Source organism: Streptomyces sp. NPDC046862 (genome assembly GCF_040704615.1).
GTDB lineage: Bacteria > Actinomycetota > Actinomycetes > Streptomycetales > Streptomycetaceae > Streptomyces.
In genome coordinates this window covers 56887-113951 of record NZ_JBEYXP010000039.1, presented here as the reverse complement: position 1 = coordinate 113951, position 57065 = coordinate 56887, and the positions used below count along the sequence as shown (strand labels likewise).

At 71.4% G+C, this 57065-nt stretch carries 51 protein-coding genes (2 of these 51 only partly in view); 34 read left to right on the top strand and 17 right to left on the bottom strand.

Going from position 1 to position 57065, the window contains the following annotated elements:
- The 4 genes from AB0959_RS35115 to AB0959_RS35100 all read left to right on the top strand — a co-directional run.
- Positions 1–1316: the 3' portion of a fumarate reductase/succinate dehydrogenase flavoprotein subunit gene (locus tag AB0959_RS35115; protein ID WP_366830772.1), read on the top strand. It extends 634 nt beyond the left edge of the window; 1316 of the gene's 1950 nt are visible here — the last part of the coding sequence; the start codon falls outside the window, past its left edge; the stop codon is at positions 1314–1316.
- The gene (locus AB0959_RS35110) at positions 1313–2062 is read left to right on the top strand and encodes a succinate dehydrogenase/fumarate reductase iron-sulfur subunit (RefSeq protein WP_366830771.1); all 750 of its coding nucleotides are present in this window, start codon (positions 1313–1315) and stop codon (positions 2060–2062) included. The genes AB0959_RS35115 and AB0959_RS35110 overlap by 4 nt, the downstream gene beginning before the upstream one ends.
- Positions 2063–2404: 342 nt before the next feature.
- Positions 2405–3178, top strand: a complete 774-nt coding sequence (locus AB0959_RS35105; protein WP_366830770.1) for a GNAT family N-acyltransferase — start codon at positions 2405–2407, stop codon at positions 3176–3178.
- Positions 3178–4020, top strand: a complete 843-nt coding sequence (locus AB0959_RS35100; protein ID WP_366830769.1) for a lysophospholipid acyltransferase family protein — start codon at positions 3178–3180, stop codon at positions 4018–4020. Before AB0959_RS35105 ends, AB0959_RS35100 begins: the two co-directional genes overlap by 1 nt.
- On the opposite strand, the gene AB0959_RS35095 is transcribed toward AB0959_RS35100, so the two are convergent.
- The 3 genes from AB0959_RS35095 to AB0959_RS35085 all read right to left on the bottom strand — a co-directional run bounded on the left by AB0959_RS35095 (position 3987) and on the right by AB0959_RS35085 (position 6913).
- Entirely contained in the window at positions 3987–4985 is a 999-nt protein-coding gene (locus AB0959_RS35095; RefSeq protein ID WP_366830768.1) for an LLM class flavin-dependent oxidoreductase, read from the bottom strand. The two genes, AB0959_RS35100 and AB0959_RS35095, sit on opposite strands and share 34 nt — an antisense overlap.
- A 70-nt stretch (positions 4986–5055) precedes the next feature.
- Positions 5056–6081, bottom strand: a complete 1026-nt coding sequence (locus tag AB0959_RS35090; RefSeq protein WP_366830767.1) for a Gfo/Idh/MocA family oxidoreductase — start codon at positions 6079–6081, stop codon at positions 5056–5058.
- 43 nt (positions 6082–6124) lie between these two features.
- Positions 6125–6913, bottom strand: coding sequence for a TIM barrel protein (locus AB0959_RS35085; protein WP_366830766.1), 789 nt, complete (start codon positions 6911–6913; stop codon positions 6125–6127).
- A gap of 222 nt (positions 6914–7135) precedes the next feature.
- On the opposite strand from AB0959_RS35085, the gene AB0959_RS35080 reads away from it, so the two are divergent.
- Together AB0959_RS35080 and AB0959_RS35075 are read left to right on the top strand one after the other, a co-directional pair.
- On the top strand, positions 7136–8173 hold the full coding sequence (locus AB0959_RS35080; RefSeq protein ID WP_366830765.1) for a LacI family DNA-binding transcriptional regulator: 1038 nt from the start codon (positions 7136–7138) through the stop codon (positions 8171–8173).
- A 170-nt stretch (positions 8174–8343) separates the two neighbouring features.
- Positions 8344–9228: an alpha/beta hydrolase gene (locus AB0959_RS35075; protein ID WP_366830764.1), complete on the top strand. Its 885-nt coding sequence runs from the start codon at positions 8344–8346 to the stop codon at positions 9226–9228.
- 34 nt (positions 9229–9262) lie between these two features.
- On the opposite strand, the gene AB0959_RS35070 is transcribed toward AB0959_RS35075, so the two are convergent.
- The 4 genes from AB0959_RS35070 to AB0959_RS35055 form a co-directional block, all read right to left on the bottom strand.
- Positions 9263–9940 (bottom strand): response regulator transcription factor, encoded by a 678-nt coding sequence (locus tag AB0959_RS35070; protein ID WP_366830763.1) that lies wholly within the window; start codon positions 9938–9940, stop codon positions 9263–9265.
- Positions 9937–11223, bottom strand: coding sequence for a sensor histidine kinase (locus AB0959_RS35065; RefSeq protein WP_366830762.1), 1287 nt, complete (start codon positions 11221–11223; stop codon positions 9937–9939). The genes AB0959_RS35070 and AB0959_RS35065 overlap by 4 nt, the downstream gene beginning before the upstream one ends.
- Positions 11224–11529: 306 nt before the next feature.
- Positions 11530–13746, bottom strand: a complete 2217-nt coding sequence (locus tag AB0959_RS35060; protein WP_366830761.1) for an MMPL family transporter — start codon at positions 13744–13746, stop codon at positions 11530–11532.
- A 195-nt stretch (positions 13747–13941) separates the two neighbouring features.
- Positions 13942–16746, bottom strand: a complete 2805-nt coding sequence (locus AB0959_RS35055; RefSeq protein WP_366830760.1) for a beta-L-arabinofuranosidase domain-containing protein — start codon at positions 16744–16746, stop codon at positions 13942–13944.
- A gap of 361 nt (positions 16747–17107) precedes the next feature.
- Between AB0959_RS35055 and AB0959_RS35050 the strand changes: the two genes are divergently transcribed.
- From AB0959_RS35050 to AB0959_RS35030, 5 genes are all read left to right on the top strand, one after another.
- On the top strand, positions 17108–19231 hold the full coding sequence (locus AB0959_RS35050) for a ricin-type beta-trefoil lectin domain protein (RefSeq protein ID WP_366830759.1): 2124 nt from the start codon (positions 17108–17110) through the stop codon (positions 19229–19231).
- Positions 19232–19339: 108 nt separating this feature from the next.
- Positions 19340–20494, top strand: coding sequence for a histidine kinase (locus tag AB0959_RS35045; protein WP_366830758.1), 1155 nt, complete (start codon positions 19340–19342; stop codon positions 20492–20494).
- Positions 20495–20525: 31 nt separating this feature from the next.
- Positions 20526–21170 (top strand): response regulator transcription factor, encoded by a 645-nt coding sequence (locus AB0959_RS35040; protein ID WP_366830757.1) that lies wholly within the window; start codon positions 20526–20528, stop codon positions 21168–21170.
- A gap of 109 nt (positions 21171–21279) precedes the next feature.
- A complete protein-coding gene (locus AB0959_RS35035) occupies positions 21280–21942 on the top strand; it encodes a TetR family transcriptional regulator (protein WP_366830756.1) in 663 nt (220 codons plus the stop codon).
- An 80-nt stretch (positions 21943–22022) separates the two neighbouring features.
- Entirely contained in the window at positions 22023–23255 is a 1233-nt protein-coding gene (locus AB0959_RS35030; RefSeq protein WP_366830755.1) for a cytochrome P450, read from the top strand.
- Between the two features lie 102 nt (positions 23256–23357).
- Here AB0959_RS35030 and AB0959_RS35025 read toward each other — a convergent pair whose 3' ends face one another.
- Positions 23358–24125 carry a glucose 1-dehydrogenase gene (locus tag AB0959_RS35025; protein WP_366830754.1) on the bottom strand — a complete coding sequence of 256 codons (768 nt, stop codon included), beginning with the start codon at positions 24123–24125 and terminating at the stop codon, positions 23358–23360.
- Positions 24126–24286: 161 nt separating this feature from the next.
- Between AB0959_RS35025 and AB0959_RS35020 the strand changes: the two genes are divergently transcribed.
- From AB0959_RS35020 to AB0959_RS34985, 8 genes are all read left to right on the top strand, one after another.
- The gene (locus AB0959_RS35020; protein WP_366830753.1) at positions 24287–24802 is read left to right on the top strand and encodes a MarR family transcriptional regulator; all 516 of its coding nucleotides are present in this window, start codon (positions 24287–24289) and stop codon (positions 24800–24802) included.
- A 205-nt stretch (positions 24803–25007) separates the two neighbouring features.
- On the top strand, positions 25008–25730 hold the full coding sequence (locus AB0959_RS35015; RefSeq protein WP_366830752.1) for a response regulator transcription factor: 723 nt from the start codon (positions 25008–25010) through the stop codon (positions 25728–25730).
- A gap of 367 nt (positions 25731–26097) precedes the next feature.
- Positions 26098–27339, top strand: coding sequence for a cytochrome P450 (locus tag AB0959_RS35010; RefSeq protein WP_366830751.1), 1242 nt, complete (start codon positions 26098–26100; stop codon positions 27337–27339).
- Between the two features lie 47 nt (positions 27340–27386).
- Positions 27387–27584: a ferredoxin gene (locus tag AB0959_RS35005; RefSeq protein ID WP_366830750.1), complete on the top strand. Its 198-nt coding sequence runs from the start codon at positions 27387–27389 to the stop codon at positions 27582–27584.
- Positions 27581–28765 carry an FAD-dependent oxidoreductase gene (locus tag AB0959_RS35000; RefSeq protein WP_366830749.1) on the top strand — a complete coding sequence of 395 codons (1185 nt, stop codon included), beginning with the start codon at positions 27581–27583 and terminating at the stop codon, positions 28763–28765. Before AB0959_RS35005 ends, AB0959_RS35000 begins: the two co-directional genes overlap by 4 nt.
- A 46-nt stretch (positions 28766–28811) precedes the next feature.
- Entirely contained in the window at positions 28812–29651 is an 840-nt protein-coding gene (locus AB0959_RS34995; protein ID WP_366830782.1) for an SDR family oxidoreductase, read from the top strand.
- Positions 29652–29711: 60 nt separating this feature from the next.
- A complete protein-coding gene (locus tag AB0959_RS34990; RefSeq protein WP_366830748.1) occupies positions 29712–31541 on the top strand; it encodes an NAD(P)/FAD-dependent oxidoreductase in 1830 nt (609 codons plus the stop codon).
- Positions 31542–31561: 20 nt separating this feature from the next.
- Positions 31562–33295, top strand: a complete 1734-nt coding sequence (locus AB0959_RS34985) for a hypothetical protein (RefSeq protein WP_366830747.1) — start codon at positions 31562–31564, stop codon at positions 33293–33295.
- 31 nt (positions 33296–33326) lie between these two features.
- On the opposite strand, the gene AB0959_RS34980 is transcribed toward AB0959_RS34985, so the two are convergent.
- Positions 33327–34190 carry a LysR family transcriptional regulator gene (locus AB0959_RS34980; protein WP_366830746.1) on the bottom strand — a complete coding sequence of 288 codons (864 nt, stop codon included), beginning with the start codon at positions 34188–34190 and terminating at the stop codon, positions 33327–33329.
- A gap of 68 nt (positions 34191–34258) precedes the next feature.
- On the opposite strand from AB0959_RS34980, the gene AB0959_RS34975 reads away from it, so the two are divergent.
- The 7 genes from AB0959_RS34975 to AB0959_RS34945 all read left to right on the top strand — a co-directional run bounded on the left by AB0959_RS34975 (position 34259) and on the right by AB0959_RS34945 (position 41141).
- The gene (locus AB0959_RS34975) at positions 34259–35167 is read left to right on the top strand and encodes an EamA family transporter (protein WP_366830745.1); all 909 of its coding nucleotides are present in this window, start codon (positions 34259–34261) and stop codon (positions 35165–35167) included.
- 108 nt (positions 35168–35275) lie between these two features.
- Positions 35276–35926, top strand: a complete 651-nt coding sequence (locus AB0959_RS34970) for a GntR family transcriptional regulator (RefSeq protein ID WP_366830744.1) — start codon at positions 35276–35278, stop codon at positions 35924–35926.
- 133 nt (positions 35927–36059) lie between these two features.
- Positions 36060–36818 carry a PIG-L deacetylase family protein gene (locus AB0959_RS34965; protein WP_366830743.1) on the top strand — a complete coding sequence of 253 codons (759 nt, stop codon included), beginning with the start codon at positions 36060–36062 and terminating at the stop codon, positions 36816–36818.
- Positions 36818–37528 (top strand): 4-carboxy-4-hydroxy-2-oxoadipate aldolase/oxaloacetate decarboxylase, encoded by a 711-nt coding sequence (locus AB0959_RS34960; protein ID WP_366830742.1) that lies wholly within the window; start codon positions 36818–36820, stop codon positions 37526–37528. Before AB0959_RS34965 ends, AB0959_RS34960 begins: the two co-directional genes overlap by 1 nt.
- 26 nt (positions 37529–37554) lie before the next feature.
- A complete protein-coding gene (locus AB0959_RS34955; RefSeq protein WP_366830781.1) occupies positions 37555–38700 on the top strand; it encodes a 4-oxalomesaconate tautomerase in 1146 nt (381 codons plus the stop codon).
- A gap of 10 nt (positions 38701–38710) precedes the next feature.
- Positions 38711–39661 (top strand): catechol 2,3-dioxygenase, encoded by a 951-nt coding sequence (locus AB0959_RS34950; protein WP_366830741.1) that lies wholly within the window; start codon positions 38711–38713, stop codon positions 39659–39661.
- Between the two features lie 151 nt (positions 39662–39812).
- Positions 39813–41141, top strand: a complete 1329-nt coding sequence (locus tag AB0959_RS34945) for an aromatic acid/H+ symport family MFS transporter (protein WP_366830740.1) — start codon at positions 39813–39815, stop codon at positions 41139–41141.
- Positions 41142–41192: 51 nt separating this feature from the next.
- Here the strand turns inward: AB0959_RS34945 and AB0959_RS34940 are convergent, their stop codons facing one another.
- The 4 genes from AB0959_RS34940 to AB0959_RS34925 form a co-directional block, all read right to left on the bottom strand.
- Positions 41193–42146: an alpha/beta hydrolase gene (locus tag AB0959_RS34940; RefSeq protein ID WP_366830739.1), complete on the bottom strand. Its 954-nt coding sequence runs from the start codon at positions 42144–42146 to the stop codon at positions 41193–41195.
- A 156-nt stretch (positions 42147–42302) separates the two neighbouring features.
- The gene (locus AB0959_RS34935) at positions 42303–43025 is read right to left on the bottom strand and encodes an FAD:protein FMN transferase (protein ID WP_366830738.1); all 723 of its coding nucleotides are present in this window, start codon (positions 43023–43025) and stop codon (positions 42303–42305) included.
- A gap of 1 nt (position 43026) precedes the next feature.
- The gene (locus AB0959_RS34930; RefSeq protein WP_366830737.1) at positions 43027–43431 is read right to left on the bottom strand and encodes an FMN-binding protein; all 405 of its coding nucleotides are present in this window, start codon (positions 43429–43431) and stop codon (positions 43027–43029) included.
- 19 nt (positions 43432–43450) lie between these two features.
- Positions 43451–44791 (bottom strand): ferredoxin reductase family protein, encoded by a 1341-nt coding sequence (locus AB0959_RS34925; protein WP_366830736.1) that lies wholly within the window; start codon positions 44789–44791, stop codon positions 43451–43453.
- Positions 44792–44953: 162 nt separating this feature from the next.
- Between AB0959_RS34925 and AB0959_RS34920 the strand changes: the two genes are divergently transcribed.
- Genes AB0959_RS34920 through AB0959_RS34910 form a run of 3 tightly spaced genes read left to right on the top strand, consistent with a single transcriptional unit; the run spans position 44954 to position 47682 of the window.
- Positions 44954–45652 (top strand): response regulator transcription factor, encoded by a 699-nt coding sequence (locus AB0959_RS34920; protein WP_366830735.1) that lies wholly within the window; start codon positions 44954–44956, stop codon positions 45650–45652.
- On the top strand, positions 45649–47133 hold the full coding sequence (locus AB0959_RS34915) for a HAMP domain-containing sensor histidine kinase (RefSeq protein ID WP_366830734.1): 1485 nt from the start codon (positions 45649–45651) through the stop codon (positions 47131–47133). The genes AB0959_RS34920 and AB0959_RS34915 overlap by 4 nt, the downstream gene beginning before the upstream one ends.
- Positions 47134–47163: 30 nt before the next feature.
- Complete coding sequence (locus AB0959_RS34910; RefSeq protein ID WP_366830733.1) at positions 47164–47682, top strand: MarR family transcriptional regulator; 519 nt, start codon at positions 47164–47166, stop codon at positions 47680–47682.
- 87 nt (positions 47683–47769) lie between these two features.
- On the opposite strand, the gene AB0959_RS34905 is transcribed toward AB0959_RS34910, so the two are convergent.
- From AB0959_RS34905 to AB0959_RS34890, 4 genes are all read right to left on the bottom strand, one after another.
- A complete protein-coding gene (locus AB0959_RS34905) occupies positions 47770–48708 on the bottom strand; it encodes a glycosyl hydrolase (RefSeq protein WP_366830732.1) in 939 nt (312 codons plus the stop codon).
- Positions 48709–48826: 118 nt separating this feature from the next.
- Positions 48827–49972 carry a galactonate dehydratase gene (gene dgoD, locus AB0959_RS34900; protein WP_366830731.1) on the bottom strand — a complete coding sequence of 382 codons (1146 nt, stop codon included), beginning with the start codon at positions 49970–49972 and terminating at the stop codon, positions 48827–48829.
- Between the two features lie 178 nt (positions 49973–50150).
- Complete coding sequence (locus AB0959_RS34895; RefSeq protein ID WP_366830730.1) at positions 50151–50915, bottom strand: SDR family NAD(P)-dependent oxidoreductase; 765 nt, start codon at positions 50913–50915, stop codon at positions 50151–50153.
- Positions 50912–51952 carry a LacI family DNA-binding transcriptional regulator gene (locus tag AB0959_RS34890; RefSeq protein WP_366830729.1) on the bottom strand — a complete coding sequence of 347 codons (1041 nt, stop codon included), beginning with the start codon at positions 51950–51952 and terminating at the stop codon, positions 50912–50914. The genes AB0959_RS34895 and AB0959_RS34890 overlap by 4 nt, the downstream gene beginning before the upstream one ends.
- A gap of 470 nt (positions 51953–52422) precedes the next feature.
- Here AB0959_RS34890 and AB0959_RS34885 point away from each other — a divergent pair, with 470 nt between their 5' ends.
- The 5 genes from AB0959_RS34885 to AB0959_RS34865 all read left to right on the top strand — a co-directional run.
- Positions 52423–53769: an extracellular solute-binding protein gene (locus AB0959_RS34885; protein ID WP_366830728.1), complete on the top strand. Its 1347-nt coding sequence runs from the start codon at positions 52423–52425 to the stop codon at positions 53767–53769.
- Positions 53770–53870: 101 nt separating this feature from the next.
- Positions 53871–54803 carry a sugar ABC transporter permease gene (locus AB0959_RS34880; RefSeq protein ID WP_366830780.1) on the top strand — a complete coding sequence of 311 codons (933 nt, stop codon included), beginning with the start codon at positions 53871–53873 and terminating at the stop codon, positions 54801–54803.
- Complete coding sequence (locus AB0959_RS34875) at positions 54803–55624, top strand: carbohydrate ABC transporter permease (protein WP_366830727.1); 822 nt, start codon at positions 54803–54805, stop codon at positions 55622–55624. Before AB0959_RS34880 ends, AB0959_RS34875 begins: the two co-directional genes overlap by 1 nt.
- A gap of 109 nt (positions 55625–55733) precedes the next feature.
- Positions 55734–56405: a bifunctional 4-hydroxy-2-oxoglutarate aldolase/2-dehydro-3-deoxy-phosphogluconate aldolase gene (locus AB0959_RS34870; RefSeq protein WP_366830726.1), complete on the top strand. Its 672-nt coding sequence runs from the start codon at positions 55734–55736 to the stop codon at positions 56403–56405.
- A 26-nt stretch (positions 56406–56431) separates the two neighbouring features.
- Positions 56432–57065 carry the 5' portion of a sugar kinase gene (locus AB0959_RS34865; protein ID WP_366830779.1) on the top strand. 296 nt of this gene lie beyond the right edge of the window, so the window shows 634 of its 930 coding nt (coding positions 1–634); it begins with the start codon at positions 56432–56434; the stop codon falls past the right edge of the window.

Genomic DNA, 57065 nt, shown 5'->3' with positions numbered 1-57065 from the left:
CGCGCGGGATCGTGGCGCGCGATCTCGTCACCGGTCGCGTCGACACCTACTTCGCGGACGCCGTCGTCCTCGCCTCCGGCGGCTACGGCAACGTCTTCTACCTGTCGACGAACGCCATGAACTCCAACGCCACCGCGATCTGGCGGGCCCACCGGCGCGGCGCGTACTTCGCCAACCCGTGCTTCACCCAGATCCACCCCACCTGCATCCCGCGCACCGGCGACCACCAGTCCAAGCTGACGCTGATGAGCGAGTCCCTGCGCAACGACGGACGCATCTGGGTACCGAAGGCCAAGGGCGACACCCGCCCGGCCGGCCAGATCCCCGAGGACGAGCGCGACTACTACCTGGAGCGCGTCTACCCCTCCTTCGGCAACCTCGTGCCCCGCGACATCGCCTCCCGCGCCGCGAAGAACGTCTGTGACGAGGGCAGGGGCGTCGGCCCCGGCGGACAGGGCGTGTACCTGGACTTCGCCGACGCCATCGAGCGGATGGGGCGGAAGGCCGTCGAGGCCAAGTACGGCAACCTCTTCGACATGTACCAGCGGATCACCGACGAGGATCCGTACGAGGTACCGATGCGGATCTATCCCGCCGTGCACTACACGATGGGCGGCCTGTGGGTCGACTACGACCTGCAGACCACCATCCCCGGCCTGTTCGCGATCGGCGAGGCCAACTTCTCCGATCACGGAGCGAACCGGCTCGGCGCGTCGGCCCTGATGCAGGGCCTCGCCGACGGCTACTTCGTGCTTCCGGCGACCATCAACGACTACCTGGCGCGCAACCCGCGCCACGAGGACGTCACGGTCGACCACCCCGTCGTCCAGGAGGTGCTGGCCGAGACGGAGGACCGCCTCAACCTGCTCCTCTCCGTCGACGGCGACCGCACCCCCGACTCCTTCCACCGCGAGGTCGGCGAGCTGATGTGGGAGTTCTGCGGCATGGCCCGTACGGACTCGGGGCTGCGCAAGGCGCTGGAACGCATCCCGCAGATCCGCGAGGAGTTCTGGCGGCGCATCAAGGTGCCCGGCACCGGCGAGGAGTTCAACCAGTCGCTGGAGAAGGCCAACCGGATCGTCGACTACCTCGAACTCGCCGAGCTGATGTGCCTCGACGCGCTGCACCGAGCCGAGTCCTGCGGCGGCCACTTCCGCGAGGAGTCCCAGACGGCCGACGGCGAGGCGGCCCGCAGGGACGACGAGTTCGCGTACGCGGCCGCCTGGGAGTTCACGAGTGCGGGCTCTGCCCCCGTGCTGCACAGGGAAGACCTGGTCTTCGAGTACGTCCACCCCACTCAGCGGAGCTACGCATGAAGCTCACCCTGCGCGTCTGGCGGCAGAAGAACGCCGACGCCGACGGAGCGATGTCCACGTACGAGGTGGACGGTATCTCGTCCGACATGTCCTTCCTGGAGATGCTGGACACCCTCAACGAGGAACTCATCCTGCGCGGTGAGGACCCGGTCGCCTTCGACCACGACTGCCGCGAGGGCATCTGCGGCGCGTGCAGTCTCGTGATCAACGGCGACGCGCACGGGCCCGAGCGCACCACGACCTGTCAGCTGCACATGCGGTCCTTCAAGGACGGCGACACGATCGACATCGAGCCGTGGCGGGCGTCGGCGTTCCCCGTGATCAAGGACCTGGTGGTGGACCGGTCGGCCTTCGACCGGATCATCCAGGCCGGTGGCTACATCACCGCGCCGACGGGCTCCGCGCCCGAGGCCCACGCGACGCCGGTGCCGAAGCCGGACGCGGACTTCGCGTTCGAGCACGCGGAGTGCATCGGGTGCGGGGCGTGTGTGGCGGCGTGTCCCAACGGCGCGGCGATGCTGTTCACCTCGGCCAAGGTCAACCATCTGAACGTGTTGCCCCAGGGGGCGCCCGAGCGGGAGACGCGGGTGCTGGACATGGTGGCGCAGATGGATGACGAGGGGTTCGGGGGGTGCACGTTGGCGGGGGAGTGCGCCACCGCTTGCCCCAAGGGGATTCCCTTGGTCTCCATCACCAGCATGAACAAGGAGTGGCTGCGGGCTGCTCGGAAGGTCGCGAAGCGGTAGCGCCGCAGGGGTGTTGTTGGTTTCGGGCTGCGGGTTCGTTGTGGCTGGTCGCGCAGTTCCCCGCGCCCCTTGAGGGACGCGCCCCTTCGGGGCACGTCCCCTCAAAAACGTTCGCCGACCAGGTGCGGACGGGCGGGGCCGGGAGTGGTGCTCTCCGGCCCCGCCAAGATCTGTCACGCCGCCGCACCCTGGCATTCAACAACCTCACACCCTGCCTCTCTGCGAAGGTTACGCGCCGGTCAGTTGGCGTCGGGAAAACATAAGCGAGCACGCCGTAGCCAACCGGCGGCCCGCTCAGCTCCCGCCGCACAGGCCCGTCCCGTCCCCAGGAGAGAGCCAGCCATGACCGGCGTATCCACGCTCGACAGCCCGCCCCAGGCGGTCACGCCCACCCGTTACACCGTCACCCTCGCCCGCGACGAGGCCGACGTGCGGGCCGCACAGCGGCTGCGGCACGACGTCTTCGCCGGCGAGATGGGCGCGCTGCTGTCCACCCCGCAGCCCGGCCTCGACGTCGACGCCTTCGACGCGTACTGCGACCACCTGCTCGTCCGGGACACGCTGACCGACCAGGTCGTCGGTACGTACCGGCTGCTGCCGCCGGAGCGCGCCGCGATCGCCGGGCGGCTGTACTCGGAGGGCGAGTTCGACCTCTCCCCGCTGGACCCGATCCGTCCCGGGCTCGTCGAGGTCGGCCGCTCCTGCGTGCACCCCGACCACCGCGACGGCACCGTCATCGGCCTGATCTGGGCCGGCATCGCGCGGTACATGGTCCAGGGCGGTCACGAGTGGCTGGCCGGCTGCTGCTCGCTCCCGCTCGCCGACGGGGGCGCGCTCGCCGCCGCCACGTGGGACCGCGTGCGGGCCAAGAACCTCGCACCCGAGGAGTACCGGGTGCGTCCCCTGCTGCCCTGGGACGCGGACGGCGTGGCCCGGCCCGAGCAGCGCACCGAACTGCCGCCCCTGCTGCGCGGTTACCTCCGCCTCGGCGCCTGGGTGTGCGGCGAGCCCGCGCACGACCCGGACTTCGGCGTCGCCGACCTGTACGTGCTGCTGCCGATGAGCCGGGTCAACGCGCGCTATCTGCGGCACTTCCTGTCGCTCGTCCCGGCCTGATGAGCGTCTGGCTGCCCAGCGCGCCGTGCTCTCCGGCGGCGTGCGTGGAGCGGAGGGCACCCACCGTGGCCGTGCCCCTAGCGGTGCTGCGGCTGACGGTGCTGGCGGTCCTTCTGCTCGGGGGGATCACGTTGCTGCCGCTCGGCGGGCGGGTGCCCGCCGGAGCGGTGCGGTGGTGGTGCCGGGTGATGCTGCGGGCCGCGGGTGTGCGGCTCCGTTTCAGTGGCGCCGCCACCCCCGCCGGCGGGGTGCTCCTCGTCGCCAACCACATCTCCTGGATGGACATACCGCTGCTCGCCGCCGTGCGTCCGGCCCGGATGCTCGCCAAGACCGAGATCCGGCAGTGGCCCGTGGCGGGTCCGCTGACGGCGCGGGCCGGGGTCCTGTTCATCGAGCGGGACCGGCTGCGCGCGCTCCCGGACACGGTCGCCCGTATCGCCGGTGCCCTGCGCGCCGGCGGGGCGGTCACCGCCTTCCCCGAGGGCAGCACGTGGTGCGGACGAGCCCAGGGCACCTTCCGCCGCGCCGTCTTCCAGGCCGCGATCGACGCCGGCGCTCCCGTCCAGCCCGTCCGTATCCACTACCGCCACAGCGACGGCACCGCCAGCACGGCCCCCGCCTTCGTCGGCGAGGACTCGCTGCTCACCTCACTGTGGCGGGTGGCGACGGCCCGCGACCTGGTGGCCGAGGTCGAGGTGAGGGACGCGATACCGCCGCACAGCCGTCCCGACCGTCGCTCACTGGCCCGCGCCGCCGAACTGTCCGCGGGGTTGGGGGTGCGTGAGGAGCGCCACCTGACGTCCCGGCCTCAGCCGGCGATGATCCGGGCAAGCCGCCGGTAGGAGTCGACCAGGCCCTCACGGTCGTAGGTGCTGGTGGTGACGAGGAGTTCCTGCGCGCCCGTCTCCTTCAGCACCGTCTCCAGTTCGTGGGCGACCTGGTCCTCGGTGCCGGCGATGTGGCCGGTGAGGCCCGACTCGTAGAAGCCGCGCTCCTTGGCGGTCATCGTGCGGGCCTCGACCTCGTCGGCCGGCGGCAGCGGGGGAAAGGTGCCGTGCGTGCGCGAGTACGCCATCGACCAGGCCTCCGGGAGCAGCAGGCGCCGGGCCTCCTCGGGCGTGGCGGCGACCGCGACCGTGCCCGAGATGACGACGTACGGCTCCCGTGCCCACGGGGAGGGCCGGAAGGCCGCGCGGTAGTGGTCGATGCCGCGCCGCATCTTCTCGCGGTCGCGGAGGTCGCCGATGACCATGGGCAGGCCCGCCCGGGCGGCGATGGCGGCGCCCTCGCCCATCGCGAGCACGAACGGCGGCACGGTCAGGCCCTCCGCCGGGCGCGCGTGCGCGCGGGTGGGGGACGTCCCGCGGAACCAGCCGAGCAGCTCGTCGAGTTGCCCGGCGAAGTCGTCCGCGACGTCCTTGTCCCGCCCCAGGGCCCGGCGCACCCCGTCGGTGAAGCCGACGGACCGGCCCAGGCCCATGTCGATCCGCCCCGGGAAGAGGGACTCCAGGACCCCGAACTGCTCGGCCACGACGAACGGCTGGTGGTTGGGCAGCATCACGCCGCCGGTACCCACCCGGATGCGTCGCGTGGCCGCCGCGACGGCCGCGGCCAGCACGGTCGGCGCCGAACCGGCGACTCCTGGCACACCGTGGTGCTCCGACACCCAGAACCGGTGAAAGCCCAGCTCCTCCAGCTCCCGCGCCAGCCCGACCGTGTCCCGCAACGCCTCGGCGGCGTCGTGCCCCTCACGGGCACGGGAGCGGTCGAGGACCGAGAACCGGGTCTGTGCGATCACTGAACTCACATGGAGTACAACGCCTGGGGCGCGCCGGGATTCCCGGGCGGGTTCGCCCGCCGGTCACTCGGTCCGCCGGTCACTCGTCCTTGAGGTCCGCCACGCGGACGGGGGCGCCCGTCGTGACCGACCGGACGGCGGTGAGGGCGATCGTCAGGGCGGCGCGGGCGTCCTCCCCGGTGACGGACGGGGCCCGGCCGGTGCGCACGCTGTCGGTGAAGTCGGCGAGCTCGGCGACGTACGCGTCGCGGAAGAGGTCCTGGTCGTAGGTGACGCAGTCGGCGGCCACGCCGTCCGCGCCGTACGACGTGAGGTGGCCGCGCCGGATGTCGCCCATCGTGAGCATGCCCGCCGAGCCGAAGACCTCGCCGCGTACGTCGTAGCCGTAGACGGCCTGGAAGCTGGCCTCGGCGGTGGCGAGGGCGCCGTTGTCGAAGCGGATGGTGACCACGGCGGTGTCGAGCAGCCCGCGGTCCCTGAAGTCGGGGCGGACCAGGGCGTCGGCCCAGGCGAAGACCTCGACCGGCTCGGCACCCGGGTTGAGGAAGCGCAGGGTGTCGAAGTCGTGGATCAGGGTCTCCAGGAAGATCGTCCACGGCGGGATCGGCGCCGGGTCGTGCAGTTTCGGGTCGCGGGTGAGCGAGCGCAGCAGCTGCGGGGTGCCGATACCGCCGGAGGCGATCTTGTCGTGGGCGGCCCGGAAGCCGGTGTCGTAGCGGCGGTTGAAGCCCACCTGGAGCGGAACACCCGCGTCGCGTACCGCGGCGACGGCGCGGTCGGCCTCCGCCAGGGTGACGGCCATGGGCTTCTCGCAGTACACCGCCTTGCCCGCGCGCGCCGCCGCCTCCACGAGACCGGCGTGGCTACGGGCCGGGGTGGCGATCACCACGGCGTCGACCCGCGGGTCGGCCAGCAGGTCCCCGATCCCGGTGTACGCCGTCGGGCAGCCGAGCCGGTCTCCGAGGAGCCTCGCGGCACCCGGAGCCGGGTCGGCCACGGCGGCGAGCCGGGCGCCGGGCAGACGGTGGGCGAGCGTCTCGGCGTGGAAGGAGCCCATCCGTCCGGCGCCGATGAGGCCGACGGCGAGGGGCTGGTGGGTGGTCACGTGGGTTCTCCGTACGTAGGGGAAGCGCCTGAGGGGCTGTTGGTCAGGCGGGTGTGAACGCGGTCCGGAAGCGTTCCAGGGCTCGTTCGCCGTCCTCGGAGGCCCAGGCCTCCATGGCGACCGTGCCGTCGTAGCCGAGGTCGGTGAGGGCGCGGGCGACGGCCGGGTAGTTGATCTCGCCGGTGCCCGGCTCGCGACGGCCCGGTACGTCGGCGACCTGGATCTCTCCGATCAGGCCGAGCGCGTGGGCCCGGCGGACCAGTTCGATCAGGTTTCCCTCGCCGATCTGCGCGTGGTACAGGTCCAGGTTCATGCGCAGCCCGGGGTGGTCCACGGCGGCGACCAGGGCCATGGTGTCGGCGGCCTTCGCGAACGGCACGCCGGGGTGGTCCACGGCCGTGTTCAGGTTCTCCAGGGTGAACGTGATGCCGGCGCTCTCGCCCAGCTCGGCGACGCGGGTGAGCGTCCGGTGGGCAGCGATCCACATCGGGCCGGTGGGCTCGCCCGTCACCGGCACCACGGGCAGGCCCTCGCCGTCCAGACCGGTGCCGTGCAGGTTCAGCCGGGGGCAGCCGAGATGCTCGGCCGCCTTGACCGACTCCTCGGCGGTGCGCAGCAGTTCGGCCGCGCCCTCCTCGTCGGTGAGGCTGCCGCGGATGTAGCCGGTCATCGAGGAGAACTCGGCGGGCGTACGGGCCAGGGCGTCGAGGTCGTGCCGGGTCCAGTCCCAGATCTCGACCTGGAACCCGGCGTCATGGATGCGCCGGGCCCGCTCGTCGACGGGCAGATCCCGGAAGACCATCTCGGCGCAGACCGCCAGTGTGTACGTCACGACGCTCCCTCTCTCTGGATTCGGCTCGGGATTTCGGCTGCGAACTAGAACGTTCTAGCGCCCGAGCAGCAGTACGCCACCCCCGGGACGTCCTGTCAAGGCTTCGCGGGGCGGGAGACTAGAACGTTGCAGTGATGTCGACCAGCGTGTTCTCCGGCGCCCCGACTCGTCTACGATCGACGGCTGGAGGAGCAGACCCGGTACCGAGCAGGGAGGCCAGCGGTGCCACCGACCCCAGGGCCCCCCGAGGGGAAGCGCCCCACCCTCGCCGATGTGGCGACGCGGGCCGGCGTGTCCGTCGCGCTGGTCTCCATCGTGATGCGCGGGGCCAAGGGCGCCGGCGCCGGCACCCGGGAGCGGGTCCTGGAGGCGGCGCGGGAGATCGGGTACCGGCCCGACGCCCGCGCCCGGCTGCTGCGGAGCAACCGCTCACGGCTGCTCGGCGTGCAGTTCGGCCTCCAGCACCCCTTCCACACCGACCTGGTGGAGGGCGTCTACGCCGCCGCCGAGCCCGCCGGGTACCAGGTCGCCCTCAGCGCCGTGGCTCCCAGCCGCGACGAGCGGCATGCCGTGGAGAGCCTGCTCGGCGACCGCTGCGAGGCGCTGATCCTGCTCGGCCCCGAGGCTCCGGCGGCACGTCTCGCGGAGCTGGCGGCCCAGTTGCCGGTGGTGTCGGTGGCCCGGCGGCTGCGTCCGGCCGTGCCCGGCGTGGACGTGGTCCGCACCGCCGACGACGAGGGCGCCCGTCAGGCCGTCGACCACCTCGTCTCCCTCGGGCACCGGGACATCGTCCACATCGACGGCGGCCGCGCGCCGGGCGCCGCCGACCGGCGCCGCGGCTACCGCACCGCCATGAACCGTCACGGGCTCGGCGACCGGGCCCGCGTCCTGCCCGGCGGTCTGACCGAGGAGGACGGCGCCGCGGCCGCGCGCGGTCTCCTCGGCGACGACCCCCGGCCCACGGCCGTGGTCGCCTTCAACGACCGCTGTGCCACCGGTGTCCTCGACACGTTCCTGCGCGCCCGCGTCGGCGTGCCCGACGAGATCTCCGTGGTCGGCTTCGACGACAGCCGCCTCGCCCGGCTCGCGCACGTCTCCCTCACCACCGTCGGCCAGGACGTCCGCCGTCTCGCGGAGTTGGCGGTGGGGCGGGCGGTGGGGCGGGTGGAGGGGGACGGGGCCGAGGCCTCCGGCGGGGAGACGGTGGTCGGGCCGCGGCTTGTTGTGCGGAGCACTACCGTGGGGCCGCGCGGGCGTTAGCTGTCTGTTCGGTGGCCGGTGGGTCTCGTCTGCCGGGTTCTGTGTGGGGCTGCTGCGGGTTCGTTGTGGCTTGTCGCGCAGTTCCCCGCGCCCCTCAAAGCGCATGCGCTCGCCGCAACAAGGGCACTCGTTCGTGACCTGGCCATCCCCCGCCCCGTCCTGGAGGAGCCGTGCCGTCCGAGCTCGTGTCCGTGGCCCATCGGACCGTCGACGTCGATGGCGTCGAGGTCTTCTACCGGGAGGCGGGGCCGCCGGGGGCGCCGGTGGTGCTGTTGCCGCACGGGTATCCGTCGTCGTCCTTCCAGTACCGCACCCTGATGCCCGTGCTCGGCGACCGGTGGCGGCTGGTCGCCCCGGACTTCCCCGGGTTCGGGTACAGCGAGACGCCGGAGCGGGACCGTTTCGACTACTCGTTCGCGGGATACGCCCGCCTGCTGGAGCGGTTCGCGGAGGTGCTCGGTCTGCACCGTTACGCGCTCTACCTGTTCGACTACGGTTCACAGGCGGGGCTGCAGCTGGCCGTGAAGCACCCGGAGCGGATCGCCGCGCTGGTCATCCAGAACGGGGACGCGTACGCCGACACGCTCGGGCCCAAGTACGCGGCGCTGCGGGAGTACTGGGCCGACCCCACGCCCGAACGCCGGGCCGCCCTCGCCGAGGCGGTCACCGAACGCGGGCTGCGGGAGGAGGTCATCGGCGAAGTCCCGCAGCACATGGCCGAGTTGATCAGCCCGGATCTGTGGGAGCTGTCCTGGCCGGTGCTCGGGCGCTCACCCAACCGGGAGATCATGGTCGACCTGTTCGCCGACATCAAGAACAGCGTGGACCGGTTCCCCGAGTACCAGGCCTATCTGCGCGGGGCCCAGCCGCCCTCGCTGATCGTCTGGGGGCCGCACGACGGCTACATGCCCGAGGAGTCGGCGCGCGCGTACCTCACCGACCTGCCCGAGGCCGAGCTGCACGTCCTCAAGGACGCCGGGCACTGGGCCCTGGAGACCCACCTCCACGAGATCGCCGGTCTGATGAGGGAGTTCCTGGGCCGCGTGCATCCGTGAGGTGAGCGTCGGGACAAAGAGGCGCCGGTGGTGGTCAGTTCGGGGGTGAAGCCTGGACGAGGCCCGACTGGTAGGCGATGACGACGAGTTGGGCGCGGTCGCGGGCGCCCAGTTTCGTCATCGCGCGGTGGACGTGGGTGCGTACGGTCAGCGGGCTGACGACGAGCTTGTCGGCGATCTCGTCGTTGGAGTGCCCCTCGGCGGCCAGCGCCATCACCTCGCGTTCGCGGGTGGTGAGGCCGGAGAGGGCGTCGGGCGGGGCGAGCCGCGCGCTGGGCGCGGGGGTGGTCAGGAAGCGGGTGATGAGGGCACGCGTGGCGACGGGGGAGAGGAGCGAGTCACCGGAGGCCACGGTGCGGATGCCGTCCAGGAGCGCGTCGGCGCTGACGTCCTTGCCGAGGAAGCCGCTCGCGCCCGCACGCAGCGCCTGGGCGACGTACTCGTCGATCTCGAACGTGGTCAGGATGAGCACGCGGGTGCCCGACAGCTCGGGGTCGGCGCAGATCGTGGTCGTGGCCGACAGGCCGTCGGTGCCCGGCATCCGGATGTCCATCAGGACGACGTCGGGTCTGTGGACGCGCGCCAGGTCGACCGCTTCGGCGCCGTCCGTGGCCTCGTCGACCACCTCCAGGTCGTCGCAGGAGTCGATCAGGATCCGGAAGGTGGCCCGCAGCAGGGCCTGGTCGTCGGCGAGCAGGACGCGGATGGTCATGGGTTCTCGTACTTCCGGTGTGGGGTGCGTTCTTGAGGGCCGGACCGGGTTTCGGGGGCCGGGTGCGGGTGCGGGTGCGGGTTCCGGCCCGGGGCCGGGGTGGTCAGGTGCAGTGGCAGTTCGGTGGTCACTTCGAAGCCGCCCTCGTGGCGGTGGCCGGCCTGGAGCACACCGCCGACGGACTGGGCGCGTTCGCGCATGCCGATGAGGCCGAAGCCGCGGCCGACCGCCGGGGTGGCGGATGCCGTGCCGCTGCCGTCGTCGGTGACCGTGAGGGTCAGCCGGTCGTTCAGATAGCAGAGCCGTACGTGGGCCGAACCCGCGGCGGCGTGCTTGGTGACGTTGGTGAGCGCCTCCTGCACGATGCGGTACGCCGTCAGGTCCACGCCCGGCGACAGTGGCCGTGGCTCGCCCTCGGTGGTCACGGTGACCTCCAGTCCGGCGGCCCGGCACGCGTCAGTCAGCTCGGGCAGGCGGGCGAGGCCCGGGGCCGGCTGCAGGGACGTGTCCGGGTCGTCCGCCTGGCGCAGCAGACCGACCGTGGCCTTGAGCTCGCGCAACGCCGACGCCGTGGTGCCGGTCAGGTCGGTGAGGATCTTCTCCGCCTGCTCGGGGCGGGTGCGCGCGAGATGGGCGGCGGTGCCGGCCTGGGCGTTGGCGAGGGCGAGGTGGTGGGCGACGACGTCGTGCAGCTCGCGGGCGATCCGCATCCGCTCCTCGGCGACCCGGAGGCGCGCCTCCTCCTCGCGGGTGCGTTCGGCGTACTCGGCGCGCGCCTGTACGGCGTCCAGGTACGCGCCCCGCAACCGGGAAGCGCTCCCGGCGACGACGGGGAGCAGCAGCCAGGCCGTGGGCCCGAGCGTCTTGAGGATCAGCGGATGGTGGCCCGGCTCCGCGGTCACCGCCGTGGTCACCAGGACGGCGACCGCAGCGAAAAGGTAGACGCGGGTCGTCCTGCGGTCGGTCCGCAGGGCCAGCCAGTAGAGGGCCGCCAGGACGGGCGCCATGAGCAGCGGATTGAGCACATAGCCCAGCGCGCTCGTCGCCGCGGCGCACAGCGTCGTCACGGCGACGACGACGCCGGGGCGGGTGCGATGCGCGAGGAGGGCGAGGGACGAGGCCCCCGCGAGCAGGGCGGCCGGTCCCAGGTGGTCCGGCTGCTCGGCACCGGGCGGGCTGAGCGTGGCACCGAAGAGCGCGGAGGCGAACATCACGATGACACTCAGCCAGTCGAAGGCGCGTCGTTGGCGCGGCATGTGGCGATCCAGACTGAGGCTGCTCATCGGGTTCTCCGGTCGGTGGGCTGGGACCATGGTGGACCACGGGCGTCGGAAGGATCCGAGGGCGTCGGGAGATACGCGGACCCTCTCCGGTGGCACGCGCCGGTATGGCGCCCGGCTCCCGTGACGCCGTGTCGGTGTCTGCCTCCGTGCCCGTGCCCGCGTCCTGGTCCGCGGGGCCCATCATGGCTCGCTGGGCTGACGCGCTCGTACGGCGTGCACGGGCGCCTCGGGCCACAGGTGGGTACGGCGGGACCGGCGGGGCCGCCCGTGTCCACTCGGGCGGCCCTCCGGAGCGGGAGCGGCGGCTCAGACGTGCGCCGCCTTCCTCGCTCCCGGGTCGGCGTCCACCGCTGCCGCTTCGGCGGCCGGCCGACGAGTCAGTGCCTCGCCCTCCACGTCGATGTCGGGCAGCAGCCGGTCCAGCCACCGCGGCAGCCACCAGGCACGGTGTCCGAGCAGGGCGAGGACGGCGGGCACGATGGCCATGCGGACGACGAAGGCGTCGAAGAAGACCGCGATGGCCAGACCGAAGCCGATCATCTTGATCATGGACTCGCCGGCGCCGACGAAACCGGCGAAGACCGCCATCATGATCAGCGCGGCGGCCACGACCACCCGGGCGCTGTACCGGAACCCGGTGGTGATCGCCTGGCCCGGCCGGTCCCCGTGGACGTACGCCTCCCGCATCCGGGTCACGAGGAAGACCTCGTAGTCCATGGCGAGCCCGAACACGATGCCCACCAGGAAGATCGGCATCAGGCTCATGATCGGACCGGTGGACTCCACGCCCAGGAGCTCCGCGCCGTGGCCCTGCTGGAAGACCAGGACGACCGCGCCGAGGGCCGCGAGCACCGAGAGCAGGAAACCTGCGGCCGCCTTGAGGGGCACGAGCACCGACCGGAAGACCAGCAGCAGGAGCACGATGGCCAGGCCGACCACCACGACGAGGTAGGGGATCAGCGCGTCCTGCACCTTCTGGGCGACGTCGATGTTGACCGCGGTGGTGCCGGTGACCTCGAACGTCGTCCCGGTCTCCGACTCGATCCCCGGACGCTCGTCACGGATGCTCTGGACGAGCTCCTTGGTCCTCTCGTCGCTGGGGCCGGTGGACGGGACGGCCGAGAACACCGCGGTGTCGCGGGCCGGGTTGAACCGGGCGGGGGAGACCGAGACGACACCCTCCGTCGCGCCGATCTCCTCGGAGATCGTCCGCGCCGCGCCCTTGGGGTCGGAGGCCCCCTTCGCGTCCACGACGATGGTCAGCGGCCCGTTGAAGCCGGCCCCGAAGCCCTCGGCCAGCGCGTCGTAGGCGCGGCGCTCGGTCGAGGAGACGGGCTTGGCCTCGTCGCCCGGCATGCCGAGCCGGAGGTCCCGCACCGGCAGCGCCATCGCGCCGAGACCGACCACGCCGACCAGGAGTACGGCCACGGGACGGCGCAGCACGAACCGGGACCAGCGGCTGCCGCCGTTGTCCTCACCGCCCTCGTCGAACCGCCCGCTCCGGCGGGCGGACCGCGACAGCACCGCGTTCGGCCAGAAGCCGAGCAGGGCCGGGACCAGGGTGAGCGCGATGAGGACCCCGACGACGACCGCGCCCGCGGCGGCCAGCCCCATCTTGGTGAGCATCGGAATGCCCACCACCGACAGCCCGGCCAGCGCGATGACCACGGTCAGCCCGGCGAAGACGACCGCCGAGCCCGCGGTACCGGTGGCCAGGGCGACGGCCTCCCGCGGTGTGTGCCCCTTGGCGCGTTCCTCGCGGTAGCGGGAGACGACGAACATCGCGTAGTCGATGCCGACCGCCAGGCCCAGCATGGTGGCCAGCGTGCCGGTGGTCGCGGACAGGCCGAACGTGCTGCCCAGCGCCAGGATCGCGGCCATGCTGATGCCGACGCCGACGATCGCGGTCAGCAGCGGCAGACCGGCCGCCGTCAGCGAACCGAAGGTGATCAGCAGGACGACGGCGGCGATGCCGATACCGACGGCCTCGGCCGGTCCACCCGCCGCGGGCCGGGTCGCCAGCGCGTTCCCGCCCACCTCTACGGTCAGCCCGGAGTCCCGGACCTGGGCGATGGCGTCCTCGGCGTGCTTCTTGCTCGCGTCGGTGAGGTCGTCGGCCTTCGCCTTGAAGGTGATGGTCGAGTACGCCGTGGAGGCGTCCTTGCTCACGGCACGCGCCTGGAAGGGGTCCGCCGCGGCGGCGACCTGCGAGCCCTGGGAGGCCTCGTCCACGAACCGCTCGATCGCCGCCCTGTGGCCGGCGGCGGTGACCTTCTGGCCGTCCGGCGCGACGAACACGACCCGGGTACTGGCCCCGTCGGCCGCGGACCCGGGAAAGCGCTGCTCCAAGAGGTCGAACGCCCTCTGGGACTCGATGCCCGGCATGGAGAAGCCGTCGTCGGGTGCCGAAGGGGCCTTGACGGCGCCGAGGCCGACGGCGGCGAGCACCGCCACCCACAGGAGCGCGACGTACCAGCGTCGCCGGAAGGCCAGGCGGCCCAGTCGATAGAGAAAAGCAGCCACGGGTCGGAGGTCTCCACATCTGGTCTCGGATGACCGTCCAAGAGTCCAGGGGAGGGGCCCGTCCCGTCGTCGTGCGGCTGCCGACAAACTCACCTACTGAGAACGCAGTACGCGCGGTCCTCCGTGTCATCCGTGGGACTGACCACGGAGGGACACGGGGGACCACTCGTACGACCCGCCCTCAGGGCATGGCCGTCAGCTCACGTACTTCGCGTTCTGCGCCGTGGTGACCACCTTCTGTCCGTCGGCCCGGGAGAGCAGGCCCGCCGACACCCACGAGTCCACGGTCGCCCGCACCCGCGTCACCAGCGAGCCCTTGTTGCCGAACGGCGCCCCCGCCCAGATCTCGTCCAGGAGCGTCGTACCGTCGGACCTCGCCGGGTTGGCCACACCGGAGTCGGTGGTGCCGAAGACGACCTTGGGCTCGGAGCGCCGGACGTACGCGTGCGTGGGGTCCTCGGTGCCTTCGGAGAAGGGAGCGAACTCGGTGCCGCCCAGCGTGTAGTGGAGCGGCTTGCCCGACACGGGCGTCAGCGACGGCAACAGGTCGCCGGAGAGCGCCGCGTTGGCGTACAGCCCGGCCTGGAGGTAGCTGGTGCTCGTGTTGCGGCCGACCAGGTTGACCGGGCCGTAGAACAGCGTCTGCAGGGACGGGTCGTCCGGCGTCTTCTCCACCCGCAGCCGGAAGGGCATGGCGACGCGCACGGTGTCACCGCCGCGCCATGTCCGGGAGATGGTGAAGTAGCTGCCGGGGTTCGGAGTGCCGCCGACCGCACGGCCGTTGACGGTTACCTTGAAGCCGCTCGTCGCCCAGGACGGCACGCGCAGCTTCAGCTCGAAGGCCGCGCTGCCGCCGCCGATGGTGAGCGTGGAGCCCTGCTCCCTCGGGTAGTCCGTGGTCTGCGTGACGGTGACGCCCTTCTCGGACCAGGTCAGGGTGGACGGGCTGTAGAGGTTGACGTAGAGCGCGCTGCCGTCGGCCTTCCTGAAGTACACGGAGTCCTGGTATTTGGTGGCGCTCTCCATGCCCGTGCCCTCGCAGCAGGTCGTGCCCTGCTTGGGCGTGTAGTCGCGTACGTGTCCGGGCTTGAGGCCGATGAAGTACGTGACGAGCGGCTTCTCCGCGTCGGCCTTGTCCTGCTTGGAGCCGAGGACCTGGTTGTACAGGGCCCGCTCGTAGTAGTCCATGTACTTCGGGTCCTGGTCGTGGAAGAACAGCATCCGGCTCAGCTTGAGCAGGTTGTACGCGCAGCAGGTCTCGGCGTTGGTGTCGCTGATCGTGCCCGCGACGACCCCGCGCGCCTTCCAGAACTCGGCCGTGCTCGTGCCGCCGATGCCGTACATGCGGTGCGGGACGACCATGCCCCAGAAGTTCTTGGCCGCGGTGAGGTAGCGGGTCTCGCCGGTCGCGTCGTACAGCCGGACGTAGCCGGTGAAGATCGGGATGTGCTGGTTGGCGTGCAGGCCGTCCAGGGTGTCGGTGTTGGCGGCGCAGGCGTCGATGAGCTTGTCGAGGTCGAACAGCTTGGCCAGCGCGAGGTGTTCGGCCTTACCGGTGATCGAGTGCAGGTCGACGATCGTCTCGACGATGCCGCCGAACTCGCCGCTGGAGAAGATGCCCCACATCCGCTGCAGGGTGGCGTCGGGCAGCTTGGACAGCCGGGAGTGCATCCAGTCGCACATGCCGGACGCGAGGTCGAGCGCCCGGTCGTCGTCCGTGGCGAGGTGGGCGTCCAGCAGGCCCTTGAGGATCTTGTGCGCGGTGTAGTAGGGCGCCCACACCTTGGTGTAGTCGCCGCTGGTCATCGACTCCAGCGCGATGAACTGGGTCTCCGGGTACGCGGCGAGGAACCCGGCGTGGCTCGGTGCGCCCCAGGTGCGGCGCAGGGTGGCGGTCAGCCCGCGCCCCGAGGCGTCCGTGAAGGTGCCGCCCGTGGTCTCGGAGAAGTCGTACGACGCCAGGTCGCCCCGGCCGGCCGGGCTCTCGGAGGCCCGGTCGCCCTGCAGTGCCGTGATCTCGGCGGCGGTCAGGGCCCGCGACCAGACGTTGAACTCGTCGAAGGCGCCCGCGAACACGGGGTCGGTGGAGAAGTTGGAGCGGCCCAGCCAGTTGTTCGCCAGGGTGCCCAGGGCCGCCGGGTCGAGGGTCATCGACGTGTTCGTGGCGACGGCCGTGCCGTTGACGTGGAGGGTGCCGGTGCTGCCGCTGATCGTGACGGCGAGGTGGCTCCACTGGTTGAGCGGGAGCGCGGCGGTGCCGTTGAGGCCCTGCTCGCCGCCGGGTCCGTTCGTCGTGATGGCGAACCGAGGGACGCCGCTCCCGTTGCGGGCGGCCAGGTACAGGTATCGGGTGTTGTTGTCGCCGAAGTCGAAGATCCGGGTCCAGTTGGCGTCGTGCGTGGGCTTCACCCAGGCCGACAGCGTGATCGCCGAGGCACCTGAGAGCACGGTGTTCGGCAGGTCGACGTACTGGTACGAGCCCCGGACGTTCTCCTGGGCGGTGCCGAACCTCCCCGTCACGCCGAGCACGACCGGGTCCTCGCGCAGAGCCGCGCGCACGTCCGTCAGCGCGCCCACCATGGTCCGGATCCTGTCGGCGTACACCTGGTCCCCGGTGGACGCGTACGCCTGCGACAGCATGGTCAGGAAGTGCCCGGTGTAGTGGCCGCGCAGATTGCCGTTGGCCTCGCCGTCCAGCCCCTCCCAGCCGCCGGGGGCGACGGCACCGCCCGTGGAGAGCCCGGCGTTGGCACGGAAGACCTGCAGCAGCCGGTTCACGTCGTAACCGCGCCCGTGATCGAGCATCAACTGGCGCTTGGTGGCGAAGACGCCCTGGCCGAGCCTGACGTCCTTCAACTCGAACGGCCGCAGCGTCCAGGCGGACGGCGCCGGGACCGTGGCCGCGGCTGCCCGGCCGGTGGCGGAGTACGCCATCGCCGGTGCCGCCGTGGCGAGCAGCGCGGCCTGGAGGAGGGCTCGTCTGGGGAGGGCGGGTGCCATGCGTTCCTCGTCTCTGCACGGGGGTGGGGGACCGGCCTTGCCGGGCGGGGCCGCAGTGTGTTCGAAATACCGTACAGCGTACGGAAGTTCGACCAGAAGATAGGTTTGGAGAGCGATCACGTCAACGCTTCCGGCGCTTTCTGTTCCGGTTGGCAGCGTGCGGTGCGGGGGCCTGGTGCGTGCCATCCTCCGCGGCTCGTGGGGGTGTTGGAGGTAATCCGGTCGTAACGAGCCGTTGACTTCCGCAGGGTGGCGGCCCTAGCTTCAGCGCGCCGGTCGGTTCGGCAACTCGTTCAGCGTTCGGTATGTCGACCGGATCTCGTGTGTGCTCGGTTGTCGTGCCCTCCGGAAGGAACCCCCCATGCCCCTTGAGCAGTTCGTCCCCCGTGCAAGACGTCTGTGCAGAGCCGTCCTCGTCCGTACCGCGGTGCTCGCGACGGCCGCCGGCGCGCTGGTCGCTCTCCAGAACCAGGGGAGCGTCCAGCAGCAGGGGAGTGCCGATCTCGGCCGGACGCAACCGGTCGCGGTGACGTCGAACCAGATCGCGGTCCCGCCCGCGCCGATGGGCTGGGCCTCCTGGAACACCTTCGCCGCGAAGATCGACTACAACGTGATCAAGGCGCAGGTCGACGCGTTCGTCGCGTCCGGACTGCCCGACGCCGGCTACAAGTACATCAACATCGACGAGGGCTGGTGGCAGGGCACCCGTGACAGCGCGGGCGACATCACCATCGACGAGTCCGAGTGGCCCGGCGGCATGAGCGCGATCGCCGACTACATCCACAGCAAGGGACTCAAGGCGGGCATCTACACCGACGCGGGCAAGGACGGCTGCGGCTACTACTTCCCGACGGGACGCCCGGCGGCCCCCGGCAGCGGCAGCGAGGGCCACTACGAGCAGGACATGCTCCAGTTCTCGAAGTGGGGCTTCGACTACGTCAAGGTCGACTGGTGCGGCGGTGACGCCGAGGGGCTCGACGCGAAGACGACGTACCAGGCCATCAGCGACGCGGTCACGAAGGCCTCGGCCACCACGGGCCGTCCGCTGACCCTCTCGATCTGCAACTGGGGCAAGCAGAACCCCTGGAACTGGGGCGCCGGCATGGCCGCCCTGTGGCGCACCAACACCGACATCATCTTCCACGGCAACGCGCCCTCGTGGGACAGCATGCTCGCCAACTTCGACGCGAACACGCATCCGACGGCCCAGCACACCGGCTACTACAACGACCCGGACATGCTGATGGTCGGCCTGGACGGCTTCACCGCCGCCCAGAACCGCAGTCACATGAACCTGTGGGCCGTCTCCGGCGCCCCGCTCCTCGCCGGCAACAACCTGTCCACGATGAGCACCGAGACCGCGAACATCCTGAAGAACCCCGAGGTCGTCGCCGTCGACCAGGACCCGCGCGGCCTCCAGGGCGCCAAGGTCGCCGAGGACACCACCGGACTGCAGGTCTACAGCAAGGTCCTCTCCGGCACCGGCAAGCGGGCCGTCGTCCTGCTCAACCGCACCGCCGGCGCGCAGAACATGACCGTCCGCTGGTCCGACCTCGGCCTGACCAACGCCTCCGCGACGGTCCGCAACCTCTGGACGCGCTCGAACGTGGGCAGCTTCGGCACCAGTTACACCGTCTCCGTCCCCGCCAAGGACTCGGTGATGCTCACCGTCACCGGCGGCACCGAGGCGTCGAGCTCCACGTACGAGGCCGAGGCCACCGCCAACACCAAGGGCGGCTCCGCCGCTGACGCGACCTGCGCGAACTGCTCCGGCGGCACCAAGGTCGGCGGTGTCGGCAACGGCGGCGCCAACACCCTCCGCTTCAACAACGTCGCGGCCGGCGCCACCGGCACCAAGGTCGTCGACATCGCCTACACCAACGGCGGCACCGCGACCCGTACGGCCCTCCTCCAGGTCAACGGACAGCAGGCGACCACGGTCTCCTTCCCGCCGACAGGCTCCTGGACCACGCCCGGCACCGTCTCCGTCCAGGTCTCCCTCGCCAAGGGGTCGGCGAACACACTGACCTTCTCCAACCCCTCCGCCTGGGCACCGGACCTCGACGCCGTCCAGGTGCGCCCGCAGCCCGGCATGAACGGGACCCAGGTCGTCGGACAGCAGTCCAACCGCTGCCTCGACATCAACAACAACACCATCGCCAACGGCACCGACGCCCAGCTGTGGGACTGCCACGGCGGTGACAACCAGACCTGGACCAACGTCACCTCGCGCAAGCAGTTCGTGGTCTACGGCAACAAGTGCCTCGACGCCTACAACCGCGGCACCACGAACGGCACCCGGGTCGTCATCTGGGACTGCAACGGCCAGACCAACCAGCAGTGGAACGTCGGCGCGGACGGCACCCTCACCAACGTGAACGCCGGCCTCTGCCTGAACGCCTCGGGCGCGGGCACCGCGAACGGCACCAAGCTCGTGCTGTGGTCATGCAACGGCGGCAGCAACCAGAAGTGGACCCTGCCGTAAGGAGGGCGCCCGAGGTGAGAGGGGTCCGGTCCGCACCCGGATCGGGCCCCTCGCCCTTCCTCGCGGCCCATCGCCCGCCCGTCCCGCGACTGGCTTAATCTGATCGCCATGCGCACGTCCCTGCGGCAGGCACGGCGGGCCACGGTCCACCTCGCCATCGCCGCGGCCATGGCCTTCGGCACGATCCTCTTCATCACCGTGCTGCTGATCACCGCTGTCGGAACGCTGACGGTCGTCGGTGCCTGGCTGCTGCCCGAGACCGTGCTGCTGATCCGCCGGATCGCCGGTGCCAAACGGGCCACGGTGACCGCGTGGACGGATGAGCCGATCACCGAGGCGTACCAGCCGATCAAGGGCACCCTGCGCGAACGCCTGCGTATCGCCGTGCTTGACCCCGGCACGCTCACCGACCTGCGCTGGATGATCGCCCACTACGTGTACGGCTGCCTGCTCGTCCTCGCCCTGCCGCTGTGGCCGGTGGCCCTGCTGGTGGACGGCGTACGGAGCGGGCCGCTGCGCCGCGAGCCCGTCGTGCTGCCGCTGATCGTGCGGCTCGCCGACCTGGAGGCCCGCTGGTCCACCGCCCTGCTCAAGCCCTCGCCGAAGGCCCGGCTCGCCGAGCGGGTCGAGGAGCTGACCCAGACCCGGGCCGGCGCCGTCGCCGCGCACGAAGCCGAGCTGCGCCGCATCGAGCGGGACCTGCACGACGGCACACAGGCCCGGCTGGTGTCCCTGTCGATGCGCATCGGGCTGGCCAAGCGCGCCTACGACGCGGACCCGGAGGCCGCGCGCCGGCTCCTGGAGGACGCGCAGGATCAGGCCGAGCACGCGCTGACCGAACTCCGGCTCGTCGTGCGCGGCATCCACCCGCCGATCCTCACCGACCGCGGCCTGGCCGGTGCGGTACGGGCGCTCGCGGCCAGCAGCAGCCTGGAAGCGACGGTCCACGTCGAAGGGCTGGAACACGACGAGCCACGGGCCCCGGCCGCGGTGGAGGCGGCCGCGTACTTCGTGGTGGCCGAGGCGCTGACCAACGCCGCCAAGCACAGCGGCTCCCCGCGCGCGGACGTCCACCTCGCCCGCGTCCCCAAGGGGGTGCGGGTCACCGTACGGGACGAGGGCCGCGGCGGTGCCGAGGAGACCGGCGGCACCGGGCTGCTCGGTATGCGGCGCCGCGTCGCCGCCCTGGACGGCACGGTGCGGGTGACCAGCCCCGCCGGGGGACCGACCATGATCGAGGTGGAGCTGCCGTGCGTATGGTGACCGGGACCAACGGAAGAGACAGGGAGCGGCCGTGCGCGTCGTGATCGCCGAGGACAACGCCCTGCTGAGAGAGGGACTCGTCCTGCTGCTGACGTCGTCCGGGCACGAGGTCGCGGCCGTGGTCGGCACCGGGCCCGAGATCCTTCCCGCCCTCCTCGAACACCGCCCGGACGTCGCCGTCCTCGACGTGCGGATGCCGCCCGGCTTCCGTGACGAGGGACTGCGCGCCGCGCTGGAGGTCCGCAAGGAGATCCCCGGGCTGCCGGTGCTGGTGCTCTCGCAGTACGTCGAGGAGTCGTACGCCGCCGAACTGCTGGGCGGCGGAGCGAGCGGCGTGGGCTACCTGCTCAAGGACCGGGTGGGCCGGGTCGACGAGTTCCTGGACGCCCTGGACCGGGTCGCCTCCGGCGGCACGGCCCTGGACCCCGAGGTGGTGACCGAACTCCTCACCCGCCGCGCCGAGTCCCCGCTCGCCTCCCTCACCCCGCGCGAGCTGGAGGTCCTCACACTGATGGCCGAGGGCCACGACAACACCACCATCGCCAGGACCCTCGTCGTCACGGAACGAGCCGTCAGCAAGCACATCGGCAACGTCTTCCTCAAGCTCGGCCTGCCCCCGAGCGACAGCGGCCACCGCAGGGTGCTCGCGGTGCTGGCGTACCTCAATAACGCCTAGCGCAGGGCCGTGGCTGGAACTCGGCACGTTTTAAGTCAATTGCTTGACTTGGCTGAGGCGGGTGGGATTGCCTGGGCTCGCGGCGACCACCGGATCACAGGAGGACGCGATGAGCCCGATCACGGCGGGCAGGACGGTACGGGCTGAGCGGGCCGGTGCCACGCGCGAGCTCATCCTGACCGCGGCGGAGCGTCTGTTCGCCGAGCACGGCGTGTACGCCGTGTCGAACCGTCAGGTCAGCGAGGCAGCCGGACAGGGCAACAACGCCGCGGTCGGGTACCACTTCGGCACCAAGGCCGACCTGGTCCGCGCCGTCGCCCGAAGACACGAGGAGCGGATCGAGGAGATCCGCGCGCGACAGCTGTCCTCGATCGCCGGCTCCACGGACGTACGGGACTGGGTGGACTGCCTGGTGCGGCCGATCCCCGAGCACCTGGCCGCCCTCGGCAGCCCCACCTGGTACGCGCGGTTCTGCGCCCAGGTGATGACCGACCCGGCGCTCCACCGGATCATGGTCGACGAGTCCCTGGCCTCCCCATCGCTGCGGCGGATCATCGCCGAGGTGAACCGGCGACTGCCCGACCTGCCTCCGGAGACGCACGCCGAGCGCGGTGCCATGGCGCGTCAGCTCATCGTGCACATGTGCGCCGAACGCGAACGGGCCCTCGCCGAGGGCACCGCAACCCCGCGGGCCAGCTGGCAGGACACCGCCACCGGCCTCGTCGACGCCATCCTCGGACTGTGGTCGGCGCCGGTGACGCCTTCCGGGTGACGGCGCTCAGCTCCCCCGTTCGATTCCCCCCACCACACACGTCACGAGTCCCGTTGGGGGCTCGAGAAATGGGTGCATCCATGAGCATCACGTCGAACGCGACGGGAGACCGCGCGGCCGACTCCGGAACCCTGCCGTTTCCGATGGACCGGGCGGCGGGCTGCCCGTTCGACCCGCCGCCCCGGCTGCGGGCCCAGCAGCAGGAGAAGCCACTCTCCAGGGTCCGCCTCTGGGACGGCAGCACGCCCTGGTTCGTCACCCGGCACGCCGACCAGCGCGCCCTGCTGGGCGACCCCCGGGTCAGCTCCGACGCCCTGCGGCCCGGCTACCCGAGGTCGGCCCCGAGCAACGGCCGGAACACCATCAGCTTCATCCTCATGGACGACCCCGAACACGCCCGGCTCCGGCGGATGGTGACGGGATCGTTCGCCGTCAAGCGGGTCGAGGCGATGCGGCCGGCCGTGCAGAAGATCGTGGACGACCTGATCGACGAGCTGCTGGCCGGGCCCAACCCGGTCGACCTGGTCCAGGCGTTCGCGCTGCCCGTGCCCTCGCTGGTCATCTGCGAGCTGCTCGGAGTCCCGTACGACGACCACGACTTCTTCCAGCGCAACAGCAGCGCACTTGTCAAACAGAGCCTGCCCGTCGACGAGCGGACGGCGGCCCAGCACGCCCTCTTCTCCTACCTCGACGACCTGATGGGCGTGAAACTGTCCCGCCCCGGCGACGACCTGCTGTCCGGCCTGGCGATCCGGGTCAAGAACGGTGAGCTGACCCGGGAGGAAGCGGCCCAGATGGGTGTGCTGCTGCTCCTCGCCGGGCACGAGACCACGGCCAACATGATCGCCCTCGGCACGGTCGCTCTGCTGGAGCACCCGGATCAGCTCGCCGTGCTGCGCGACGCGGACGACCCGAAGGTGATCGCCGCGGCGGTGGAGGAACTGCTGCGCTACCTCAACGTCACGCACAGCGGACGGCGCCGGGTGGCGCTGGAGGACATCGAGATCGCCGGGGAGGTGATCCGCGCGGGTGAAGGGATCGTCCTCCCCAACGAGATCGCCAACCGGGACCCCGAGGTCTTCACCGACCCGGACCACCTCGACCTGGAGCGCGACGCCCGCCGCCACGTGGCGTTCGGCTTCGGGGTGCACCAGTGCCTCGGCCAGCCGCTGGCCCGGCTGGAGCTCCAGGTCGTCTACAGCACCCTGTACCGGCGCATCCCCACGCTGCGGCTGGCCACCGGCGTGGAGCGACTCCCGTTCAAGCACGACGGCGCGGTCTACGGCGTCTACGAACTGCCGGTGGCCTGGTGACCGCTCCATAAGAAGCGGCCCGTCGCCGAAAGAAGCGGCCCGTCGCCGACCTCGGGCCGGCGGCGGGCCGCTCTGTGCGGTGCCTTCCGCTCGTCCTCTACATCACACGGCGGCCCAGCCGTCGTCGACGGGCAGGATGGCGCCGTTGACGAAGGCGGCGGCGTCGGAGGCGAGGAAGACGATCGCGGCGGCCTGCTCCTCGGCGCTGCCCAGCCGGCCGATGTTGGCGCCGATGAACTGGCCCACGACCGCGGGCCCGTGGGCCTGCTGGTCCGCGTCGACCTGGATGCCGGTCATCGTGGGGCCGGGGGCGATGGCGTTGGCGCGGATGCCCTGCTTGCGGTACATGACCGCGAGGTTCTTCACCAGGCCGATGACGCCGTGCTTGGAGGCGGTGTACGCGGCGCCGGCGGCACTGCCCCGCAGACCCGCCTCGGAGGCGGTGAAGATGATGGAGCCCCGCTCGGCGGCCAGCATGTGCGGCAGGGCGGCCCGGGTCAGCAGGAACGGAGCGGTCAGGTTGACCCTGATGACGCGCTCCCACTCGGCGTCGTCGACGTCCGCGAGGGCGGACATGCGGTCCATGATCCCCGCGTTGTTCACCAGCACGTCCAGCCCGCCGAAGGCCTCGACGGCCCGCTCGACGACCGTGTCCACCACGGTCTGGTCGCTCAGGTCACCGACGACGGCGAGGGCGGTGCCCCCGGCGCTCTCGATCGACTTGACGGTCTCCTCGGCGCCCTCCGGGTTCAGGTCGGCGACGACGACCTTCGCGCCCTCCTCGGCGAACCGCAGGGCCGCGGCCCTGCCGATGCCGCCTCCGGCGCCGGTGACGACCACGCTGCGGTCCTGGAGCCCGGTGCTGCTCATGCTGTCTCCTCATCTCGGTGGACGGGGCGGAGATCCCGGCCGGTGACACGTGACGGCCGCCCCGCGCCTTAATTGAGTTAGGCAAGCATATGGATTTACTTAAGTCAAGCAATAGCCAGCAGATTGCTTGACTTAGGCAATTTCACGCTAAGGTGTTGTCCATGCCCACACCACCGCTGGCAGACGTCCCCTCGCCGGAAGTGATCGAGATCGAACGCGCTCTGACGCGTGCCACCCAGCTGATCGGCCGGGCCCGGCTGCACGAGCGCCTGATGGCGCCGACCGGATTGCCGCTGGACCGGGCCGCCGTGACGGTACTGCGCCAGATCGCCGACTCCGAGCCGCTGCGGCCGGGGGAGTTGGCCGACCGGCTGGCGGTCGAGGCGTCCCATGTCACCCGGCAGGTGCAGCAGCTCCAGAAGTCCGGTTACGTCATCCGCGTCCCCGACCGTGACGACCGCCGGGCCCAGCGCGTCGAGCTCACGCCCAAGGGGCGGCGCGCCGTCGACCGCGTTCAGGAGGCGAGGTGCCGCGGCATGGCGACGGCCATGGCGGGCTGGTCGCACGGAGAGCTCCAGAACTTCGCGGCCCTCGTTCACCGCCTGGCCGACGACTTCGTGACCCGCGGTGAGGCGGGCGAGGGTGAAGCGCGGGCCCGGGCCGTGCCTTCCGCCTGACGCGCAGGGGGTGGGCCCACCGGGCGAGCGGCCGTCCACGCGCCCCCGCGACGACGGCCTGAGCCGCGCCGCTCGCCCGGAACCGCCGCCGCCTCCCTCGCCCTTTCGCCCTCGCGAGGCCCCACAGGGCCTTCAGTGACGCCCGCGTGTGCCTGCCGCCGCCGTCCCGGTGTGTGGCGCGAGCCCTGGATGAATGGTCTTTCCCATGTACGGCAGCATCAGTGAGAAACCCTCGGTCGCCCGTGGAGAGGGGCAGTACGTCCTGATCGTCGCCGACGATCCGGGCACGTCCGAACTGCTCTCCACGACGCTGGAACTGGCGGGCTATCGGACCGGCGTGACGATGACGGTCGGCGAGGCGGTGGCACGGCTCGCCGAGGACCCGGTCGACCTGGTCGTCCTCGACACGACGCTGCCGGACCTGGAGGAGGTCGCCCAGGGCCCCCGCCCCGTGATGGCCCACCGCCCGCCGGTGCTCCTCCTGGCCGCGTACGACGAACTGGCCAAGATCGTCCCCGGACTGGGACCGGGGGAACTGGACTACGTCACCAAACCCCTGCGGATAGCCGAAGTGCTGGCCCGGGTCCAGGTGTTACTGCGCGGCAAAGGGCCCTCGCGGCGTGAGGATGCGTTGGAGTACGACGATCTGGTGCTGGACGATCTCACCTGTCAGGCGCGGCGCGGACACCGGGTGCTGGACCTCACGCCCGCGGAGTTCCGGCTGCTGCGCCATCTGCTGGGCAACGCGCACAAGGTGCTGTCGAAGGAGCAGATCGCCCGGTATGTCTGGGGGGAGTACCGCGGGGACAACGCGATCGAGCAGCTCGTCTCCCGGCTCCGGCGCAAGGTCAACCAGGGCGGGCCGACGCTGATCCACACCCGCCGGGGCTTCGGCTACTGGCTCGGCCGTTCGGGAGACGGAGCATGAGGTGAACCCTCTGTGGCGTTTTTCAAGGAGCAAATGCGTCACTGTCGCGGCGGATCGTGGGCCGTCCTTCGGTGCTCCGGAGCGCGGGGCGGGGATGGCCTGCTGGTGGCCCTTTCGAGGGCTCGCGCGGTCACTCGGCGCCTTGGCGTGGCCGGATGAACGGCCTTGCCGGGCTGGAGTGTTGGGTGTAAGTGTCCTGTTCTGCCGACTCCGTGCCGGGTGACCGGTGTGTGATCCGGGCCACGTCAGCTTTCTGTCAGGAAACTGTCCGGCAGGCGTCAGTCCACTCTGTTTGCATGTGCTCATCGAGGCCTCGACTTCACCCGGCGCTCCGCTCCGACCGGAGCCCCCACCACCGAGGAGAGACATGGCCGACACCCTGGCCGGCACCACGCCCGACCCCGCTCCGGCTGTCCCCGAGTATCCGATGCCCCGGGACCTGCGCTGCCCGCTCGCCCCGCCGCCCGCCCTGGAGCCCCTGCGGGACGGCGCACCCGTCTCCAAGGTCAGGCTCTGGAACGGCAGCACGCCCTGGCTGATCACCCGTCACGCCGACCAGCGGGCCCTCCTCACGGACCCTCGCGTCAGCAACGACGACCATGAGCCCGACTTCCCCCACGTCAACGCCCACCGGGCGGCGATCGCGCCCCACACGCCGAAGCTCATCACCAACACCGACGCACCGGAGCACACCCGGCTGCGCCGGTCGGTCAACGCCCCGTTCCTCGTCAAGCGGATCGAGGCCATGCGGCCCGGCATCCAGAAGATCGTCGACGACCTGATCGACGCCATGCTCGCCGGCCCCAACCCCGCCGACCTGCTCACGGCCCTGGCGCTGCCCCTGCCCTCGCTGGTCATCGCCGACCTGCTCGGCGTGCCGTACAAGGACCACGGGTTCTTCCAGGAGAACAGCAACCGCGCCCTCGACAGCTCCCTCACGGCGGAGGAGGCGTCGGCCGCGAGCCGGGCGTTGGGCCAGTACATGGGCACGTTGTTCCGGGAGAAGCTCGAGAACCCGGGCGACGACGTGCTGTCCGAGATGGCGGGCCGGGTCAAGGCCGGCGAGATGGCCCGCGAAGAGGCCGTCAACATGGGTGTCGCCATGCTGATCGCCGGTCACGAGACCACCGCCACGATGATCAGCCTGGGCACCCTCGCCCTGCTGCAGCACCCCGACCAGCTAGCGCTGTTGCGGGAGAGCGACGACCCGAAGTTCGTCGCCGGCGCGGTGGAGGAACTGCTGCGCTATCTGTCCATCGTCCACTCGGGTCTGCGCCGGGTCGCCAAGGACGACATCGAGATCGGTGACCAGGTCATCCGCAAGGGCGACGGCCTCCTCTTCGACCTGCACGCCGCCAACTGGGACCCCCAGGCGTTCCCCGAGAGCGAGCGACTGGACCTGAGCCGTCCCGCGCGCCAGCACAACGCGTTCGGCTACGGCCCCCACCAGTGCCTCGGCCAGAACCTGGCCCGCCTGGAACTCCAGGTCGTCTACGGCACGCTCTACCAGCGCGTTCCCACGCTGAGCCTGGCCGCTCCGATAGAACAGCTGCCGTTCAACCACACGGGCACCACCTACGGCGTCAAGTGCCTGCCCGTCAGCTGGTGACACCCCCGCGAAAGACCGACCCCCCACAGAGGAACGAGGAGCAGACCATGCGTGTGGAACTGGACGAGCCGAAATGCGTGGCATCGGGGCAGTGCGTGATGGCATCCCCCGAGGTGTTCGACCAGCGCGACGACGACGGCGTGGCGATCCTGCTGGAGGAGAAGCCCGGCGAGGAACTCCTCGACGGGGTGCGCGAGGCCGTGGCGATCTGCCCGGCGGCGGCGATCCGGCTGGTGGAGGAGTGAGGCGCGTCGTCGTGGTGGGCGCCTCGGCCGCCGGACTCGCGGCCGTCGAGACGCTGCGCCGCGAGGGCTACGACGGCACCCTCACCCTCGTCGGCGACGAACCGCACGCCCCGTACGACCGCCCACCGCTGTCCAAGCAGCTCCTCTCGGGGGAGTGGAGCCCCGAGCGGCTGGCACTGCGGCCCTCGGCCGACCTCGACGCCCTCGACCTCTCCTTGCGTCTCGGCGTCGCCGCGACCGGGCTGGACGTGCCGGACCGTACGGTGCGTCTGGCGGACGGCTCGGCACTGCCGTACGACGGTCTGGTCGTGGCCACCGGCGTGCGCCCGCGCCGGCTGCCCGGTGAGGGCGCCCATGTACTGCGGACGCTCGACGACGCCGTGGCGCTCCGGGACCGGCTGGAGCCGGGGGTGCGGGTGGTCGTCGTGGGTGCCGGGTTCCTCGGGGCGGAGGCCGCCGCCGTGGCGTCGCGGCTCGGCGCCGAGGTGACCCTGCTCGAACCGGCGCCGGTGCCACTCGCCCACGCGGTCGGCGAGGAGATCGGCCAGGTGCTCTCGCGGGCCCACCTGGACCACGGGGTGGATTTGCGCACCGGGGTCACCGTGACCGCGGTGACCGAGGACGGGGTACGGCTCGCGGACGGTGAACTGGTCGACGCCGACGAGGTGCTGGTGGCCATCGGTTCGCTGCCCAACACCGAGTGGCTCGCCGACAGCGGCCTGGCCGTCGGCGACGGACTGAACTGCGACGAGTACTGCGAGGCCGCCCGCGACATCTACGCGGCCGGTGATGTCGCCCGCTGGTACAACCCGCTGTTCGGGGTGCCCATGCGGATCGAGCACCGCACCAACGCCGCCGAACAGGGCATGGCCGCCGCCCGCAACCTCCTGCGCCCCGAGGCCCGCAAGCCGTTCTCACCGGTGCCGTACTTCTGGTCCGACCAGTACGACATGAAGGTGCAGGCGTACGGCTATCTGCGCGGCCACGACGAGGTCGCCGTGGTGGACGGGGACCTGGCCGAGCGACGGTTCGTCGCGGTCTACCGCACCGGCGACCACGTCAGCGGGGCCCTCGCGGTCGGTATGCCGCCCAAGGCGATCCGGTCGTGGCGGCAGGCCATCGCGGCCCGCGCGACCTGGCGTGAGGCAGTGACGGCGGGAGACGACGGCAATGGCCGCTGACATCAAGGAGGTTGACGTCGAAAAGGCCGGCATAGGGGAGGTCGCCATGGTGGATCGTCCGTCCGACGAGGGCCGCGACGTGGTCGTGGTCACCGGCGCCGGAGGAATGGGCATGGCGGTCGCGCGCCGGCTGGGCAGTGGGCGGACCCTGTTCCTCGCCGAGGCCTCGCGCGAGCAGCTCGACCGTGCCGTCACCGCGCTCACGTCCGAGGGCTACGCCGTGCACGGCGTGCTGACCGACGTGTCCGACCGGGCGTCGGTCGAGAAGCTCGCGGAGCAGGCCGCCGGCGCGGGCCGAATCGAGGCCGTCGTGCACACGGCGGGCGTCTCCGCCGCGACCGCGTCGGCGAAGACGATCCTCGCGGTCAACCTGGTCGGCACGGTGCACGTGATCGACGCGTTCGAGGAGTCGGCCACACGCGGCACGTCGCTCGTCGTGATCGCCAGTCTGGCGGGCCACCACGCCTCCCTGACCCGGGAGGACGAGGCCGCGCTCGCCACGACCGACGCGGAGGACCTCCTCGCGCTCGCCGCCGTCGCCGCCATCGGGGACGACGCGATCGCCGCCTACATGGTGTCCAAACGCGCCAACCACCTCCGGGTGGAGGCGGCCGCGCTCGCCTGGAACCGGCGCGGGGCGACGATCAACAGCATCAGCCCCGGTGTGATCGCCACCGCGATGTCGCAGGCCGTGGCCGAGACGCCGGTGGGCGGACACATGCTCGAGATGCTCGACGCGTGCGGCGCCGGCCGCACCGGCACAGCGGGGGAGATCGCCGAGGCCGTGGCGTTCCTCACCGGCCCGCAGGCGCGGTTCGTCACCGGCACCGACCTGCTCGTCGACGGCGGGCAGGCGGCCTGGATGCGCCGGCACATGCGCCACTGACCGGTCCTTCCCGTGATCAGCCGAGGCCACAGAACACAAGACACAAGAGAAGAGGGCAGCATGTCCACCCCCCACACCCCGTCCGCCGATGCCCCCCTCACCCCCGAGGGACTGGGCTTCGACCCGGACGCCCTGCGCGCGAAGTACCGCGCCGAGCGCGACCGCCGGATCCGGCCCGACGGCAACCGCCAGTACCAGCGCGTCACGGGCGAGTTCGGCTCGTACGCCGACGACCCGTACACCGAGTTCGCCGAGCGGGAGCCCCTGCGCGACCGTGTCGAAGTGGTCGTCGTCGGGGGCGGGTTCGGCGGCCTCCTCGCCGGCGCGCGGCTGCGCCAGGCCGGAGTCGAGTCGATCCGGGTGATCGAACAGGCCGGGGACTTCGGCGGCACCTGGTACTGGAACCGGTATCCGGGCATCCACTGCGACATCGAGTCGTACATCTACCTGCCGCTGCTCGAAGAGGTCGGCTACGTCCCGAAGTGGAAGTACGCGCCCGGCGAGGAGATCCGGCAGCACGCGATGGCGATCGGCCGGCACTTCGACCTGTACCAGGACGCCTGCTTCCAGACCCAGGTGTCCGGACTGCGCTGGGACGACACCGAGTTGGAGTGGATCGTCACCACCGACCGCGGTGACGAGATGCGGGCGCGCCACGTGGTGATCTCCAGCGGAACGCTCAGCCGGCCCAAACTCCCCGGCATCCCCGGTATGGAGACCTTCAAGGGGCACACGTTCCACACCAGCCGCTGGGACTACGCCTACACGGGCGGCGACTCGGGTGGCGGCCTGACCGGACTCGCCGACAAGCGCGTCGCCCTCATCGGCACCGGCGCGACCGCCATCCAGGTCGTGCCCCACCTCGGGGCCGACGCGCGGCACGTGTACGTGTTCCAGCGCACGCCCTCCTCGGTCGACGTACGCGGCCAGCGCCCCACCGACCCGCAGTGGGCGAAGTCCCTCGAACCCGGCTGGCAGAAGCGGCGGATGGAGAACTTCCTCAAGACCGTCACCGGCATCCGGGTGGACCAGGACCTCGTGGAGGACTCCTGGACCAGCAGCGCCCGGCTGCAGGAGAAGCTGATCCCGACCAACGCCTACACGGACGTCCCGCCCGACGAGCGGGAGCGGCTGTACGAGATCGCCGACTTCCAGAAGATGAACGAGATCCGCGCCCGCGTCGACGCGACGGTCGAGGACTCCGAGACCGCCGAGGTCCTCAAGCCCTGGTACCGCTACATGTGCAAGCGGCCCACGTTCAGCGACACCTACCTGCAGACCTTCAACCGGCCCAACGTCACCCTGGTCGACACCGCCGACACCCACGGCGTGGAGAAGATCACCGAGAACGCCGTCGTGGTCGGCGGGGTGGAGTACGAGGTCGACTGCGTCATCTTCGCGACCGGCTTCGAGGTCGGTGTCTCCGGAATCCTGTCCGGGCTGCTGCCGGTGTCCGGCAGGGACGGCGTCAACCTGCTGCAGTCCTGGATGACCGCCGGCCCGAAGACGCTGCACGGGTTCTACAGCCAGGGATTCCCCAACCTCTTCCAGCTCGGCCCGCTGCAGAACGCCTCGGCCGTGAACTACGTGCACATTCTCGACGAACAGGCCACGCACGTCGCGGAGATCGTCGCCGAGGCGCGCAAGCGGCGGGCCCGGTACGTCGAGCCGACCGCCGAGGCCCAGGACGCCTGGGTGGCCACGATCCGCGAGAAGGCCGCCGACCTGCACAAGTTCCAGGCCGAGTGCACGCCCGGCTACTACAACAACGAGGGCATGCCGAGGGAGCGCAGCGAGTCGTTCGGCGACGGCCCGGTCGCCTTCCACGAACTGCTGCGGCGCTGGCGCTCCGACGGCGGCATGCGCGACGTCCTGGTCGACGCCGAATGAGCCGGAAAGGACCCGAGACGATGACAGAGGCAGTGACCGCCCGTCCCACCCGGTTCGACGACACCGGCCGACGGCGACCCGTCAGCACCCGCTGGGAGGCGGAGCGGCTCAACCCGCCCAACCGGCTGTGGGGTTCCAACGGCGTGGCGTTCGGCCCGGACGGGCGGCTGTACGTCGCCCAGTTCCTCGCCGGGCAGATCAGCGCCGTCGACCCGGCCTCCGGAGACGTCGAGGTGGTCGTACCGATGGACAGCCCGGTCCAGTCGCCGGACGACCTGGCCTTCGGCGCGGACGGCTCGATGTACGTCGCCGACCTGGTCCCCGGCCGGGTGTGGCGGCGCAGCCCGCTCGGCGAGTACACCCTCGTCTCCGAGGAGGTGACGAACCCCAACGGCATCACCTGCGTCGGCGACCGGCTCTTCGTCAACGAGATGAGGCCCGGCGGGCGGCTGCTGGAGCTGTTCCCCGACGGCGGTGACCCGGTGGTCCTCACCGAAGGGCTGGCCCTCGGCAACGCGATGCAGCTCGGCCCGGACGGCCACCTGTACTACCCGCACATGATGAGCGGCCGGAACCCGATGATGACGGGCCAGGTCTGGCGGATACCCCCGGACGGCGGCACGCCCGAACTGGTCGCGGACGACGTGCACCAGCCGGTCGCGGTCCGCTTCGACCAGGGCGGTGTCCTGCACGTGCTGTCGCGCGGCGTGGAGGGCATCGTCACCCGTATCGACCTGCACGGCAGCGGGTCCCGCGCCCTCGTCACCAGCGGTGTGGTCGGGCTGGACAACGCGGCGTTCGACGCGGAGAACCGGATGTTCGTCTCCAGCTTCTCCAGCGGCGGCGTCACCGAGATGCACCCCGACGGGCGCGTCCGCGAGATCGTGCCCCGTGGACTCGACGGTCCGTACGGGGTGACGATCGATCTCGGCGGCACGGTCTACGCGGCCGACCACTACCGGCTGGCCACTCCGGCGGTCACCCACGAGGGCGAGCCGCACGACGTCACGGCCGACGGCGACGGCCGGGACGGCGCCGAGCCGGGCGGGGTGACCACGCGCAACCTGATGCACTTCCACCACGGCCTCACCGCCGACGGCGAACTGCTGCACTTCACCTCGCAGTACGGCAACGTCCAGACCCACGACCCCGGGAGCGGGACCACTCGGGAACGGGCGAACGGGCTGAAGCGGCCCCTGGGGATCGCGGTGGGACCGGACGGCTCGCTCGTCGTCGCCGAGACGGACGCCGGCCGGGTCGTGGCCATCGATGACAGCGACACCCTCACCGTGCTCGCCGAGGGGCTCGACCACCCCGTCGACGTGGCCTTCGACGCGTCGGCGCGCTGCTACGTGAGCGACGACCGGCTCGGGGCCGTGCTCAGGATCGAGGACGGCAAGGCGGTGGTCGTCGCGGACGGCCTCGGGGCGCCGCAGGGCCTCGCGGTGCTGGGCGACGACCTGTTCACGGTCGAGACCGGGCACCGCAGGCTCCGGGCGATCTCCCTGACCACGGGGGAGAGCAGGACCGAGGCGGAGGACCTGCCGGTCGGGCCGCCCCCGGGCGTCGTGCCCCGCACCGAGCCCGCGCTGTTCGCCGGCGGCATGCCCGGCGCGGCCCTCCGCTTCGCCGGCCTCGCGGTCACCCCGGACGGAGCCCTGCTGCTCTCGGCCAACGGCGAGGGCACGGTGCTGCGGCTGACCAGGTCAGGGCCCGACACGGCGACGGGACAGCGCCGTACCCCGCCTGAGTGAGCCTCCGGCCGGGCGCCGGGCGGGCCGGGGCTCACGCCGTGCGGTAGAGCTCCGTGAGCAGTTCGATCGCGGCCTGGGTGGCGGGATGCGGGTCGTCCCGCCACCAGGCGAGCCGTACGGCGATCGGTTCGGCGTCGCGCACCGGCCGGTAGACCACGCCCGCGCGCCGGTACTGGTGGGCGGTGGCCTCCGCCGTGACCCCCACGTACCGACCCGTGGAGATCATGACGAGCCAGTCGTCGACGTCGTGCGTCTCCTCGGTCGCCGGGCGGGTGTCCGGCGGCCACAACTCCGTCGTGGTGGTGCCCGTCCGCCGGTCGACCAGCAGGGTGCGCCCACTGATGTCGGCGAGCCGGATCGAACGGCGCCGGGCCAGGGGGTCGTCGGAGGCCATGGCGCACAGACGCCGTTCCAGCCCCACGATGGCCGAGTCGAACCGGTGGTCGGACGGCGGCCTGCGGACCACTGCGAGATCGCAGGCGCCCTCCGCGAGCCCGGCGGTCGCGTGATTGACGCGGACCAGGTGCAGGTCGACCTCGGGATGCGCGGCACGCCAGCGGCGCTGGAAGGCCGGAGTGTGACGGCCGAGGGCCGACCAGGCGTACCCGACCCGCAGCCGGGTGTGCCCCGACGTGGCCTCCCGCACGAGTTCGTCCACCTCGCCGAGCACCCGCCGGGCGTGCGCCAGCACGCGCGTGCCGATCGCCGTGGGGTTCACCTCGCGGGAGGTCCGCCGCAACAGCCGTACCCCGAGGGCCTGTTCCAGGGAGGCCAGTGTGCGGGAGACGGCCGCCTGGGAGACACCGAGTGTGATGGCCGCGTCCGTGAAGGTGCCCTCCTCCACGATCGAGACGAGACAGCGCAGCTGCCGCAGTTCCACACCTGATCCATCCATGACTCCAGCGTATGGATGAAACGGTGGATGCATTTCTCGCAAGTGCCGAGCGAGGCCACGATCAGGGCATGCACGCAGACGCCACAGCCCCGGTGACTCCCACGCTCCCGTCCGCCGCGCCCGACCTGGTGCCGCAGCAACACGACCGGCGGCGCCTCACCGGCGTGGTGACCATGCTCGGCAGCGGACTGTCCAACCAGGTCGGCGCCGCGACCGGGGCCCTCGCCTTCCCCGTGCTCGGCCCGGTCGGCGTGGTCGCGGTGCGCCAGTACGTCGCCGCGGTCGTCCTGGCGGCCGTCGGCCGCCCCCGGCTGCGCACCCTCACCTGGGCGCAGTGGCGACCGGTGCTGCTGCTGGCCCTGGTGTTCGGCACGATGAACCTGTCCCTGTACAGCGCCGTCGACCGCGTCGGTCTGGGGCTGGCGGTGACCCTGGAGTTCCTCGGCCCGCTCACCGTGGCCCTCGCCGCGTCCCGGCGCCGTCTGGACGCGTGCTGCGCGATGGTCGCGGGCGCGGGAGCCGTCGTCCTCATGCGCCCCCAGCCGTCGACGGACTACGTGGGGATGGGGCTCGGCCTGCTGGCCGCCGTCTGCTGGGCGTCGTACATCCTGCTCAACCGCACCGTCGGCCGGAGTATCCCGGGAGCGCAGGGCTCGGCGGCCGCCGCCTGTGTGTCCGCGCTGATGTTCCTGCCGGTCGGCGCCGTCGTCGTGGTCCAGCACTCGCCCACCGCCGGGTCCGTCGTGTACGCCGTGACCGCCGGTGTCCTCTCCTCCGCCGTGCCCTACCTCGCGGACCTGTTCACCCTGCGCCGTGTACCGGCGCGTGCCTTCGGCCTCTTCATGAGCGTCAACCCGGTCCTCGCGGCAGCGGTCGGCTGGGTGGTCCTCGGACAGGGCCTCGGTGGGGCCGAGTGGGCGGGCATCGGGGCGATCGTCGCCGCGAACGCGGTGAGCATCCTGGCGACGCGTTCCTGAGGCCGGTCGTGCAAGGGGCGTGTACACGGGCGAAGTATGTCGGCAAAATTGTTGACAATCCTGTTGGCCTAGATTTACGTTCGACAGGCACTCACTCAGGGAGGGCAGATGGCCAACGAAGCCCGTCCGGGCACCGGAGAGCAGGCCAAGCAGCTCGCGCTCGCGAAGCTGCGGCAGGCGATCCTGCGGGGCGAGATGGCGCCGGCTCAGCGGCTGGTGGAGAACGAACTCGCCGAGCAGTTCGGTGTGACGCGGGCCAGTGTCCGGGCGGCACTGATCGATCTGGCGTCCGAGGGGCTGGTCGAGCGGATCCCCAACCGCGGCTCACGCGTGCGGGTGGTGACCGTCGAGGAAGCCGTCGCCATCACCGAGTGCCGCATGGTCCTGGAAGCGCTCTGCGCGGCCAAGGCCGCCGTCGAGGCGAGCGACGAACAGCTCGCGCAGCTGGCCGAACTGGGCGAGGCGATGTCCAAGGCGGTCGCCGACGGAGAGCCGGTGACGTACTCGGAGCTGAACAACGAACTGCACAGCCGGATCCGGGAGTTCTCCGGTCAGCAGGTGGCCGTGGGGCTGCTGGAGCGGCTCAACGCGCAGTTGGTGAAGCACCGGTTCCAGCTCGCGTTGCGGCCGGGCCGGCCTCAGCAGTCCCTGGGTGAGCACCTTGCCGTGATCGAGGCGATCAGGGCGAGGGATCCGCGGGCGGCGGAGCACGCCGTGCGCGCCCATCTTGGGAGCGTGATCGAGGCGTATCGGGACTGACCCCTCCGGGGGTCGGCCAGGTTCGTCTGCCGGGTTTCCGCCGGTGGTCGGGTGCGGGTTTGTTGTGGCTGGTCGCGCAGTTCCCCGCGCCCCTTCCAGGGGCGCGCCCCCTGTCCAGAGGAGGACCCAAGCAATGACGCAAGGCGCAGCACCCGCCGGCCCCCGACCGCCACGCTCCACCCTCGTCGTCACCGCGCACGCCGGGGACTTCGTGTGGCGGGCCGGTGGGGCCATCGCTCTGGCCGCCTCGCGCGGGGTGAAGGTCACGATCGCCTGCCTGACCTTCGGTGAGCGCGGGGAGTCGGCCAAGGCGTGGCGTGAGGGCAAGAAGCTCGAGGAGATCAAGGGGATACGCCGGGAGGAGGCCGAGAAGGCCGCGGCCACCCTGGGCGCGGAGGTCGTCTTCTTCGACGCCGGTGACTATCCACTGGTCTCCACGCCGGAGTTGACGGACCGCCTGGTGATCCTTTGCCGGCGGACCCAGCCCGACGTCGTCCTCACCCACCCGCTCGACGACCCGTACAACGGCGACCACCCGGCGGCGGCCCGCATGGCCCTGGACGCGCGGGTCCTCGCCCAGGCCGTCGGCTACCCGGCCGAGGGCGAGATCATCGGCGCACCGCCGGTGTTCTTCTTCGAACCGCACCAGCCCGAGATGTGCGGCTTCAAACCCGAGGTGCTCCTCGACATCACCGCCGTGTGGGACACCAAGCGCAAGGCCATGGAGTGCCTGGCCGCCCAGCGGCACCTGTGGGACTACTACACCGACCTCGCCGTTCGCCGCGGCGTCCAGCTCAAACGCAACGCCGGCCCCAACCTGGGCCTCACCCACAGGACGATGGCCGAGGCGTACATGCGTCCCTACCCGCAGGTCACGGAGGTGCTGGACTGATGAGCGGTGTGATCGTCACCAATCCGCCGAAGGCGGACGCGAAGGACGTCGAGGCGCTCGCGGGCTTCGGTGTCGCGACCGTGCACGAGGCGATGGGCCGCACCGGACTGCTCGGCACCCACCTCCGCCCGATCCAGCAGGACACCCGGGTCGCGGGCACCGCCGTCACGGTGCTCTCCTGGCCCGGCGACAACCTCATGATCCACGCCGCCGTCGAGCAGTGCGGCGAGGGCGACATCCTCGTGGTCACCACCACCTCGCCCTCCACCGACGGCATGTTCGGCGAACTCTTCGCCACGGCGCTCGGGCGGCGCGGCGTACGCGGCCTCGTCATCAACGCGGGCATCCGGGACACCGCCGAACTGCGCGAGATGGGCTTCCCCGCGTGGGCCGCGGCCGTCAGCCCGCAGGGCACCGTCAAGGCGACCGGTGGCTCGGTCAACGTGCCCGTGGTCATGGGCGGCCAGGTGATCCGACCCGGCGACGTCATCCTCGCCGACGACGACGGAGTGGTCTGCGTGCCCCGCGAGCGGGCTCGCCGGGCGGCCGAGGCGTCCGAGGCCCGCGAGGCGAAGGAGGCCGCGTCCCGGGCGGCGTTCCTGGAGGGGCAACTCGGCCTGGACCGCTACGGGTTGCGCGAGACGCTCGCCCGGCTGGGGGTGACGTACGTGTCGTACGACGACCACACGCGCGACGGAGACCGGCCGTGACCCCGCCGCCCGAGGAGGTGCGCTGCATGCTCATGCGCGGCGGAACCTCCAAGGGCGCCTACTTCCTCGCCGAGGACCTGCCCGCCGACCCCGCCGCCCGCGACGGCCTGCTGCTGCGGGTCATGGGCAGCCCCGACCCCCGCCAGATCGACGGCCTCGGCGGGGCCCACCCCCTCACCAGCAAGGTGGCCGTGGTCTCCGTCTCGTCCGACCCCGATGCGGACGTCGACTACCTGTTCCTCCAAGTCGCGGTGGACCGGCCGGAGGTGACCGACCGTCAGAACTGCGGCAACCTGCTCGCCGGGGTCGGCCCCTTCGCCGTCGAACGCGGCCTGGTGGCACCCGGGGACGTCGAGAGCTCGGTGCGCATCCGCATGCTCAACACCGGGGGACTGGCCACCGCGACGTTCCCCACCCCCGGCGGGCGGGTCGCGTACACCGGCACCGTGGAGATCTCCGGCGTGCCCGGGACCGCCGCTCCGGTGGTGATCGGGTTTCCGCCGGGCGGCGGGCCGTTGTTGCCCACCGGGAACGTCCGCGACATCGTGGCCGGAACACCGGTGACGTGTGTCGACAACGGCATGCCGACGGTGCTGATCGCCGCCTCCGCGCTGAAGGCCACCGGCTACGAGGATCCCGCGGATCTGGAGAAGGACATGGCGTTGGCCGACCGGCTCCACGAGATCCGGCTGGAGGCCGGCCGGATCATGGGGCTCGGCGACGTCGAGGGCACCACTGTGCCCAAACTCAGCCTGCTGGCGCCACCCCGGCACGGCGGCGCGGTCATGACGCGCACGTTCATCCCGGTGCGCTGCCACACCTCCATCGGTGTCCTGGGCGCCGCGAGTGTCGCCGCCGGGCTGCGCCTGGCGGGCGGGGTCGGCGAGGGCATCGCCCGGCTCCCCGACGAGGGGGACCGGCTGCGCATCGAACACCCCACCGGCCACCTCGACATCGAGGCCGGTGTCGAGCAGGGCGTTCCGGGCGCGCGCACGCCCCCGGTGGCCCGCCGCACCGCCGTCGTCCGCACGGCACGCAAGATCTTCGACGGCACGGTCTTCGCCCGCCCGGCCGGCACCACCCCTGTACCGCAGCCACCCGCATCCGCATCCCCCCGGGTACCGCAATCCGCATCCGTACCCGCGCCCGCCCCCGCGCCCGAACGCCCCTAAGGAGAACCGGATGACTCCGCCGCTCGGAGACATCGCCCACCTCGGGCACGTCGAACTGCTGACCCCGGAGCCGGACCGCAGCCTGGCGTTCTTCACCGACTACCTCGGCCTGACGGTCAGCGGACGGCGCGGCGACTCGGTCTACCTGCGGACCTGGGACGACTACGAGCACCACAGCCTGGTCCTCACCGCGCACGAGACCTCCGGCATCCGCCGCACCGCGCTGCGGGCCTCCAGCGAGGAGGCCCTGCGACGCCGGGTCAAGGAGTTGGAGTCCGCGGGTCACCAGGGCCGCTGGGCCGAGGACGAGCCGGGCCTCGGACCGCTGTACGTCACCACGGACCCCGACGGCCACGAGATCGCCCTGTACTGGGAGTCCGAGTGGTACCGGTGCCCGGACGAGCTCAGGCCGGGCCTGAAGAACCAGCCGCAGGCCAAGCCGGGTCACGGCGTGGGCGTACGCCGCCTCGACCACGTCAACTACCTGGCGGCGGACGTCGCCGCGAACGCCGACTTCCACCAGCACGTCCTCGGCGCCCGGCCCACCGAGCAGATCCAGCTCGACACGGGCAGGATCGCCGCGAAGTGGCTGACGTTCACCAACAAGTCGTACGACGTCGTCTACACCGAGGACTGGACGGGCTCGCGCGACAGGCTGCACCACATCGCGTTCGCCACCGACACCCGCGAGGACATCCTGCGCGCCGCCGATCTCGCCCTGGACACCGGTGTGTTCATCGAGACGGGCCCCCACAAGCACGCCATCCAGCAGACGTTCTTCCTGTACGTCTACGAGCCGGGCGGCAACCGCGTCGAGCTGTGCAACCCGCTCACCCGTCTGGTGCTCGCCCCCGACTGGCCGCTGATCACCTGGACCGAGGAAGAGCGGAAGAAGGGCCAGGCCTGGGGCCTGAAGACCATCGAGTCCTTCCACACCCACGGCACACCGCCAGTCGCCTGACGGTCCGCCGAGGTTGTTGGGGCGTTCGGCGTCGACTTAATTGTCGCTGTGATTGTTGACAAAAATGTTGACTCTCTTCTCCGGCGTTTTTAGCGTCTGGTGCACCCAGACCCACTCCAGGGCACCCCTCCTGGACGAGAGGAAAACAACGATGCCCTCCGCTCCCTCCCCGTCCGCTCGCGGCGGCCGGCTGGCCGTTCTGGTCGTCGGACTGTGCTGGCTGGCCGTGCTGTTCGACGGCCTCGACATGTTCGTCTACGGCTCGGTGCTGCCGCACATGCTGGAGCGGAAGATCCTCGGGATCACCCCGGACCAGGCCGGGGACCTGGGCAGCTACGCCACCTTCGGCATGCTGGTCGGCGCCCTGACCGCGGGGACGGTCGCCGACCGCATCGGCCGCAAGAAGCTGATGGTCGCCTGCGTGACGCTCTTCTCACTGGCCTCCGGGCTCTGCGCGATCTCCGGCAGCGTCGCGGTCTTCGGCCTCGGTCGCACCCTCGCCGGTGTCGGTCTCGGCGGCCTGCTGCCCACCGCGATCAGCATGGTCTCCGACTACGCCCCGCGGGGCCGCGGCGCGCTCACCGTCGGCGCGCTGATGACCGCCCACCACGCCGGCGGCATCCTCTCCGCCTACGTGGCTCTGTGGGTCGTCGAACCGCTCGGCTGGCGCGCCGCCTTCTGGATCTGTGTGGCGCCGCTGCTCTTCGTCCCCGTGCTCGCCAGGCTCCTGCCCGAGTCGCTGAGCTTCCTGGTCGCCAAGGGCCGTACCGAGGAGGCCCGCGAGCTGGCCCGCCGCTACGAGGTCGGGCTGCCCGCCGCCGCGTCCGGCCGACGGGCCGCCGCCGACCGCTGGACCTCCCTCGTCAATCTGTTCCGCGGCGGCGAGTGGGTCCAGACCCTGCTGTACTGGCTGGCCTCCTTCGGCGGTCTGCTGCTCGTGTACGGCGTCGCCACCTGGCTGCCCACGCTGATGCGCGGCGAGGGCTACGAGCTCGGCTCCGCCCTGACCTTCGTCGTCCTGTTCAACCTCGGCGGCATCGTGGGCATGCTCGTCGCCGGCCGCGCCTCGGATCGTTTCGGCGCCCCGCGCGTCTCCTCCGTCTGGTTCGCGTTGACCGCCGCGGGCGTCTTCCTGCTCAGCGTCCACATGCCGACGGCGCTGACCTTCACGGTGGTCTTCCTCACCGGCGTGTTCCTCAACAGCGCCCAGGCCATGATCTACGCGACGGTCTCGATCCGGTCCACCCCCGACAACCGGGCCACCGCCGTCGGCTGGACCTCCGGCATGGGCCGCTTCGGTGCCGTCTTCGGCCCGTGGCTCGGCGGCCAGCTCCTCGCCGCGAACCAGGGCGACTGGGGCTTCACCGCGTTCGCGCTGGCCGGACTGTCGTCCATGGTCTTCATCGGCCTCGCCGCCCTGCGCGGCGCGCGGCAGACGTCGCGCGGCGGCACGCCGGAGAACCTGGTCACCACCGGTTGAGGACGCCGCTCCCGGCCCACCCGGCCCACTTGGTCCGCCGCGCGGACGGGCTCACTCGTCCGCGCCCGCCTTCGCCTCGGTGGCCCTGCGCACATGGTCCGCGATCAGGGCGTAGACCGGCCGGGCCGCCTCGGCGTCGTTGAGGTCGTAGCCGTGGTCGACCTTGGGGACGTCGTGGTGTTCGACCAGCGCCCCCGCCTTGTCCAGTCGCTCGGCGTAGCGCGTGCCCTCCGCGCGGAGGAGGTCGTACGCCGCGGTGATGACGAGCGCCGGGGCGATCCCCGTGAGGTCGGTGCTGTCCGCGGCGCCCGCCGGGGAGATCAGGCGATCGGATCGCCGGCGCGGATCCGGTACGTACGCGCTGTCGAAGATGTCGCCCAGCCAGGGGCGCAGCATCGGCTTGGCGATGGCGGCGCGTTTGTCCCGGGCGTTGGTGGCGAGGTCGAGCGGCGGGTAGTGGAGGACCTGGAGCGCGATCGACGGTCCGCCCTCCTCGAAGGCCTGGCGGGCCACCGCCGCCGCGAGGGCGCCGCCGGCGCTCTGGCCGCCCACGGTGAGCCGGCTGCCGTCCCAGCCCTGCTCGGCTCCGTGCTCCGCGACCCAGCGGACGATCTCGTACGCCTGTCGGGGCGGTGCGGGGAACGGGTGCTGCGGGGCGACGGCGTACTCCACGTTGACCACGGCCACGCCCGCTTGCGCGGCGAGGCAGCGGCACAGCGCGTCGTCCATCTCCGCTCCCGGCAGGACGAAGCCCCCGCCGTGGAAGTTGACGTGGACGGGGGGCAGCACGCCTTCGGGGGAGTCGGGCACGTGGACCACGGCCGGGGCCGGGGCGACCGATGTCGGGATCGTCAGCTCGCGGGTGTCGCGCGGGAACTCGGGCAGGCGCTCCAGCCAGGCGGCCCTGGAGCCGGGCCCGCTGCGGCGGCGGGCCGCCAGGGCAAGGGCATGCTGCATCGTCCTGGCGGCGAAGGAGGCCACCGCGGGCCGGGCGAGAAGGGACATGCGGCTCCTCCGGTCGAGCTGACGTCCGGGCCGCGCGGCGCAGCGCGAGGGGCACACCCGGCCTTCTTGATCTGGTCAATCATTCTGTTCTTCGATGATTGATGACGTCAAGAATCAGTGCGCCGGTCATCCGTCTCAGTCCGCCGGGTATCCGTCTCAGGCCGCCACGGGCAGCCCCGGAGTCCGGAACACCCGCCTCTCGTCGTCCACGGCGAACACCTCGCAGCCCTCGCGGGACGCCGCCCACTCGACGCCCTCCGCGCCCATCGCGAACGCCGCAGTCGCGACCGAGTCCGCCTCGGTCAGCGACGGCGCCACGACGGTCATGCTCAGCAGACCGGTGGCCGGACGGCCGGTGCGCCCGTCGAGGATGTGGTCGCCGCGCTCGTACCGCGCGGAGGTCGCCACCGCGCCGTCGGTGATCTCCAGCACCGTGCACAGCCGGTCGGCCCGCTCTGGGTGGCGTACGCCGACCCGCCACGGGCCGTCGGTCGCGACCACGTCTCCGCCGGCGTTGAGGCAGAACCGCTCCGCGCCCGCCGCCGTCAACAGCTCCGCGGCCCGCTGCACCGACCAGCCTTTCACCACCGCGCACGGGTCGAGCCCGCGACCGGGCAACCGCACGTCGAACGCGCCACCGGTCGCCGCCCGGTAGTGCTCGCACAGGCCGAGCACCTCGCGCAGGTCCGCGCTGAGGTCGTCGCCCGACAGCTGGCCCCGGTCCAGCCGGGACACCTCGCTGTCGGGCCTGAAGGGGCTGAACCGGGCGTCGACCTCGTGCAGCCAGGCGAACACCGCGTCCACCGCCTCCTCGGCGACGTCCTCGTCGTCGACCCGCAGCGACACCGGGAGCCCCATGACGTGTTCGACGCGCCGCACGTCAGGCGTCGCTCGCGTCGATCGCGGCCTGGAGGGACTCCTTGTAGCCGTCGCTGGTGATCGTGGCGCCGGAGACGGTGTCGATGTCGGCGCTCTGTGCCGTCAGCGTCTCCTCGACCAGCTTCGGTACGGCGGCCGTGGTCTGCGGGTGATTCGGCTGCTTGAGCATCGTGACGGCGGTGATCTTCTCGCCGTCGAAGGTCACCTGGACCTGTACCTCGCCCTTCTCGGTGTTCACGGTGGAGCCCGAGACCACCCGGGTCGAGGAACCGGGGGAGGAGGACGCGGAGGGTGTCGAGGCCGGCGCGGCGGTCCCGGTGGTCGTCGTGCCGGTCGACGGCGCGTAACGCCACACCGGGACCAGGCCCGCGATGGTCAGGGCCAGGACAGGCAGTGCTCGCTTCACGGTGTTCTCCCCGTCTCCCTCAACCGGCCAGGCTGAAACGCTCGAAGTGGATCTGCGGCTTGGGCACGCCCAGCTCGCGCAGGCTGCCGAGGACGGCGTTCATCATCGGAGGCGGTCCGCACAGGAACACGTCCCGGTCCGCGACGTCCGGCACGAGCTTCACGAGCTCACCCGACGCCAGCTTGTCGGGGCTGACCGGCCCGGTCACCAGGTGCAGCTCGGCGCCCTTGGCGTGGGCGAGCTCCCGCAGCTCGTCGTAGAGGACCGCGTCCCGGTCCGTGGCCACCCGGTAGATGACCACGGCGTGGCCGTGCAGCTCCTCCAGCAGCGCGCGGATCGGGGTGACGCCCACGCCGCCGGCGATGAGCAGGGCCTCCGGCCGGGTGCGGTGCATCGCGGTGAAGGCGCCGTAGGGGCCCTCGGCGAAGACGCGCGTGCCGACCTTCACGTGCCTGAGGGCGGCACTGCCGTCGCCGGCCGCCTTGGCGGTCAGCCGCAGCGTACGGCCGTCGGGCGCGGCCGACAGGGAGAACGGGTTGGCCTGCCACCAGCGGTCCCGGGTCAGGAAGCGCCACAGGAAGAACTGGCCGGCCCGGGCGGGCATGCGGTCGAGGTCCTTGCCGGTCATGTAGATGGAGACCACGTTGTCGGCCTCGGGGACGACCGCGGTGACCCGCAGCTGGTGACGCCAGTTCCGCCACAGCGGGAGCACCAGCCGGCCCACGAACACCGAGGCGAGGGCCACGCCCCACACGCCGTACCAGTACGTCCTGGCCGCCGCCGACGAGGTGAACGTCGTCCCGGCCGCGACCTGGTGCGTGAACGCCAGCACCACGGCGACGTAGGTGTACAGGTGGATGAAGTGCCACGTCTCGTAGGCCAGCCGGCGCCGGGCGAAGCGGCCCGAGACGGCGCCGACGACGATGACGATCCCCAGCGCGACGACCGCCCGCAGCACGCCCTCGACGGTCTCGGCGAGGTCGACCAGCTGGTTCACCGGGTCCAGGGAGGACGACTCGGCGTAGCCGAAGGTGATGAAGACGGCGTGCGCGAGCAGCGTCCACAGGATGCCGAAGCCGACCCAGCGGTGCCAGGAGGTCAGCCGGTCCATGCCGATGCGGCGGTCGAGCCACGGCAGCCGCGCCACGAGCAGCAGCTGGAAGGCCATCAGGAGCGCGCCGTACAGACCGGTCAGCCGGCCCAGCACGATGAGGGTGTTCGAGGCGAACCCGGCCCGGACGAAGAAGTAGGCAACCACGGCCACGTTGGCGGCCAGCACGGCGTACAGGCCCGTGCGGGCCACCACCCTGGGGCGTATCGATGCTGTGGGAGGCGGCGCCACGCTTTGGACAGTCGTCACGGACACAAACTCCTCGACTCGGATCGTGGGGATACCGAGCCTGCCTGGTCAGAGCTGTCGTTTTGCTGTCGGTTAACTTTCAAGTTCTTAGCGATGTGCTTCCGGCCGGTCCAAGTGGGGGCCCGCTATGGCCTCATGAAGGACGTGAAGCAGTATGAGCACGTGGAAAGAGTGCGACTCCTCGTGGTGGACGACGACCCGCCCATCGCTGATCTCGTGGCGACGGTCGCCCGCTACGAGGGCTGGGACGCGGTCACGGCGAACTCGGGCGAGGAGGCGCTGCGCCGCGCCGGCGAGTTCCGCCCCGACATCGTGGTGCTCGACCTGATGCTCCCCGACCTCGACGGCTTCGGCGTGCTCGACCGGCTGAGGGCGTCGGGGACCATGGTGCCCGTGGTGTTCCTGACCGCGCGCGACGGCGTCGCCGACCGTGTCGCGGGCCTCACCCGGGGCGGCGACGACTATCTGGTCAAGCCGTTCGCGGTGGAGGAGCTCATGGCCCGGCTGCGCACCGTGCTGCGCCGCAGCACGGGCCCCGGCTTCCAGCGGTCCGTGCTCCAGGTCGCCGACCTGACCATGGACGAGGACACCCGCGAGGTCCGGCGCGGCGACAAACTGCTCACGCTCACCCCCACCGAGTACGAGGTGCTGCGCTATCTGATGCGCAAGTCGCCGACCGTGCTCACCAAGGCGCAGATCCTCGACCACGTCTGGGAGTACGGGTTCGGCGGGCGCTCCAACGTGGTGGAGCTGGTCGTCAGCCGGCTGCGCCGCAAGCTCGACGGCATCGACGACAGCGCCACGCCCCTGATCCACACCGTCCGCGGCGTCGGCTACGTCGTACGGCAGGTCACCCAGTGACCGGCCGGCTGAAGCGGTTCTACCACCGGATGCCCCTGGGTACCCGCCTGGCGCTGGGCCTCGGGGTTCTCTCCCTGGTGGTGTTCGCCGTCGTCGGCACGGCCCTGACGACGTACATGCGGGACTACCTGTCGGCCCAGCTCAACGATCAGCTGAAGCTCGCCCAGGGGGCCCAGTCCAAGAGCATCGCGGACCACGGCACGCTCCAGGGGAAGAAGTACTACCGCTGGTACTACGCCGTGTACGACGTGTCGGACGGCACTCCCGCCCTGCGCAAGCCGGAGGACCCCGGCGACCTGCCGCAGGACGTCGACGACCTCACGTCTCTGGCCCGGGCCCAGGCCGCCACGGACACGGAGATCATCCGCACCGTGCACCTCAACGGCGACGGCCAGTACCGGCTGCGCGCCTGCGAGGTGGAACCGGGAGTCGTCCTCGTCAGCGGCGCGCCCATGCAGGACATCGAGGACACCGTCGGGCAGCTGATCACGATCCAGGTGGTCACCTTCGCCCTGGCGCTGCTGGCGCTCGTGGTGTTCGGACGGTCGCTGCTGCGGCGGGGGCTGAAGCCGATCGGCGACATGGCGCACACCGCCCGCGACATCACCTCGCACGACCTGACGACGGACTCGGCGCGACTGCCGGTGCGCGCCGACGGCGGGAAGGGCGGACCCGAGGTCGAGGAACTGCGCACCGCCTTCAACAGGATGCTGGAGCACATCGACGACGCGCTCGCCGTCCGCACCGAGGCCGAGCAGCGGCTGCGCCGTTTCGTCGCGGACGCCTCGCACGAACTGCGCACACCCCTGATGTCGGTGCGCGGCTACGCCGACCTGTTCCAGTACGCCGCCGCCAACGAACCCGAGGAGCGGGACAGACACCTGGCGCGGCTGCGCGCCGAGGCCGCGCGCATGGGGATCCTGCTGGACGACCTGCTGCTGCTCGCCCGCCTGGACGCCGCCGACGTCGAGACGCCGCTGCGGCCGGAGGACGCGGACCTCGCCGAGCTGGTCCGCCAGGCCGCGGACGCGTTCCGCGCGGGCCGCCCGGACCACCCGCTGACCGTGACGGCGGGCTCCGACCCCGCACGGCTGCGCATCGACCCCCTGCGTATCCGGCAGGTCCTGGACAACCTGCTCACCAATGCCGCCGTGCACACCCCGGCGGGCACGAAGGTGGCCATCGAGGTGACCACGGAACAGCCGGCCGGGGAAGGCGCGGACGGCACGGCCGTGGTCAGGGTCACCGACTCCGGGCCGGGGATCCCGGCCGCCGACCGGGACCGGGTCTTCGACCGCTTCTACCGGGTCGACAAGGCCCGCAGCCGCGACCGCGGCGGCAGCGGCCTGGGCCTCGCCGTCGCCCGCTCCCTGGTCGCGGCGCACGGCGGCACGATCGACCTGACCAGCGAGCCCGGCTCGACGACGTTCGTCCTCAGGCTGCCGAAGCGCGCGCGAACGGCGACCGGAGAACTTACTTGAGTTAGGCAACAAGATGGTAAAGTGGGCCGTATGTCCACACCACCGCTCCCCAACGTCCCCGCCTCGGCCGAAGTGATCGAGATCGAGCGCGCGCTCACCCGCATCACCTATCTGAGCACCCGAACCCGGCAGCACGAACGCCTGATGGCCCTGGCCGGAGTGCCGCTCGACCGGGCCGCCGTGGCGCTGCTGCGACAGATGGCCGACTCGGAGCCCCTGCGCCCGGGGGAGCTGGCCAACCGCCTCGGCGTCGAGGCCTCGCACGTCACCCGCCAGGTGCAGCAGCTGCAGAAGTCGGGCCACGTGGACCGCATCCCCGACCCCGACGACCGGCGCGCCCAGCGCATCAAGCTGACCCAGGCCGGCCAGGACGCCGTCGACCGCATCCGCGAGGCCGGCGCCCGGGGTATGCAACTGGCCCTGGACGACTGGTCACCCGAGGAACTCCGCCAGCTCGCCTCCCTCTTCCACCGCATGGTCGACGACTTCCTGCGCCACGGCGAGGAACTCGTCGAGCAGGAGAAGGCCGCCTCGGCGAACACGGTCTGAAACCGCCCACGCCCCGGGGCGACGCCCGCTCACGTCGCCCAGGAGCACGGCAGGACCTACCAGGACCTACCAGGGCGTCGGCGCGTATCAGGGCTGGGGCAGCGCGTGGAAGGCCACGGTGTCCCGGTCGAGCAGCAACCGGTCGCCGTCGGCGGTGAGGCGCGCCAGCTGCACGACCGAGCGGCGCGGTCCCGGCCCGTGCCCGTCATCGGGGGCGGTGTCCCGCTGGGGGTGGGTGAAGTAGAAGACCCAGGCCGCGTCGGGCCCCGCGACGACATCGGCGTGGTGTCCCACGCCCTGGTCGTCCTCGCGGGTGCCGGACCCGTCGAGGATGCGGCCCGCAGGGACCCATTCGTCGAGGTCGGTGGAGCGGAACACGTCCTGGCCGTCCCAGCAGTCCACGATCATCCAGTACCGGCCGCCCAGCGTGAAGACGTTGGGCCCCTCGTGCGGCCGGTGCTCCAGGACCGGGCCCCGCACCCGCCAGTCGTACAGATCGGTCGAGTCCGCGGCCCAGGTGTGGGAGCCGTGGGCCTCGTCCTTGTACCACATGCGCCACCCGGAGCCGCCCGGCAGTGGGTGGACGCAGGCGTCGATGACCTTGCGGGAGCTGAGCGGCACCGGTCCGACGTGGACCCAGTGCCACAGGTCGCCGCTGGTGTAGTGGACGATCTGCCGGTCGTGGCCCTCCCAGCGGTCCGGCACCCCTCTGATGTAGCTGACGTACATGTGGAACACCCCGTCGGGGGCACGCACGATCTCCGGAGCCCAGAACGTGTTGGTCCCCGGTTCGAACGGGAGGCTGTCCAGCACACCGCGGTAGAGCCAGTCGTGGCCGTCGGCGCTGGTGGCGACACCGATCGCGGTGCCGTGCACCCAGGCGACCCCGGGCGCGACCGCGTCGGCGCGACGCTGTGTGTAGAACATCCACCATCGCCGACCGTCGTGCAGGACGACGGGATCGGTCGGGCCCGCGTGGACGGGGTCCTCGTACAGGGGCGCCGGGGCGGGAAACGGAGAGGTCATGACGACCTCCGGGCGATGGCTGAGGGCAGGGACGGAGCGGAGGGAGGCATGGTTCTCCGGGGAGATCAGCGGCGGCAGGGGCGAGCGAGGAACACTGCGTGCGGCGAGCCGGCCGTCGCTACCAGGAGGCCAGCGAGCCGTCGGCGTTGCGCCACACCGGGTTGCGCCAGCGGTGGCCGCGTTCGGCGGCGGCGCGGACCGCGTCCTCGTCGATGGTGATGCCGAGCCCTGGTGCGGTCGGTCGCTCGATGTAGCCGTCGCGGAACGCGAAGGTCTCGGGATCCACGAGGTAGTCCAGCAGTCCACTGCTGTCGCCGTAGCCGATGCCGAGCGCCTGCTCCTGGATGAGGAAGTTGGGGGTGGCGAAGTCCAGTTGCAGGCTGGCGGCCAGCGCGATCGGGCCGAGCGGGCAGTGCGGCGCGACCAGGACGTCGTACGCCTCCGCCATCGAGGCGATCCGTCGTGTCTCGGAGATGCCCCCGGCGTGGCTGATGTCGGGCTGCGCGACGGCGATGCCGTCCGACAGTACGGAGCGGAAGTCCCAGCGGGAGAAGAGCCGTTCACCGGTCGCGATGGGGATCGACGTGGAACGCACCACGGCCCCCAGGTCCTGGGTGAACTCGGGCAGCACCGGTTCCTCGACGAACATGGGCAGCAGCGGCTCCAGCAGCGGCAGTACGCGCCGGGACATCGCGCCGCTGAAGCGGCCGTGGAAGTCCAGCGCGACGTCACGGTCCGGGCCGATGGCCTCGCGGACCGTGGTCACGCTGTCCACGATGGCGTTGATCGCGGCGGCCGTGGCGAGCGGCTCCAGCTGTCCGCAGGGGTTGAGCTTGACCGCGGTCATGCCCTTGGCGACCTGTGCGGCCGCCGACTCGGCCAGCTCCTCCAGGGTCTCCCCGCCGACCCAGCCGTAGACACGCACCCGGTCACGCACATGGCCGCCGAGCAGCTGGTACACCGGCACGTCGTGGGTCTTGCCCGCGATGTCCCACAGCGCCTGGTCGATACCGGCCAGGGCGCTGTTGAGCACGACGCCCCCGCGGTAGAAGCCGCTCTTGGCGAGCACCTGCCAGTGCTCCTCGATACGGGCCGGGTCCTGCCCGACGAGGTAGTCGAACATCTCCTCCACGCACTGGGCGACGGTGTGCGCCTTGCCCTCGACGATGGGCTCTCCCCAGCCGGAGATGCCCTCGTCGGTGTCGACGCGCAGGAAGAGCCAGCGTGGTTCGACGAGGAAGAGTTCGTATCCAGTGATCTTCACGGTGCGGACCTCCGGGTCCTGTGCACGGCTCGACGGCCGGTGCGTGCGGGTGTGAGTGAAAGGAGTGCGCGGGGGCGTGGGTGCGGACAAGCGGAAGGGGGCGGTGGGGCTGGGGGAGCGGGGGCCCTGCGGGCCGTTCGCGCGGCGGCGCGCGCGTTCGGCGCGCGCCCGTCCCGTCCTACTCCTGGGAAGTGATGCTGCGGCCGCCGTCCACGAGCAGGTTCTGCCCCGTGATGAAGGCGGCGTCGTCGGAGGCGAAGAAGGCCACGGCGGCCGCGATGTCCTCGGGGGTGCCGAGCCGGCCGACCGGTGTGCGTGCGGCGGTCCGGTCCCGGTATTCCTGTGGCGTCCGGGCCCACAGGGCCGTGACCACCGCGCCGGGGAGGACCGAGTTGAACCGGATCTGTCCGCCGTACTCGACGGCGAGCTGGCGTACCAGGGCGCCGATACCGCCCTTGGCCGCCGCGTACGCGGGGAAACCCTTGAAGCCGACGGCCGCGTGGATGGAGGAGGTGATCACCACCGCGCCGTGGCCGGTACGGAGCAGCGGGACTGTCGCCCGTACGCCGTAGAACACCGAGTCGAGGCAGAGCCGCAGCTGGTCGTGCCAGGCGGCGTCGTCCAACTCGTGTGCCGCGCCGGGCAGGTTGCGCCCGGCGTTGAGGTGCAGGACGTCGAGGTGACCGGTCCACGACGTCACGTCTTCGACGGCCTCGGTCCACGCGTCGACCGAGGTGACGTCGAGCGCGCGGTGCCGGGCCCGGCCGCCTTCGGCGCCGATCTCCTCGGCCACCCGGCGGGCGCCTTCGCCGTCCACGTCGGTGACGAGCACCGAGGCCCCCTCGGCGGCGAGCCGGTGGGCGGTGGCCTCGCCGATGCCGGACGCGGCCGCGGTGAGCAGGGCGGTACGTCCCGTGAAGCGTGTGAGACCGGCACGGCTCATGGAGTCTCTCCCGGACTTGCCGTGGAGCCGCGCAGCACGAGGCGCGGCTCGGTGGGTACGACGACGTCCCCCATGGGCTGCCCCTGGATCGCGGCCACCAGCGCCTCCACGGCCGCGGTGCCCAGCTCGTACAGGGGCATCGCCACCGTGGTCAGCGGGGGCGAGAGGTGGCCGGCGACGGGCAGGTCGTCGTTGCCGACCACGGAGACGTCCTCCGGGATCCGCAGGCCGAGGTCCCGGACCGCGGCCATGGCACCGATCGCCTGGGCGAGAGAGCTGGTGTAGAGGGCGGTGACCGGTGGGCGCGTACCGCCGTCGGCCGGACGCAGCAGCTCCAGGGCCGCGCTCACACCGCCGTCCTCGGTGAAGTCCCCGGACGCCACCGGCGCGGCGGACAGTCCGAGTTCGCGGGCGTGCCGCAGGAACGCCTCCTTGCGGACCTCACTGGGAGTGATGCCCTGCGGGCCCGCGATATGGCCGACCGCGCGGTGACCGAGGTCGTGCAGGTGGTCGAGGGCGGTGACGCTCGAACGGGCCACGTCCATGGTGACGTTGCGGCCGGAGCCCGCGACCGAGCGGTTCAGGAAGACGTGCGGGACGCGGCTGCGGCCCAGGGCGTCGAGGAGGGGGTGACCGGGGCGTGCGGAGGCGATGAGCAGTCCGTCGACCCTGCCGTCCTGCACCAGGTCGTTGAAGGACTCGTCGGCTTCCTGGCCGTCGAAGTCCTCTGCCAGCAGGGACAGATAGCCCAGCTCACGGGCGCGCTGGTAGGCGCCGCGGGCGATGGTGACGTAGGTGGGGTTGGCGAGGGCGGGGACCAGCAGGGCCAGCGCGTGCGTGCTCGCTCCGGCCAGGGCCCGGGCCCCCGAGTGCGGGCGGTAGCCGAGCGCTTCGGCGGCCTCGTGGATGCGCCTGCGCGTCTCCGGTCGTACGGAGAGATCCTGGCGGCCGTTGAGCACCTTGGACACGGTGGCCTTGGAGACCCCCGAGGCCTCTGCGACGTCAACCAGCCTGGCCCTGACGGGCGGTTCGGGCATCTGACCCCCTCCATTGCGCGGTGCGTCCGGAGCCGTTCGGCGTGTCCGGCGGTGGCGCGTTCCAACCCCTTGACACCTTCTGGCGCCGCAACCTAACGTTCGCCAGCAGTTCCAGTCAACCGGTTTCCTCGGACGGAAATAAGCGATAGGTCCGAGCAGAGCCAGAGAAACCGGTCATCTCGTCCACAGCACCATTCAGCCATCACCGGCCATGGGTCGGGTGCGCCATGAGACGCCCCCTCAGGCCTGCCGCGGACACGACCACCGTCGCCCCCGCGGCCGGCCGACGCCGATGCCGTCACACGTCTGCGACGACGTGTGCGCCCCGCCTGGACATCTCCCCCCATGGATGAGCGAGTCCGCCGCTGCCTGCCGGCTCGGCTCCGTACCCGCTCAGTCCCCCTCCGCTCCCCGCGGCCGCTCCGTATGCGCCCGCACGCGTCGTAGTCCCCGTAGAAAGGTTCACCAGCATGTCCGTCCCGACCACCGGGTCTCTCGACAGACGCCGTTTCCTCACCTACTCCGGTGTCGCCCTCGGTGCGACCGCGCTGTCCGGCTGTGCCGCCTCCGTGGGCGGCTCGGGTTCTTCCGGCGGCGGCAAGAAGACCCTCACCGTGATGACGGTGGCAGACGAGTGGGACAAGAAGACCAAGGCCCAGATCGAGCAGCTGTTCAATGTGCACCTGAGCGTCATCACCTACGACATCGCCAAGCTCAACGCCATGCTGGCCAGCAAGAACCCGCCGGACGTGGTGCGCAGCACCGGCGCGACGCAGACGCCGTACTTCGCGGCGCGCGGACTGATGACCGACCTGGACCCGTACTTCGCCAAGAGCAGCGTGCTGAAGGCCTCCGACCTCGACCCCGTCAACGACGTGTGGCGTTACGACGGCGAGAAGCAGGGCGCGGGTCCCCGGTACGGCCTCGCGAAGGACTACTCGCAGGACGCGATGCTCTGGTACCGCACCGACATGTTCGACGCCGCGAACGTGGACCTCCCCAGTGACACGAAGCCCCTGTCCTACGACGAGTTGCTGGATCTCGGCAAGAAGCTGGTCAAGCGCCGGCTCGGCAAGGTGAAGGTCTACGGGCTGAACGCCACCGGCATGGGCGTCTTCGCCCAGCTCACGGGCATGACCGCGTCGGCGGGCGGCAGCGTGTTCAGCGACGACCTGACCACGGTGGACTTCTCCTCGCCCGAGGCGCTCAAGGCGCTCGGCTGGTACCTGGAGTACGCGAAGGCCGACATCGGCCCGAACGTCGTCAACCCGAACCCGGACGGCTGGGACGGGCCGACCTACCAGGCCAACCGGATGGCGATGAGCTCCAACGGCTACTGGTTCGGCGGGGTGATCGGCGGCGACGCCAAGCTGTCCAAGGTCTCGCGGTTCGCGCCCGCACCGCAGCTCGGCAGCCACCGCGTCAGCCCCTGCTTCGGCGCCACCGGTTTCTGGATCCCCAAGGACGCCAAGAACAAGGACACCGCCTGGAAGCTCTTCGAGTGGTACTTCGCCGGCGACCCCGCCAAGGCGCGTGCCTCCAGCGGCTGGGGCATCCCCTCTCTGACGTCGCTGCGCTCGCAGATGCCGCAGGGCACGGCCTTCCAGAAGCAGGCGTTCGAGGTCCAGCACCGTGAGACCCCGTACTTCTCGGTGCTGCCCTTCTCCCCGTACGCCCAGGTGGACGCCCTCGACGCGGTGCTCAGCAAGGTGCTGCCGGACGCCGTCAAGTCCGGCACCTCGGCCGGGAAGGTCGCCGACGAGCTCAACTCCCGCATGAACGACCAGCTCGCCAAGGGCAAGGAGCTGGTGGGGTGAGCACCGGTCAGCTTCTCGGACCGGCCGCCGGGCCGGGTGCGCCGCCTCCCACCGCGGAGACGGCCGCCCGGCCGGGCGCGCGGCGGAGCCGCGGCCGCTCGCTGCGGACGCGCAGGGCCTGGGCCTTCTATGTGTTCCTCGGCCCCTGGACGCTGGGCTTCCTGGCCCTGACGGCCTTCCCGCTCGGGTACGCGCTGTGGCTGAGCTTCACCAACTCCGACGGGCTCTCCCCGAACTCCCGCTTCGTGGGGCTGGACAACTACCGGGAGCTCTTCAGCGACCCGGAGACCATCCAGAGCCTGGTCCGCACCGGAGTGTTCACCGCGATCACCGTGCCGCTGACGATCGTCGCGGGACTGTTCCTCGCGGTGCTGGTGAACCAGCCGATACGCGCCCGCGGACTGTTCCGCACCCTGTTGTACCTGCCCGCCGTGGTGCCGCCGGTCGGTGCCGCCCTCACCTTCAAGCTGATCTTCGACCGGGACTCCGGCGCGGCCAACGGTCTGCTGGACGCCTTCGACACCAACGGGGTGACCTGGCTGGCCGACCCGTACGCCCGCTGGGTGCTGATCACGCTGACGATGTGGGGTGTCGGCAACGTCATGATCATCTCGCTGGCGGGGCTCCAGGACATACCCAAGGAGCTGCACGAGGCGGCACGGGTGGACGGCGCGAGTCCCTGGCAGTCCTTCACCCGGATCACCCTGCCGCTGCTCTCCCCCGTGCTGTTCTTCCAGGTGGTCACCGGGATCATCGCCGCCCTGCAGACCTTCGCCCCGCTGCTCATCTCGCTCGACCCCACCCCCAAGGGCGTCTCGGCCGTCCCCGAGAGCAACTACCTGTTCATGATCAACGTGTTCGCCCAGTACTTCGCCAACGGACGCTACGGGTACGCCTCCGCCCTGCTGTGGGTGCTCTTCGCGATCATCGTCTTCGTCACCTTCCTCGTCTTCAGGCTCAGCAAGGGCGTGGTCTTCTACTCCGTGGAGCCGGAGTCGGCGAAGAACAAGCCCCGCACGATCGGAGGCAAGTGATGGTGTTCGCCAGACGCCATGTCGTCTACATGCTCCTCGTCGGAGTGCTCGTCCTCTTCCTCGGCCCCTTCGGCTGGCTCGCGATCACCGCACTGAAGGCGCCCTCCGAAATACGCGCCCTCCCCGTCCACTGGTGGCCCCACCACCCCACCCTGGACAACTTCCAGCACGCCCTGACCTTCTTCGACTACCTCGGCTTCGCCCGCAACTCGCTGATGGTCGCCGGCACCTACGCGATTCTGGTCACGCTGGCCTCCGCCTGGGCCGGCTACGGTCTGGCCCGGCTGGACGCCCCGGGCAAGCGCGTGGTCTTCGGCGTGATGATGTCGACGATGATGCTGCCCCAGATCATCACGCTCATCCCGACCTATCTGCTGTTCGCCAGGGCCGGCCTGGTCAACACCTATGTGCCGTGGGTGCTGTGGGGTCTGTGCGGCGCCCCGTACCTGATCTTCCTGTTCCGGCAGTTCTTCACCAACATGCCCAAGGAACTGGAGGAGGCGGCGATCGTCGACGGCTGCGGGCAGATCCGCATCTTCTGGCGGATCTTCCTGCCCCAGTCCTGGCCGGTCATCGCCACCAGCCTGATCCTGTCCTTCAGCTGGACCTGGGGCGACTGGGTCGCGCCCGCCCTGCTGCTGGACGACGACCACACCACTCTCGCGGTCAAACTCGCCACCGGTTACGTCAACCAGCACGGCGGCATGCTCTTCAACCTCGTGGCGGCGGGCACCGTGATGTACGTGGTCCCCGTGCTCGCGCTCTTCCTGATCATGCAGCGCGGCTTCATCTCCGGCATCGCCACCTCCGGCCTCAAGTGACCACGGGATCACCGAAAGTTTTCACGCGTTTACCGACGCACCGTGCTGCAAAGGAATCTCGCATGACCGACACCCAGGGAACCGGCAAGTCCCCCGCGGCGGTGGGTTCATGACGGCGCGTCCCGCTCCGACCCCACAGCTGGACCGGACCCGTGTCATGGCCATCCTGCGGTCGGCCGACGCCACGGGACTGCCCGCCGCGGCCCGTGCCCTCGCGGCCGGGGGCATCACCTGCCTGGAGGTCACGCTCACCACCTCGGGGGCGCTCGACGCGCTCGCCCGCATCCGGGATGAGCTCGGCCCCGAGGTAGCGGTCGGTGCCGGCACCGTCATCACCACGGGCGACGCCCGGGACGCGCTCGCGGCCGGCGCCGAGTTCCTGGTGGCCCCGGTCGTGGACACGGACGTGATCCGCGACGCCGCCGACAGCGGCATCCCGTGCTACCCCGGAGCCTGGACACCCACCGAGGTGTTCACCGCCTGGCGGGCCGGTGCCGCCGCCGTCAAGCTCTTCCCGGCGAGCACGGGCGGGCCCGCCCACCTTCGGCAACTGCGGGCACCGCTGCCGGACGTCCCGCTCGTCGCCGTGGGCGGCGTCGGTGTCGACCAGGCCCGCGACTACCTCGACGCGGGCGCCCACGCGGTGGGCATCGGCTCCCCGCTCCTCCGCGGAGCGGACCGGAACCCGGCACCGGACGCCCTCGACGCCCTCACCGCGAGGGCGCGCACGTTGCTGGCCACGATCCGGGCCAAGCCCCGCGATCAGGAGGTGGGCTCGTGAACGGCCCTTCTCAGGAACGCTCCTTGGTGACCGTAGGAGAGGCCCTCGCGGTTCTCGCCGCACCCGACGCCGGTCCGCTGGCCGTGGGTGCCGGCCTGCGCCTGGGCCTCGCGGGGGCCGAGTCGAACGTGGCGGTGGGCGTCAGCCGGCTCGGCGGATCCGCCACCTGGATCGGCCGGGTCAGCGACGACCCGCTCGGCGACCTCATCCTCCGCGAACTGCGCGCGGAAGGCGTCACCACCGTCGCCCCCCGCGATCCCGCCCCCACCTCCCTCCTGCTGCGGGAACGCCGTACGGTCACGCACAGCCGCGCGCGCTACTACCGCACCCACACGGCCGGTTGCCGGCTGTCCGCCGAGGACGTTCCCGAGGACCTCGTCGCCGGTGCGGCCGTCCTGCACATCACGGGCATCACCCCGGCACTGGGCGAGGGACCGTCCCGTGCCGTCACCCGGGCGGTGGACATCGCGGTGGATGCCGGAGTGCCGGTCTCACTGGACATCAACTACCGCTCGCTGCTGTGGAGCGAGGAGGACGCCGCGCGCACGCTGCTGCCGCTCGTGCGCCGCAGCGACCTGGTCTTCGCGGGACCGCACGAGGCCCGGCTCGCGGTGCCCGGCACCGACGACCCGGAGGAACTCGCCAAGGGGATCTGCGCCC

What these genes read in the sequence shown, in the direction of transcription:
- AB0959_RS34985 (WP_366830747.1), top strand. Translation starts at nt 31,562, where the DNA reads ATGACAGAGGCAGTGACCGCCCGTCCCACCCGGTTCGACGACACCGGC.
- AB0959_RS35035 (WP_366830756.1), top strand. Translation starts at nt 21,280, where the DNA reads ATGAGCCCGATCACGGCGGGCAGGACGGTACGGGCTGAGCGGGCCGGT.
- AB0959_RS34945 (WP_366830740.1), top strand. Translation starts at nt 39,813, where the DNA reads ATGCCCTCCGCTCCCTCCCCGTCCGCTCGCGGCGGCCGGCTGGCCGTT.
- AB0959_RS34980 (WP_366830746.1), bottom strand. Translation starts at nt 34,190, where the DNA reads ATGGATGGATCAGGTGTGGAACTGCGGCAGCTGCGCTGTCTCGTCTCG.
- AB0959_RS34895 (WP_366830730.1), bottom strand. Translation starts at nt 50,915, where the DNA reads ATGAGCCGTGCCGGTCTCACACGCTTCACGGGACGTACCGCCCTGCTC.
- AB0959_RS34965 (WP_366830743.1), top strand. Translation starts at nt 36,060, where the DNA reads ATGACGCAAGGCGCAGCACCCGCCGGCCCCCGACCGCCACGCTCCACC.
- AB0959_RS34885 (WP_366830728.1), top strand. Translation starts at nt 52,423, where the DNA reads ATGTCCGTCCCGACCACCGGGTCTCTCGACAGACGCCGTTTCCTCACC.
- AB0959_RS34940 (WP_366830739.1), bottom strand. Translation starts at nt 42,146, where the DNA reads ATGTCCCTTCTCGCCCGGCCCGCGGTGGCCTCCTTCGCCGCCAGGACG.
- AB0959_RS34905 (WP_366830732.1), bottom strand. Translation starts at nt 48,708, where the DNA reads ATGACCTCTCCGTTTCCCGCCCCGGCGCCCCTGTACGAGGACCCCGTC.
- AB0959_RS35100 (WP_366830769.1), top strand. Translation starts at nt 3,178, where the DNA reads ATGAGCGTCTGGCTGCCCAGCGCGCCGTGCTCTCCGGCGGCGTGCGTG.
- AB0959_RS35010 (WP_366830751.1), top strand. Translation starts at nt 26,098, where the DNA reads ATGGCCGACACCCTGGCCGGCACCACGCCCGACCCCGCTCCGGCTGTC.
- AB0959_RS35015 (WP_366830752.1), top strand. Translation starts at nt 25,008, where the DNA reads ATGTACGGCAGCATCAGTGAGAAACCCTCGGTCGCCCGTGGAGAGGGG.
- AB0959_RS34910 (WP_366830733.1), top strand. Translation starts at nt 47,164, where the DNA reads ATGTCCACACCACCGCTCCCCAACGTCCCCGCCTCGGCCGAAGTGATC.
- AB0959_RS34975 (WP_366830745.1), top strand. Translation starts at nt 34,259, where the DNA reads ATGCACGCAGACGCCACAGCCCCGGTGACTCCCACGCTCCCGTCCGCC.
- AB0959_RS34970 (WP_366830744.1), top strand. Translation starts at nt 35,276, where the DNA reads ATGGCCAACGAAGCCCGTCCGGGCACCGGAGAGCAGGCCAAGCAGCTC.
- AB0959_RS35070 (WP_366830763.1), bottom strand. Translation starts at nt 9,940, where the DNA reads ATGACCATCCGCGTCCTGCTCGCCGACGACCAGGCCCTGCTGCGGGCC.
- AB0959_RS34950 (WP_366830741.1), top strand. Translation starts at nt 38,711, where the DNA reads ATGACTCCGCCGCTCGGAGACATCGCCCACCTCGGGCACGTCGAACTG.
- AB0959_RS35065 (WP_366830762.1), bottom strand. Translation starts at nt 11,223, where the DNA reads ATGAGCAGCCTCAGTCTGGATCGCCACATGCCGCGCCAACGACGCGCC.
- AB0959_RS35045 (WP_366830758.1), top strand. Translation starts at nt 19,340, where the DNA reads ATGCGCACGTCCCTGCGGCAGGCACGGCGGGCCACGGTCCACCTCGCC.
- AB0959_RS34875 (WP_366830727.1), top strand. Translation starts at nt 54,803, where the DNA reads ATGGTGTTCGCCAGACGCCATGTCGTCTACATGCTCCTCGTCGGAGTG.
- AB0959_RS35025 (WP_366830754.1), bottom strand. Translation starts at nt 24,125, where the DNA reads ATGAGCAGCACCGGGCTCCAGGACCGCAGCGTGGTCGTCACCGGCGCC.
- AB0959_RS34890 (WP_366830729.1), bottom strand. Translation starts at nt 51,952, where the DNA reads ATGCCCGAACCGCCCGTCAGGGCCAGGCTGGTTGACGTCGCAGAGGCC.
- AB0959_RS35105 (WP_366830770.1), top strand. Translation starts at nt 2,405, where the DNA reads ATGACCGGCGTATCCACGCTCGACAGCCCGCCCCAGGCGGTCACGCCC.
- AB0959_RS34990 (WP_366830748.1), top strand. Translation starts at nt 29,712, where the DNA reads ATGTCCACCCCCCACACCCCGTCCGCCGATGCCCCCCTCACCCCCGAG.
- AB0959_RS34870 (WP_366830726.1), top strand. Translation starts at nt 55,734, where the DNA reads ATGACGGCGCGTCCCGCTCCGACCCCACAGCTGGACCGGACCCGTGTC.
- AB0959_RS34955 (WP_366830781.1), top strand. Translation starts at nt 37,555, where the DNA reads ATGCTCATGCGCGGCGGAACCTCCAAGGGCGCCTACTTCCTCGCCGAG.
- AB0959_RS35110 (WP_366830771.1), top strand. Translation starts at nt 1,313, where the DNA reads ATGAAGCTCACCCTGCGCGTCTGGCGGCAGAAGAACGCCGACGCCGAC.
- AB0959_RS35050 (WP_366830759.1), top strand. Translation starts at nt 17,108, where the DNA reads ATGCCCCTTGAGCAGTTCGTCCCCCGTGCAAGACGTCTGTGCAGAGCC.
- AB0959_RS35005 (WP_366830750.1), top strand. Translation starts at nt 27,387, where the DNA reads ATGCGTGTGGAACTGGACGAGCCGAAATGCGTGGCATCGGGGCAGTGC.
- AB0959_RS34960 (WP_366830742.1), top strand. Translation starts at nt 36,818, where the DNA reads ATGAGCGGTGTGATCGTCACCAATCCGCCGAAGGCGGACGCGAAGGAC.
- AB0959_RS35030 (WP_366830755.1), top strand. Translation starts at nt 22,023, where the DNA reads ATGAGCATCACGTCGAACGCGACGGGAGACCGCGCGGCCGACTCCGGA.
- AB0959_RS35020 (WP_366830753.1), top strand. Translation starts at nt 24,287, where the DNA reads ATGCCCACACCACCGCTGGCAGACGTCCCCTCGCCGGAAGTGATCGAG.
- AB0959_RS35055 (WP_366830760.1), bottom strand. Translation starts at nt 16,746, where the DNA reads ATGGCACCCGCCCTCCCCAGACGAGCCCTCCTCCAGGCCGCGCTGCTC.
- AB0959_RS34995 (WP_366830782.1), top strand. Translation starts at nt 28,812, where the DNA reads ATGGTGGATCGTCCGTCCGACGAGGGCCGCGACGTGGTCGTGGTCACC.